Source organism: Oculatella sp. LEGE 06141 (assembly GCF_015207605.1).
Classification (GTDB): domain Bacteria; phylum Cyanobacteriota; class Cyanobacteriia; order Elainellales; family Elainellaceae; genus Oculatella.
This window is the reverse complement of record NZ_JADEWO010000045.1, coordinates 1-53,600: the sequence shown is the minus strand read 5'-3', so window position 1 is coordinate 53,600 and position 53,600 is coordinate 1. Positions and strand designations below refer to the sequence as shown.

At 50.5% G+C, this 53,600-nt stretch carries 46 protein-coding genes; 30 read left to right on the top strand and 16 right to left on the bottom strand.

Features of this window, described 5'->3' with window-relative positions:
* The 3 genes from IQ268_RS32395 to IQ268_RS23810 form a co-directional block, all read left to right on the top strand.
* Nucleotides 1–214, top strand: a 214-nt coding sequence (locus IQ268_RS32395; RefSeq protein ID WP_228035666.1) for a hypothetical protein, incomplete at its 5' end; no start/stop codon positions are given.
* A 716-nt stretch (nucleotides 215–930) separates the two neighbouring features.
* A complete protein-coding gene (gene metH, locus IQ268_RS23815; protein WP_193884413.1) occupies nucleotides 931–4,566 on the top strand; it encodes a methionine synthase in 3,636 nt (1,211 codons plus the stop codon).
* Nucleotides 4,566–5,138: a YbhB/YbcL family Raf kinase inhibitor-like protein gene (locus tag IQ268_RS23810; RefSeq protein WP_193884411.1), complete on the top strand. Its 573-nt coding sequence runs from the start codon at nucleotides 4,566–4,568 to the stop codon at nucleotides 5,136–5,138. Before metH ends, IQ268_RS23810 begins: the two co-directional genes overlap by 1 nt.
* Here the strand turns inward: IQ268_RS23810 and IQ268_RS23805 are convergent.
* Together IQ268_RS23805 and IQ268_RS23800 are read right to left on the bottom strand one after the other, a co-directional pair.
* On the bottom strand, nucleotides 5,135–5,479 hold the full coding sequence (locus tag IQ268_RS23805; RefSeq protein WP_193884409.1) for a YbjQ family protein: 345 nt from the start codon (nucleotides 5,477–5,479) through the stop codon (nucleotides 5,135–5,137). The genes IQ268_RS23810 and IQ268_RS23805 overlap by 4 nt on opposite strands.
* Before the next feature lie 102 nt (nucleotides 5,480–5,581).
* Entirely contained in the window at nucleotides 5,582–5,950 is a 369-nt protein-coding gene (locus IQ268_RS23800; protein ID WP_193884407.1) for a phage holin family protein, read from the bottom strand.
* 389 nt (nucleotides 5,951–6,339) lie between these two features.
* Here IQ268_RS23800 and IQ268_RS23795 point away from each other — a divergent pair, with 389 nt between their 5' ends.
* Nucleotides 6,340–7,053 (top strand): hypothetical protein, encoded by a 714-nt coding sequence (locus IQ268_RS23795; RefSeq protein ID WP_228035665.1) that lies wholly within the window; start codon nucleotides 6,340–6,342, stop codon nucleotides 7,051–7,053.
* A 74-nt stretch (nucleotides 7,054–7,127) separates the two neighbouring features.
* Here IQ268_RS23795 and IQ268_RS23790 read toward each other — a convergent pair whose 3' ends face one another.
* Nucleotides 7,128–9,395: a PAS domain S-box protein gene (locus tag IQ268_RS23790; RefSeq protein ID WP_193884403.1), complete on the bottom strand. Its 2,268-nt coding sequence runs from the start codon at nucleotides 9,393–9,395 to the stop codon at nucleotides 7,128–7,130.
* A 530-nt stretch (nucleotides 9,396–9,925) separates the two neighbouring features.
* Nucleotides 9,926–10,759: an aldo/keto reductase gene (locus tag IQ268_RS23785; RefSeq protein ID WP_193884401.1), complete on the bottom strand. Its 834-nt coding sequence runs from the start codon at nucleotides 10,757–10,759 to the stop codon at nucleotides 9,926–9,928.
* A 263-nt stretch (nucleotides 10,760–11,022) separates the two neighbouring features.
* Here IQ268_RS23785 and IQ268_RS23780 point away from each other — a divergent pair, with 263 nt between their 5' ends.
* The 4 genes from IQ268_RS23780 (at nucleotide 11,023) to IQ268_RS23765 (ending at nucleotide 15,349) form a co-directional block, all read left to right on the top strand.
* The gene (locus IQ268_RS23780) at nucleotides 11,023–13,284 is read left to right on the top strand and encodes a heavy metal translocating P-type ATPase (protein ID WP_193884399.1); all 2,262 of its coding nucleotides are present in this window, start codon (nucleotides 11,023–11,025) and stop codon (nucleotides 13,282–13,284) included.
* 38 nt (nucleotides 13,285–13,322) lie between these two features.
* Entirely contained in the window at nucleotides 13,323–13,562 is a 240-nt protein-coding gene (locus tag IQ268_RS23775) for a hypothetical protein (RefSeq protein WP_193884397.1), read from the top strand.
* A 107-nt stretch (nucleotides 13,563–13,669) separates the two neighbouring features.
* Nucleotides 13,670–14,449, top strand: a complete 780-nt coding sequence (gene ubiG, locus IQ268_RS23770; protein ID WP_228035664.1) for a bifunctional 2-polyprenyl-6-hydroxyphenol methylase/3-demethylubiquinol 3-O-methyltransferase UbiG — start codon at nucleotides 13,670–13,672, stop codon at nucleotides 14,447–14,449.
* A gap of 300 nt (nucleotides 14,450–14,749) precedes the next feature.
* The gene (locus tag IQ268_RS23765; protein ID WP_193884395.1) at nucleotides 14,750–15,349 is read left to right on the top strand and encodes a hypothetical protein; all 600 of its coding nucleotides are present in this window, start codon (nucleotides 14,750–14,752) and stop codon (nucleotides 15,347–15,349) included.
* Nucleotides 15,350–15,412: 63 nt separating this feature from the next.
* Here the strand turns inward: IQ268_RS23765 and IQ268_RS23760 are convergent, their stop codons facing one another.
* Nucleotides 15,413–17,611 (bottom strand): pentapeptide repeat-containing protein, encoded by a 2,199-nt coding sequence (locus IQ268_RS23760; RefSeq protein ID WP_193884393.1) that lies wholly within the window; start codon nucleotides 17,609–17,611, stop codon nucleotides 15,413–15,415.
* Nucleotides 17,612–17,777: 166 nt separating this feature from the next.
* Nucleotides 17,778–18,377 carry a GIY-YIG nuclease family protein gene (locus IQ268_RS23755; RefSeq protein WP_193884391.1) on the bottom strand — a complete coding sequence of 200 codons (600 nt, stop codon included), beginning with the start codon at nucleotides 18,375–18,377 and terminating at the stop codon, nucleotides 17,778–17,780.
* Nucleotides 18,378–18,627: 250 nt separating this feature from the next.
* Here IQ268_RS23755 and IQ268_RS23750 point away from each other — a divergent pair, with 250 nt between their 5' ends.
* The 3 genes from IQ268_RS23750 (at nucleotide 18,628) to IQ268_RS23740 (ending at nucleotide 20,539) form a co-directional block, all read left to right on the top strand.
* On the top strand, nucleotides 18,628–19,326 hold the full coding sequence (locus IQ268_RS23750; protein ID WP_193884389.1) for a DUF305 domain-containing protein: 699 nt from the start codon (nucleotides 18,628–18,630) through the stop codon (nucleotides 19,324–19,326).
* Nucleotides 19,327–19,462: 136 nt separating this feature from the next.
* The gene (locus tag IQ268_RS23745; protein ID WP_193884421.1) at nucleotides 19,463–20,245 is read left to right on the top strand and encodes a DUF362 domain-containing protein; all 783 of its coding nucleotides are present in this window, start codon (nucleotides 19,463–19,465) and stop codon (nucleotides 20,243–20,245) included.
* A gap of 99 nt (nucleotides 20,246–20,344) precedes the next feature.
* The gene (locus IQ268_RS23740) at nucleotides 20,345–20,539 is read left to right on the top strand and encodes a hypothetical protein (protein ID WP_193884387.1); all 195 of its coding nucleotides are present in this window, start codon (nucleotides 20,345–20,347) and stop codon (nucleotides 20,537–20,539) included.
* Between the two features lie 127 nt (nucleotides 20,540–20,666).
* Here IQ268_RS23740 and IQ268_RS23735 read toward each other — a convergent pair whose 3' ends face one another.
* On the bottom strand, nucleotides 20,667–21,137 hold the full coding sequence (locus IQ268_RS23735; RefSeq protein WP_193884385.1) for a DUF4383 domain-containing protein: 471 nt from the start codon (nucleotides 21,135–21,137) through the stop codon (nucleotides 20,667–20,669).
* Between the two features lie 802 nt (nucleotides 21,138–21,939).
* Here IQ268_RS23735 and IQ268_RS23730 point away from each other — a divergent pair.
* The 4 genes from IQ268_RS23730 to nuoB all read left to right on the top strand — a co-directional run bounded on the left by IQ268_RS23730 (nucleotide 21,940) and on the right by nuoB (nucleotide 26,486).
* Nucleotides 21,940–22,818 (top strand): manganese catalase family protein, encoded by an 879-nt coding sequence (locus IQ268_RS23730; protein ID WP_193884383.1) that lies wholly within the window; start codon nucleotides 21,940–21,942, stop codon nucleotides 22,816–22,818.
* A 471-nt stretch (nucleotides 22,819–23,289) separates the two neighbouring features.
* Nucleotides 23,290–24,984 (top strand): beta-carotene ketolase CrtO, encoded by a 1,695-nt coding sequence (gene crtO / locus IQ268_RS23725; protein WP_193884381.1) that lies wholly within the window; start codon nucleotides 23,290–23,292, stop codon nucleotides 24,982–24,984.
* Nucleotides 24,985–24,995: 11 nt separating this feature from the next.
* Nucleotides 24,996–25,520: a DUF2243 domain-containing protein gene (locus tag IQ268_RS23720; protein ID WP_193884379.1), complete on the top strand. Its 525-nt coding sequence runs from the start codon at nucleotides 24,996–24,998 to the stop codon at nucleotides 25,518–25,520.
* A gap of 204 nt (nucleotides 25,521–25,724) precedes the next feature.
* On the top strand, nucleotides 25,725–26,486 hold the full coding sequence (gene nuoB / locus IQ268_RS23715; protein WP_193884377.1) for an NADH-quinone oxidoreductase subunit NuoB: 762 nt from the start codon (nucleotides 25,725–25,727) through the stop codon (nucleotides 26,484–26,486).
* Between the two features lie 39 nt (nucleotides 26,487–26,525).
* On the opposite strand, the gene IQ268_RS23710 is transcribed toward nuoB, so the two are convergent.
* Nucleotides 26,526–27,599: a PRC-barrel domain-containing protein gene (locus tag IQ268_RS23710; protein ID WP_193884375.1), complete on the bottom strand. Its 1,074-nt coding sequence runs from the start codon at nucleotides 27,597–27,599 to the stop codon at nucleotides 26,526–26,528.
* Between the two features lie 117 nt (nucleotides 27,600–27,716).
* Nucleotides 27,717–28,715: a DUF2382 domain-containing protein gene (locus IQ268_RS23705; RefSeq protein WP_193884373.1), complete on the bottom strand. Its 999-nt coding sequence runs from the start codon at nucleotides 28,713–28,715 to the stop codon at nucleotides 27,717–27,719.
* A 787-nt stretch (nucleotides 28,716–29,502) separates the two neighbouring features.
* Here IQ268_RS23705 and IQ268_RS23700 point away from each other — a divergent pair.
* The 3 genes from IQ268_RS23700 (at nucleotide 29,503) to IQ268_RS23690 (ending at nucleotide 32,029) form a co-directional block, all read left to right on the top strand.
* Nucleotides 29,503–30,144 carry a hypothetical protein gene (locus tag IQ268_RS23700; RefSeq protein WP_193884371.1) on the top strand — a complete coding sequence of 214 codons (642 nt, stop codon included), beginning with the start codon at nucleotides 29,503–29,505 and terminating at the stop codon, nucleotides 30,142–30,144.
* 454 nt (nucleotides 30,145–30,598) lie between these two features.
* Nucleotides 30,599–31,477, top strand: coding sequence for an acyl-CoA desaturase (locus IQ268_RS23695; RefSeq protein ID WP_193884369.1), 879 nt, complete (start codon nucleotides 30,599–30,601; stop codon nucleotides 31,475–31,477).
* Nucleotides 31,478–31,600: 123 nt separating this feature from the next.
* Nucleotides 31,601–32,029: a nuclear transport factor 2 family protein gene (locus IQ268_RS23690; protein WP_193884367.1), complete on the top strand. Its 429-nt coding sequence runs from the start codon at nucleotides 31,601–31,603 to the stop codon at nucleotides 32,027–32,029.
* Nucleotides 32,030–32,063: 34 nt separating this feature from the next.
* Here the strand turns inward: IQ268_RS23690 and IQ268_RS23685 are convergent, their stop codons facing one another.
* The 3 genes from IQ268_RS23685 to IQ268_RS23675 all read right to left on the bottom strand — a co-directional run bounded on the left by IQ268_RS23685 (nucleotide 32,064) and on the right by IQ268_RS23675 (nucleotide 35,985).
* The gene (locus IQ268_RS23685) at nucleotides 32,064–34,397 is read right to left on the bottom strand and encodes a serine/threonine-protein kinase (protein ID WP_193884365.1); all 2,334 of its coding nucleotides are present in this window, start codon (nucleotides 34,395–34,397) and stop codon (nucleotides 32,064–32,066) included.
* 545 nt (nucleotides 34,398–34,942) lie between these two features.
* On the bottom strand, nucleotides 34,943–35,329 hold the full coding sequence (locus IQ268_RS23680) for a hypothetical protein (RefSeq protein ID WP_193884363.1): 387 nt from the start codon (nucleotides 35,327–35,329) through the stop codon (nucleotides 34,943–34,945).
* 86 nt (nucleotides 35,330–35,415) lie between these two features.
* Complete coding sequence (locus IQ268_RS23675) at nucleotides 35,416–35,985, bottom strand: hypothetical protein (RefSeq protein ID WP_193884361.1); 570 nt, start codon at nucleotides 35,983–35,985, stop codon at nucleotides 35,416–35,418.
* 227 nt (nucleotides 35,986–36,212) lie between these two features.
* Here IQ268_RS23675 and deoC point away from each other — a divergent pair, with 227 nt between their 5' ends.
* The 6 genes from deoC to IQ268_RS23645 all read left to right on the top strand — a co-directional run bounded on the left by deoC (nucleotide 36,213) and on the right by IQ268_RS23645 (nucleotide 42,891).
* Nucleotides 36,213–36,899, top strand: coding sequence for a deoxyribose-phosphate aldolase (deoC, locus tag IQ268_RS23670; RefSeq protein WP_193884359.1), 687 nt, complete (start codon nucleotides 36,213–36,215; stop codon nucleotides 36,897–36,899).
* Between the two features lie 111 nt (nucleotides 36,900–37,010).
* The gene (gene recO, locus IQ268_RS23665; protein WP_193884357.1) at nucleotides 37,011–38,003 is read left to right on the top strand and encodes a DNA repair protein RecO; all 993 of its coding nucleotides are present in this window, start codon (nucleotides 37,011–37,013) and stop codon (nucleotides 38,001–38,003) included.
* A gap of 3 nt (nucleotides 38,004–38,006) precedes the next feature.
* Nucleotides 38,007–39,599 (top strand): MFS transporter, encoded by a 1,593-nt coding sequence (locus tag IQ268_RS23660; RefSeq protein ID WP_193884355.1) that lies wholly within the window; start codon nucleotides 38,007–38,009, stop codon nucleotides 39,597–39,599.
* A gap of 87 nt (nucleotides 39,600–39,686) precedes the next feature.
* Entirely contained in the window at nucleotides 39,687–40,835 is a 1,149-nt protein-coding gene (locus IQ268_RS23655; protein WP_193884353.1) for a glycosyltransferase family 4 protein, read from the top strand.
* Nucleotides 40,836–40,990: 155 nt separating this feature from the next.
* On the top strand, nucleotides 40,991–41,404 hold the full coding sequence (locus IQ268_RS23650) for a CU044_2847 family protein (RefSeq protein ID WP_193884351.1): 414 nt from the start codon (nucleotides 40,991–40,993) through the stop codon (nucleotides 41,402–41,404).
* Between the two features lie 59 nt (nucleotides 41,405–41,463).
* Nucleotides 41,464–42,891, top strand: coding sequence for an amidase (locus IQ268_RS23645; protein ID WP_193884349.1), 1,428 nt, complete (start codon nucleotides 41,464–41,466; stop codon nucleotides 42,889–42,891).
* Nucleotides 42,892–42,940: 49 nt separating this feature from the next.
* Here the strand turns inward: IQ268_RS23645 and ilvC are convergent, their stop codons facing one another.
* Both ilvC and IQ268_RS23635 read right to left on the bottom strand, forming a co-directional pair.
* The gene (ilvC, locus tag IQ268_RS23640) at nucleotides 42,941–43,936 is read right to left on the bottom strand and encodes a ketol-acid reductoisomerase (RefSeq protein ID WP_193884347.1); all 996 of its coding nucleotides are present in this window, start codon (nucleotides 43,934–43,936) and stop codon (nucleotides 42,941–42,943) included.
* Nucleotides 43,937–44,048: 112 nt separating this feature from the next.
* Complete coding sequence (locus IQ268_RS23635; RefSeq protein ID WP_193884345.1) at nucleotides 44,049–44,519, bottom strand: peptidoglycan-binding domain-containing protein; 471 nt, start codon at nucleotides 44,517–44,519, stop codon at nucleotides 44,049–44,051.
* A gap of 248 nt (nucleotides 44,520–44,767) precedes the next feature.
* Here IQ268_RS23635 and IQ268_RS23630 point away from each other — a divergent pair, with 248 nt between their 5' ends.
* Together IQ268_RS23630 and IQ268_RS23625 are read left to right on the top strand one after the other, a co-directional pair.
* Nucleotides 44,768–45,793 (top strand): YdcF family protein, encoded by a 1,026-nt coding sequence (locus tag IQ268_RS23630; protein ID WP_193884343.1) that lies wholly within the window; start codon nucleotides 44,768–44,770, stop codon nucleotides 45,791–45,793.
* 174 nt (nucleotides 45,794–45,967) lie between these two features.
* Nucleotides 45,968–47,716: an ABC transporter ATP-binding protein gene (locus IQ268_RS23625; RefSeq protein WP_193884341.1), complete on the top strand. Its 1,749-nt coding sequence runs from the start codon at nucleotides 45,968–45,970 to the stop codon at nucleotides 47,714–47,716.
* Between the two features lie 32 nt (nucleotides 47,717–47,748).
* Here IQ268_RS23625 and IQ268_RS23620 read toward each other — a convergent pair whose 3' ends face one another.
* On the bottom strand, nucleotides 47,749–48,837 hold the full coding sequence (locus IQ268_RS23620) for a PleD family two-component system response regulator (RefSeq protein ID WP_193884419.1): 1,089 nt from the start codon (nucleotides 48,835–48,837) through the stop codon (nucleotides 47,749–47,751).
* Nucleotides 48,838–49,238: 401 nt separating this feature from the next.
* Here IQ268_RS23620 and IQ268_RS23615 point away from each other — a divergent pair, with 401 nt between their 5' ends.
* The 4 genes from IQ268_RS23615 to IQ268_RS23600 all read left to right on the top strand — a co-directional run bounded on the left by IQ268_RS23615 (nucleotide 49,239) and on the right by IQ268_RS23600 (nucleotide 53,136).
* Nucleotides 49,239–50,192, top strand: a complete 954-nt coding sequence (locus IQ268_RS23615) for a glycosyltransferase family 10 domain-containing protein (protein ID WP_193884339.1) — start codon at nucleotides 49,239–49,241, stop codon at nucleotides 50,190–50,192.
* A gap of 63 nt (nucleotides 50,193–50,255) precedes the next feature.
* Nucleotides 50,256–51,260 carry an Npun_R2821/Npun_R2822 family protein gene (locus IQ268_RS23610; RefSeq protein ID WP_193884337.1) on the top strand — a complete coding sequence of 335 codons (1,005 nt, stop codon included), beginning with the start codon at nucleotides 50,256–50,258 and terminating at the stop codon, nucleotides 51,258–51,260.
* A 5-nt stretch (nucleotides 51,261–51,265) separates the two neighbouring features.
* Nucleotides 51,266–52,180 (top strand): Npun_R2821/Npun_R2822 family protein, encoded by a 915-nt coding sequence (locus IQ268_RS23605; protein WP_193884417.1) that lies wholly within the window; start codon nucleotides 51,266–51,268, stop codon nucleotides 52,178–52,180.
* A gap of 8 nt (nucleotides 52,181–52,188) precedes the next feature.
* Nucleotides 52,189–53,136, top strand: a complete 948-nt coding sequence (locus IQ268_RS23600; protein ID WP_193884335.1) for an NAD-dependent epimerase/dehydratase family protein — start codon at nucleotides 52,189–52,191, stop codon at nucleotides 53,134–53,136.
* 78 nt (nucleotides 53,137–53,214) lie between these two features.
* Here the strand turns inward: IQ268_RS23600 and IQ268_RS23595 are convergent, their stop codons facing one another.
* Nucleotides 53,215–53,424: a hypothetical protein gene (locus tag IQ268_RS23595; protein WP_193884333.1), complete on the bottom strand. Its 210-nt coding sequence runs from the start codon at nucleotides 53,422–53,424 to the stop codon at nucleotides 53,215–53,217.
* Nucleotides 53,425–53,600 lie beyond the last annotated feature (176 nt).

The following is a 53,600-nucleotide window of genomic DNA, read 5'->3' as shown; positions in this document are numbered from 1 at the left end:
ACCTGCACCCGTACAGCCACCCGCCCAACCTGCCCCATCACCCACGCCCCCGCAACAGGCACCTCAGCCGCAGGTGCCCCAGCAACCCATTACACCACCGACTCAACCCACACCACCCGTTCAACTACCAGCCCCAACTCAACCTGCACCCGTGCAACCCACACCACAGCCGCAGCTTCCACAGCTTGAGCCACAACCGTTGCGGCCATTTTAACAACGCTTTGATAACAGGCGATCGCTGCTGCTTGGTGCAATAGCCGCGATCGCCCCGATCACAGCTTGGCCATAGCGAAAGCGCCAGACACTTCTAAGGAAGGCTGGCGCTTTCGCATTTATTCACAGGGTATAGTCAAGGTCTTTATATAAGCTGACCTCGATTGAACATAAACAGTGTGGCAGAACTTTTTCGAGTTGACCATTTCCGTAAGCTTTCTTTAGGATTTTGCGGCGAGTATACCTGAGACAATTGACTTGCAATGAAGTGTTACAAACACCCCTCGGATTTGGGAATCAGGAAGGCAGCCAGAATGGTGGCGCGATCGCCCTACCCCTCGTTCGCTCAGCCCACATCAACCGCGCGGCAACTCGATATACTGGTTGAGTAACAATATATTAACTACAGGTCACTACAAGGGTTAACGGCGCTGCTGTCCAGGGTGCTTTTTCAGATGGCCTGTCTTCTGATAATTCCTAAATCTTCCAACCCTGGGGTACTTCGCAGGTTCAGCCATTCCTTAGCCTCGGAGAATTCGGGAGCGAATGCATCCTGTAATTTTGTAACATCGATGGCAGGTCTTCCAGGCACTCCTGTTCTGGATGACAGTAAAAATGCTGCTTCTCTCCCCAGAATTGAGAAGAGGTTGATAATCTACTAAAAGCGGTTTAAGTAAAGCGGTTTAAGTCGTCTGCAAGTTGGTAACTCGTTGCACTATGTCTAGCCTATTTTTAGAACGCCTCTACAGTTCCGATCGCCCCGTCCTGGTATTTGATGGAGCAATGGGTACCTCGCTACAAACTCAAAACCTGACGGCAGAAGACTTTGGCGGGGCAGAATATGAAGGCTGTAACGAATATTTAGTGCATACCAAACCCGATGCCGTGAAGCAGGTTCATCGCGAGTTCCTGGCGGCGGGCGCAGATGTGATTGAAACCGACACGTTTGGCGCAATGTCGATCGTTTTGGCCGAATATGACCTGGCCGATATTGCTTATACGCTCAACAAAGATGCGGCAGCTTTAGCCAGGGAGGTCGCCGCCGAATTTTCTACACCAGAAAAGCCCCGATTTGTAGCGGGTTCAATTGGCCCTACCACGAAGCTGCCAACGCTGGGGCACATCGACTTCGACACCATGAAAGCGTCTTACGCAGAGCAAGCAAACGGGTTGTATGACGGGGGCGTCGATTTATTTATTGTTGAAACCTGTCAAGACGTACTGCAAATTAAAGCAGCGCTGAATGCGATCGAAGAGGTGTTTGCCCAGAAAGGTGAGCGACGACCGTTGATGGTTTCCGTCACGATGGAACAGCAGGGCACTATGCTGGTGGGTTCCGATGCGGCGGCAATGTTAACCATTTTAGAACCCTATCCGATCGATATCTTGGGGTTGAACTGTGCCACGGGTCCCGATCGCATGGCTGAACATATTCGCTATCTTTCGGCCAACTCTCCCTTTGTGATTTCCTGCATTCCCAATGCGGGCATCCCCGAAAATGTAGGGGGTCACGCCCATTACAAGCTCACACCAATCGAGCTGCGGATGGCGTTGATGCATTTTGTTGAAGATTTAGGCGTTCAGGTGATAGGAGGATGCTGCGGCACCCGACCCGACCACATTCAACAACTGGCAGAGCTGGCACCGACGTTAGCACCCAAGGCACGCGAAGTCAGGCAATCTGCGATCGCCCTGCTAGAGCAAGACCCCACCCATTCCACTAATGGAGCGATCGATTCGCCTCGTCCCGCTTTAAGCTATACGCCATCCGCCGCTTCTATTTATACCTCCCAAACCTACGACCAGGACAACTCGTTTTTAATCGTTGGCGAGCGGTTAAATGCCAGCGGCTCTAAAAAGTGCCGCGATTTGCTCAATGCCGAAGACTGGGATGGGTTAGTGTCTCTGGCGAAGGCGCAGGTGCGGGAAGGGGCACACATTCTGGATGTCAACGTGGATTATGTTGGGCGGGATGGCGTGCGAGACATGCGAGAACTGGTGTCGCGCCTGGTTACCAATGTTACGATTCCCCTCATGCTCGACTCCACCGAGTGGCAAAAGATGGAGGCCGGGTTAAAGGTGGCAGGCGGCAAATGTTTGCTGAACTCCACCAACTATGAAGATGGAGATGAGCGCTTCTTTAAAGTGCTGGAACTGGCGAAGCAGTACGGGGCTGGGGTTGTCGTTGGCACTATTGATGAAGAGGGTATGGCGCGATCGGCAGACCGCAAATTTGCGATCGCTCAACGTGCCTATCGGGATGCGCTGGAATATGGCATCCCGGCGCATGAACTGTTTTACGATCCGCTGGCCTTGCCCATTTCGACGGGAATTGAAGAAGACCGGGTCAATGCCAGAGAAACCATCCATGCGATTCGGCAGATTCGGCAAGACCTGCCTGGGGTTCACATTGTTTTAGGCGTTTCCAATGTGTCGTTTGGTCTAAATCCGGCAGCACGGATGGTATTAAACTCAGTCTTTTTGCATCTGACGATGGAAGCTGGGTTAGATGCAGCGATCGTCAGCGCCGCCAAGATTTTGCCCCTGGCGAAAATTGATCCGCAGCATCAAGAAGTGTGCCGTCAACTGATCTTTGATGAACGTCGATTTGAGGGCAATGTCTGCGTTTACGATCCATTGACCGAACTTACCCAGCTATTTGAAGGCGCTACAACCAAGCGCGATCGCTCTCAAGATGAACACCTGCCGCTAGACCAACGGCTGAAGCAGCACATCATTGATGGCGAGCGAATTGGGCTGGAAGAGGTGTTAGAAAAAGCGTTGAAGCAATATCCACCCCTGGAAATTATCAACACTTTCTTGCTCGATGGCATGAAGGTGGTTGGGGAACTGTTTGGTTCGGGGCAAATGCAACTACCCTTTGTGTTGCAATCGGCGGAAACCATGAAAGCAGCCGTGGCTTACCTTGAGCCGTTTATGGAGAAGAAAGAGTCGGGGCAATCTAAGGGGGTTGTGGTGATTGCCACCGTAAAGGGTGACGTTCATGATATTGGCAAAAACCTGGTTGATATCATTCTTAGCAACAACGGCTACAAGGTGATCAACATCGGTATTAAACAGTCTGTTGACAACATCATTGAAGCTTACGAAGCGCACCAGGCCGATTGTATTGCCATGAGCGGTTTGCTGGTGAAATCGACCGCGTTTATGAAAGAAAATCTGGAGGTGTTTAACCAGCGAGGTATTACGGTTCCGGTAATTTTGGGGGGGGCTGCACTCACGCCCAAGTTTGTCTATGAAGACTGCCAGAACAGCTACAACGGGCGGGTAATTTACGGCAAGGATGCCTTTTCTGACCTGCACTTTATGGATAAGCTAATGCCTGCCAAGGTATCCGGTCAGTGGGATAATCTTCAGGGCTTTTTGAATGAAGACAATACACCGCTAAAGGTGAAGAGTCCGCCGTTAGAGGACTCCGAATCAACGGGAGATAGCAACGCTGAGGAGGCGATGGCCGAACCCAACATCATCGATACCGAGCGATCGGCAGCGGTTGCCGTAGACATCGATCGACCCGTACCACCGTTCTGGGGCAGCAAGGTATTACAGCCGCAAGACATTCCGCTGGAAGAGGTGTTTGCTTATCTCGATTTGCAAGCGCTCATTGCCGGACAATGGCAGTTCCGCAAGCCTAAAGACCAGTCGCGCGAGGAATACAACGCTTTCTTAGCTGAGAAGGTTCATCCCATTCTGGAAACCTGGAAATACCGGATTGTAGAGGAACAATTGCTGCATCCACAGGTGGTGTATGGCTACTTCCCCTGTCAGGCGGAGGGTAATTCACTGCATCTGTATCATCCAGCTGTAATGGAATCATCTGATGCAGCGCGGGAGGCGATCGCCACATTCACGTTCCCCCGGCAGCGATCGATGCGCCGCCTTTGTATTGCGGACTTTTTTGCCCCCAGAGAGTCCGGCCAGATAGACGTTTTCCCGATGCAAGCGGTAACGGTGGGCGAGGTTGCGACCACGTTTGCCAAGCAGTTATTTGATGCGAATCAATACACCGATTACCTCTACTTCCACGGGTTAGCGGTGCAGGTGGCGGAGGCCGTGGCCGAGTGGACCCATGCCCGTATTCGACAGGAGCTAGGGTTTGCGGCTGAGGAACCCAGCGCCATTCGTGATGTGTTAGCCCAACGGTATCGCGGTTCTCGCTTTAGTTTTGGGTATCCGGCCTGTCCTAATATTCAAGACCAGTACACGCTGCTGGATTTGTTGGATGCGGGACGGATTAACCTGCACATGGACGAAAGCGAACAGCTTTATCCAGAGCAATCTACTACGGCGATCGTGGCGTATCATCCGGCGGCAAAATACTTTAGTGCATAATGACAGGACGACGACCGTTTCTACACTACAGCCGCTATTTAGTCGGCTTGATTGGGTTTGTACTCATTGGCTGTAATGGCAATAGTGATGGAGATGAACTCCAGGCTCCCAAAACAATGAGGCTCGATTCAGTCTTTGCGGCGGCAGACCAGATTCCAGTCCAGTACACCTGCGAGGGCGAGAATCGTTCACCTGCTTTAAGCTGGGACGCACCGCCCACCGGAACCGAGAGTTTAGCCCTCATTGTAAGCGACCCGGATGCGCCTGGAAAACCTTTTATCCATTGGGTACTGTATGATCTGCCGCCCGATCTGCGTCAATTGCCCGCAGGGTTGGAGAAACAACCGTTCTTGCTGGATGGCGGCCTTCAGGGAAAGAACGATTTTAACGAATATGGTTACGGTGGCCCCTGCCCACCCAGCGGCAGCCATCGCTATTTTTTCAGGCTCTATGCATTGGATACCCACTTGAATTTGCCGCCCGGTACCACAAAGACTGATGTGGTAGAGGCGATGCAGGGGCATGTGTTGGCGGGTGCTGAACTAATGGGACGCTATCAGCGTCAGCGTTAGCGGCGATCTTGAGGATTTTGCAGCTTGACGGCTGTCCCAGTTGCCGTAATCAACAACAAGGCTCCAGTCTGATCGATGTTAATGGTGCCGGTGTCTATTTCAATGCCAATTACTGCATTGGCACCCAGGCGATCGGCTCGTTTTGCCAGTTCATCGAGGGCATCTTGTTGTCCCCGTTGAAAGACACGTTCGTAACTGCCTGTACGTCCGCCAATGATATCTCGAATGCCAGCGAAGAAGTCGCGCAGAGCGTTGCTACCGTAAACGACTTCCGCCGTTACAATGCCCAAATATTGCTCGACGATCGCCCCTTGAATGACATCCGTTGTCGATAGAATCATGAGTCTCTAGTTCTACGTTGCTCTATAGCTTCAGTCTATAGCAGGGCTTGTGCGCTGGAGTAGAACGATGAGAATTTGAGGAGTGGCAATTAAAGCATCCTCTCAGGTCATAATGCCAAAAGCGCCCAGGATTCCAGACAAAATGGAATTGATGATGCTAAGGGCGATCGCACCCAAAATGGCGCTGCCAAATCCCCAGCGCAGGCGGAAGCCCTCAACAATCCAGGCCGCCAGCCCAAAAATAATGGCATTGAGAACAATCAAAAATAGCCCCAATGTGAGGATGGTTAACGGTAATGCCAGCCAAAATAAAACGGGTTTGACCAGACCGTTTAGCAAGCCAAATACGACAGCGGCAATGACTGCTTTGCCAAAATCATCAATCTCGATTCCCAGCGGCAATTTAGAGATAATGAGTAGGCTTACGGCAGTCACCAGTGATGTAACAATGAATCCAATTAGTGTTTCCATAATGGTTGAGGTCGGTTGTATTACATCAGTCTTTAGGCCAGCGGTGACGATACTTATGACAACAATACTTATGACAACAATACAACAGCTATGACGACAATGAAGTTGGGGGCGATCGCTTCAATCGCAGCCAGTCTTTATGATCTTTCCCTGCAAGTCGGCTACTTACAATCGCTACTTACGACTGTAGCTACTGTGACTGTTGCAGATTTAGGGCATCAAAACAGATATTGTTTACAGAAATAAAGATTCTCCAGCAACAAAGATTTAACCTGCTCACCCAAGGCTGAGGTTTGCTCAACGGGGTTGCTTTCGCGCGTCTTTTACAAAGCATTGTTCTGCCGAGCCAGAGCTATAGCGGCATGGTATTCTTCTCGACATGAATATCCATGAAACATAGTATGAACTTCAATCAGCTAGGGTATGCTGTCTGTTTTAGTTTACTAACAGGTAGTTCCAGCATCGCAACAGCCACCGCTCTTGACCTTGCAACATCTACAAACGGCTCCAATTTAAACGCTGCTGATGCTCCAGCAGTGCAAATTGCCCAAGATTTGACCGGGCAATGCCGTCAAACTCGGCGGTTAGAGCGAGTTTACAGTGCCGCCGATCTGGCTTCATCTCGCGTTGTGGATATTCAACCGGGGACACCGGTAACGCTTGCTGGTGTTCCGAATCAACCCAGTTTTGGCTGGATACGGATTAGCTTCCCCAACACAGGCTACATTCAAACCGTCTTTCTCGCTTCCTGCGGCACCACTCCTACCCCTTTCCCTTCTCCCAGCCCTGCTCCATCTCCTGCTCCATCTCCTGCTCCATCTCCTGCTCCTCAAGGAAGCACCTGTGGAGTGGCAGAAACCGTTTTGGCCATCAAAACGGAACCCAGTACCCAGGCGGCTAACACGGGACGATTTGTAGAAGTAGGGCAAGGGTTCAGAATTGTAGGCGATCGCCAGTTTCAATCTCAACCGCCCAGCGAAGCTGGTCGCGCCTGGGTGCGAATCAACCGATCCGATATTACAGGATGGGTTGCCGAAACGGGGCCAGATGGCGTTGGACGCAACTTCAGGCGTGTAACTTGCTCCAGTGTGGGCATTCAATAGGTCGGCAGGGTAATGTTCCCTCCCTGGTCTATGATTTCAAACCTCTTCGATACGGACTCGCCAGCAGGTAGTGGCTACGATCGCAGTTCATTAAGCTTGGACTGCGATGCTTGCAATGCTTGCTCGGTGCGTTTGCGATCGGTAATGTCCAGGCAAATACCGCTGAGTTTAACGGGTTTACCCGCACTGTTATACGTTGGACGGCCAAATATCCAGATCCAGTGAGTGCTACCGTCATTCCATACACAGCGACATTCGGTTTCAACATCGGTATGGGTTTGCACCCCTTGCTGCATTAACTGACGCACCTGTTCCTGGTCGTCGGAGTGAATCCGTTCAAAAAACGTTTGGGCAGAAAGTTCCGCATCGGCCAGGGAACCCAGGTTGGCCTTAAACTGCTCGGAACCCAGCATCCCCCCAGTTTCAAGTTCCCATTCCCAGGAGCCAAGCTTGGCGGCCTGAAGCACTAAGTTTAATCGCCGTTCTGCCTGTTTCCGTTCTACAATTTCCGTCACCAGTTCGTCATTGATTTGGCGCAATTCTGCCGTGCGGATTGCAACCCGTTGCTCTAGTTCAGCGTTGAGCCGATGCGTGGCCGCTTCAGCCTGTTTGCGATCGGTAATATCACACCCAACGCTTTGAACTTCAATAACCTGGTTGCGATCGTCAAAAATAGCCCGGTTCGTCCACTGCAACCAGCGCAACTCTCCCTTTGCCGTCCGTTCCGCCTGTTCTGTTGTAAAAACAGGGTTTGACCTGGATACCGTTTTCAACATGTCTTTTCCGTGTTGACAATCCATGCTGAAGGGCAGAACCAGGCTTGGATCGTGTGATGCCCCAATTTGCAGGTCAAAGAAACGGCAAAAGGCTTCGTTAACAAAGCAAAACGTGCCATCGGGTAACCAGCGACAGACGAGTTCAGTCTGGTCTTCAACAATGGCGCGATAGCGTGCTTCGCTTTGGCGTAGAGCGGTTTCAGCCTGTTTTCGTTCGGTAATATCTTCTGCAATGCCCACTAAACGATAGGCTTCACCCGCTGAGTTAATTACTGGAAACGAGCGATCGTGTACCCACCGCACATCGCCATTGGGTTTAATGATCCGATACTCCATATCAACGCCATTGCCACTCGACTCCAACCCCATGTTGTGTTCTACAAAGGCGCGATCATCTGGATGAACGATTTCTAACAAAAAGAATGGGTTTTCATAGAAGTACTCGCTGTCGTATCCCCATACCCGTTCGCAAGCCGGACTGACATAAATGTAGCGTTCCAGGATCGGGTCACAGAGCCAAAATAACTCTCGAATATTTTCGGCCAGTTGGCGAAACTTCTCTTCGCTTTGATACAGCTCACCTTCAGTTTGCTTGCGTTCTGTGATATCACGCACAAAGCTTTGAATAGCCAGCCGATCCTCATATTCAATGATTTGAGCGCTAATTTCGACCGGAATTTCAGACTGATTTTTGCGCCGATAGACATGCTCAAATACAACGTCGCCATCCCTCTCTAACCGCTGATAAATTGTGGTGCGGTAGGCCGAATCCATCGGAGCTTCAATATCATCAATGGTTAATTGAAATAGCTCTTTGCGAGAGTATCCTAGCTGTCTGGCCGCATTCCAATTGGCATTGAGAATCACTCCAGTGGAAACATCGATGATTAAAATGGCATCTGTTGCGGCATCAAAGAGAAATCGATACTTTTCTTCCGATGCCTGTAGCGCCATCAAGGCTCGTTGCCGATCGTTGATATCCTTTGCGGTAAATATAATGGCCTCAACGTTACCATCAGCACCGCGAATTGGGCTAAAGGTATAGTGGTAGGCTTTGCTTTGTTGGTAAATAGTGGGAAGCAACACTTCCCCGCTAATGGGTTTCTTGCGTTCAATAACAGCTTCACGTTGGGCATTAAAAAGCTCAACCGTTTCCTGGGGCAACTCTAAATCTTGAAACGATTTGCCTAAAAGAGAAGTCCGTTCAACGCCTAGAACTTCTGTACTGGCAACGTTTGAGTAGGTGTAGCGACCTAATCGATCTTGAACAAAAACCACATCAGATGAGGCCAAAAGAATATCGTCGAGGAACCCTATCAACTGTTGGTCAACCGGGCTTGCAAACAGATCATTCAGAGTGTCGGGGAGAGGATCGCTAACGGGTTGCGGTGCTGGTACAGCGTGGGACTGGGTGAGAAAGACATCGATCGCCTGTTCTAATGTTGAAACGCGATCGACTGTAGCAGCGTCTAGATCAAACTGTTGACAGAACCCAGAGATTGATTGCATCAGGGCTGCTGCCTGTTCCTGAATTGCAGTTAGCTGTTGCTTAAACGCATCAGTCATGATCCTGCTCTGGCTAAACTAAACGTTAATTTGGTTTTGGGTTGCGAACGCATGGATCACAGGGGGTTTGGAGTCGTTCTGGTTATACCCGGTTTACGCGACTAATTTCACTCATTCTAAAGGAATGAGCAAGTGAACCGTGTGTCAATACGTTCAATCAATCTGTTTGTAGGATTGGTTCGGGTGCATCTGCTTCAGAGGATTAAAGTACTCAACCCAACTCGAACCGCACCCTAATCCCGCAGTGGGGGGACTTCCGAACCCATTCTGTTTCAAAGTCCTTTCGAATTGGGGGATTTAAGGAGCGAACAGTACATTTGATACCTTATAAAACAACCTTTAAGGGATAGTTTAGTATACGGCTATTGTTTGCCTAGCAGCATCGGCGCAATGGCTAACGATACAGGGCTGACTGGATGGCTACCTGGGTTGCTTGCACCGCTATCTGCTGAGATACAACAGGAATTACACCGTGTAAAACACCTCGCCTTAGCCTCGATCGCACCATGTTGGACATCTTTAAGGATTGCCTACAGCATTTCAAGGGCAACTCGACGAGAAGGGGGTGGAAACGCATCGTCTAAAGACTTCATCTCATCTGGAGTGAGCTGGAGATCAAGAGCGGCCCGGTTCTGCTCAACATGAGCGATAGTGCTAGATTTGGGAATGACAATGACATTCTGTTGCTGGAGTAGCCACGCGATCGCCACCTGTGCTGGAGTCACTCCCCGCTGTTGCGCCAGGGTTTGCAATAGGCGATTTGTGAGCAAGCGCCCCTGTTCTACAGGCGAGTAGGCCATGATTGGAATGTGACGTTGTCGGCACCACGGCAGCAGTTCCCATTCAACTCCTCGCCGCGTCAAGTTATAAAGCACTTGATTGGTTGCGATCGCCTCTCCTCCTGGCAAGGCACTGGCCTGTTCCATGTCCTCCACATCAAAATTGCTGACCCCATAATCCCGGATTTTGCCCGCTTGCTGAAGCGCTTGAAACGCCTCCAGCGTTTCCGATAGCGGCACCGAACCCGGCCAATGCAGCAAGTAGAGATCAAGATAGTCTGTTTTAAGCCGCTTCAAGCTGCGTTCACAAGCGGCGATCGCCCCCTGCCGACTGGCATTATAAGGGTATACCTTGCTAACCAAAAACACCGAGGCACGACGCTGAGCGATCGCTTCGGCAATGACGGTTTCGGCTCCGCCTTCGCCATACATCTCGGCGGTGTCAATCAACGTCACACCCAGATCCAGCCCATGACGCAGCGCGGCGACCTCATGCGATCGCTGACTGGCCACTTCCCCCATTCTCCAGGTGCCCATTCCCAACACTGGAATGGATTGGCCGGATGGTAGATTAAGGTGTCTCATGGGTTACCTCCAAATAGGACATCGACACTCGCATCAACGCAGAAGTTCTTCTATTTCGATGGGCGATTTTTCATGCTAACGCACACCAACCCTCATTTTGGAGTGCGATCGGTTTAACCCTGTTGCAGAGAATTAGCCGATTGCCGATCCAGGCGTTATCCCCCCTTGACTCTCCAGTTGACTGTAGGCTTCAAGATAGAAACAGTAATCAAGGAAGGGGCGATCATCCTGGCGATCGCTTCACCACTTCGGCGGGTAGACCTATGGAAACTGTCACTCTTAAACTACGAGGCATGAGCTGTGCTGCCTGTGCTAGCAATATTGAAGCAGCGATTCGTGCTGTTCCTGGAGTGAGTGACTGTCATGTCAATTTCGGGGCGGAACAAGCGGCTGTCGAGTATGCGCCCCGAACCACAAGCCTGGAAACGATTCAGCACGCAGTAGAGGAGGCAGGCTACTCGGCGTATTCATTACCCGATCCGCTCACGGATTCGGGTGAGGATGAGGCTGAACAGGCGATGCGCCAAAAAGCCTCGCGGATCTTGCTTCGCAAAGTGGTGGTGGGCGGCATTGTCAGCGGCATTCTGGTGTTCGGTTCCTTACCGATGATGACCGGGTTGAATCTGCCGTTCATTCCCATGTGGCTGCATCATCCGTGGTTGCAATGGCTGCTGACGACACCGGTGCAATTTTGGTGCGGATACTCGTTCTATATCAACACCTGGAAAGCCTTCAAGCGCCACACGGCAACGATGGACACGTTGATTGCCCTGGGAACGAGCGCCGCTTATTTCTATTCGGTGGTGGTGACGTTGTTTCCCGCCTTTTTCCTGAATCAAGGATTAGCCCCTGAGGTATATTACGAAACAGCCGCAGTGGTGATTACGCTCATCTTGCTGGGGCGGTGGTTAGAACAACGTGCCCGGAGGCAGACCTCGGAAGCGATTCGCAAGCTAATTGGCTTACAGGCTCGCACCGCTCGGCTGGTGCGCGATGGACGAGAAGTAGACGTGCCGATTGAAGCAGTGCAGATTGGCGATATTGTTCTGGTTCGTCCGGGTGAAAAGATTCCGGTAGATGGCGAGGTGGTTGACGGCACATCAACGATCGACGAGTCGATGGTGACGGGTGAAAGTTTGCCCGTAAGCAAGCATTCCGGCGATGAGGTAATTGGAGCCACGTTCAACAAAACGGGCAGCTTTACCTTCCGGGCGATGCGCGTGGGCAAAGACACTGTTCTGGCTCAAATTGTGCAACTGGTGCAGCAGGCTCAAGGATCTAAAGCGCCGATTCAACGATTGGCCGACCAGGTCACTCGCTGGTTTGTTCCGGCAGTGATGGCGATCGCCGTTCTCACCTTTATCATCTGGTTTAACGCGACGGGCAACCTGACTCTGGCCTTGATCACCACCATCGGCGTGTTGATCATCGCCTGCCCCTGTGCCTTGGGGCTGGCCACTCCCACATCGGTCATGGTAGGCACGGGCAAAGGAGCGGAAAACGGCATCTTAATTAAAGGAGCCGAAAGCTTAGAACTGCTTCATACGATCAAAACCATTGTGTTAGACAAAACAGGAACGCTGACGCAGGGACAACCTACCGTCACGGATTTTGTCAGCGTTAACGGCACGGCCAACCACAACGAACAGACACTCATTCAGTTGGCGGCCTCGGTTGAGCGACGGTCTGAACATCCCCTGGCCGAAGCGGTGGTTCGCTATGCAGAATCGCAAGAGGTGCAGCCCGTGGAGGTTGAGGTATTTGAAGCGATCGCCGGAAGTGGTGTTCAGGGCACCGTGTCCCGTCGTCTGGTTCAAATTGGCACCCAGCGCTGGCTCTCTGAACTGGGAATTGAAACGCGATCGCTGGCTACCCATCAGGAAAAACTGGAATATTTAGGAAAAACCGTGATCTGGATTGCAGTGGACGGAGCGGTTGAGGGTGTGATGGGCATTTCGGATGCGCTGAAGCCTTCTTCTGCGGCGGCAGTACGCTACCTGAAACGGCTTGGGTTGGATGTGGTGATGCTGACCGGAGACAACGAGCGCACCGCCAAGACGATCGCCCATGAGGTTGGAATTGAGCGGGTTTTTGCCCAAGTGCGCCCCGACCAAAAGGCCAGCATTGTGCAAAAGTTGCAAGCCGAAGGCAAAGGGGTGGCAATGGTGGGGGATGGCATCAACGATGCGCCTGCCCTGGCTCAGGCTGATGTGGGAATGGCGATTGGTACGGGCACTGATGTGGCGATCGCGGCCAGTGACATCACCCTGATTTCTGGCGATCTGCGCGGTATTGTGACGGCGATTCAGCTTTCCCATGCAACGATCCGCAACATTCGCCAAAACCTGTTCTTTGCCTTTATCTACAACGTGGCTGGAATTCCGATCGCCGCTGGGATTCTGTTTCCCGTCTTTGGCTGGCTGCTAAATCCTATTGTGGCTGGGGCGGCAATGGCCTTCAGCTCTATTTCGGTGGTGACGAATGCGCTGCGGTTACGCCGTTTTCAACCCAAGTCGATTCACTAAACCTGTCTTTGCAGTTCTTTGCAGTAGAGGAAAACAGGATGAAATCAACACTTTTGGCAACCCTGGCCGGGGTGGGACTGATAGTTGGCACTGGCAGGGGGGCGATCGCGCAAATGCCGCAGCACATGGACGAATCGTCTGGTTCCACAGCTCCAACTGAAGTCTTTCGCTCCATTGAACAACCCCTGGCAATTAAAGCTGGCGTAACGCTCGGCGGGGTAGCCCTCATTGGAGCAGAATTGTGGTGGTTTTTGTTCAGCAAACCTAAAAGCCAATAGCCTCATTTCTATTTCAGTGGCAATCGTTTGTATATGTACTTGCCACACCGTTGCAGCATTGAATCTTTAGGTCAATTAAAGACTTCATCACTAAAAAATCAGAGATAATGGCGATCGACCAACGATCGGCTCTTAACTGCATGAAGAAAAACGACTTAGAATTTTACGATCTAAGTGCAGAGCAATGGTGGAACCAGGATTCTAAAATTTACGCACTTCACCATTTAAACAAGCCGCGTTTTGAATTTTTCGATCGCTACGTTTCAGATTGGCAAAACCTGAATGTGTTAGACGTTGGCTGCGGTGGCGGTTTCTCCTGCGAATTTATGGCGGCACGCCAAGCCGTTGTATCCGGAATGGATCAGTCGCAAAAATGCATTGATGCTGCGCAGAAACACGCTGCTACAAACGGCTTTGCCATCAATTACTGCTGTGCCATGGCAGAAGAAATGCCCTATGCCGATCATACGTTTGATGTTGTGGTCTGTGTGGATGTCTTAGAACATGTCGAGAACGTCTACTGCGTGCTATCAGAAATTTCTCGAATTTTGAAACCGAATGGCTTATTTTTTTTTGATACTATCAACCGCAACTTCAAGTCGAAATTGGTCATGATCTGGTTGATGGAAAATATCTTAGGTGAAATCCAGAAAGGCGTTCACGATTGGAATAAGTTCATTACACTCGATGAACTGCATGAACTGCTGCACAAAACTGGATTTGGTCAGGTAGATATTAAAGGATTTGATCTGTTTGGGGATGCGTTTCGGTTGAACCTGGCTAGTTACTTGAACTATAAAAAGACCGGGCTACCCAATGTGGCAATTAACGACGACACATCCATTAACTACATTGGCAAAGCGACTAAGAGGATGCTTGAACCGTAGCAACGGTGCTGCTTTCATCCCCTGATTCCTCAACGTTGTGAGACTTCGAACGTTCGGAATTGCCAGCGTAAGGTGAGTATGGCGGGTTGCCTCACCGAGCTGCAGAGTGTGGATTTTGAACCCCCATCTATCCTCCCAAAATTCCGCAGGCTGAGCGTAGCCCACACTGGCGCATCGGAGAATCAGCGTTCAGGATGTTGCCAAAATCTTTCCGGTAGTAGAGCTGTCAATCCTCAGAGATTGGTTATTCTATGGTGGAAGTAGATTAGTTGTATTCAACACTCACATTTAGCGATCGCCATGCTTTCACAAATTGTGCGCCCAATGGTTCGCACCCAGATCCGTCTACTGGCTAACAGTCAGGCTACCCGCTCCACCCTGGTATCCACGATCGCCCAGTGGCTCGGTTTTTTGGGGGTTCACGCTCAAGTAACTCAGCTCGATGCAGCATCCGACAAAATTCAGGTTTCGATTACAGTAGGCAAACCCGAGAGCTGCGACGCTCACGATTGGGAGCGGATTTTGCAAAACCTTAGCCGTAGCCAGACGAACGGGGAAGGGACACTCCCATCCGTGGCACACATGACCCAGCAGCAGCAAAGCAAACTTCAGCGGTTGTTGGCCTATGTGGTTCAGGTGGGCGACCCTAACGCTTCTGCGGATTGGGAACTGCTTTATCCGCAACTGCAAGCGATCGGGTTTGAGGAAACGACCCTGTTAGGCATCAAATCAGCGCTTAAGGTGCCCCAATCGCTCGACCACCTGATGGAAAACCTCGACTCGGATGTAGCCGCCATTGCCCTACCTAAAGCTGTCAGCATTGCATTACTCGATCGGCAGGTTAACCCTTCGGAAGACAAGGCGTTGTCGGTGCTGCTGGACGCAATGAAACGCCAATAGTAAGCGCAGGCTGCATCCGGGTAGTTGCCCCTTTCCCGTCGCAACAAACGCAGTGGATTAGGGTCATTTAAAGTAAATTAAGAGATTCAGTCCTGGAATGGTGCGAGAGAGCGTCCACAGTAACAGGATGAAATAGAGAATGCCGACACTCCATTGGTACCAGGCTAGAGCCGTGATCAATCCCGGCATTTGTTCGTCGCGTAACCGAATGTCGTTGAAGCCAAACTTGAGTAAATTGTTGAGGCTGAAGTCAAAGTAATTGAGCCAGTTCCAGCGGCGATCGCCCAAAAGATGGGCATAGCGATCGCGGAAAAAGACATAGCGGGGCATGTTTGGCAAACGGCCAATTAAAAACCGCAACTGCCGCTGGCTGCCATCTTCAACAAAATAGCTGATATCCATTAAGGTGTGATAGTAGCCGCGCCGATAAATCAGTATTAGCAGCAACGCCGGAATGGGGACGATAAACACGCCCAGACCCAGCAGCGTTAGCCAGGGGCGATCGGCAACCCGAAAAATGGCAGAGAAGCCGCTTAGTGCCAGTAGACTCGCTGTACTCAACACAGAAACAATTTCGTAAAGCGCAGGCAAAACGGATTTGGATTGCAAGTGACGACAGCGATCGACAAACCAAAACAGGACGGCAAAATAGGCAATCACCACCATTCCCACACCAAACACGAGCCAAAAGCTGGTTCCGTAACGGCTGAGCGATAGCAGCAAACTTAAGCCAATCCAATGAAAGGCATTGAGCAACCAACTGGTGGGCGATTGGGGCTGGCTCACAATCACCCGATCGCGCACCTTTACATACGTGGCTAAATCGATTCCCTCCAGTTTGACAATATCCGATACACTCCGAAATGGTTGCTCTACGCGGCTTTTGGCGATCGATGCAATTTGTTCTGGTTTAAACCCCAGCGCTTTTAACTGCGTGAAGGATGCCGTATTGAGGTTTATGCCAGAAATTTGCTGTTTTAACTCCCGCAATCGTAGCCGCTCGGTTGTATATTCAACCTGGTTAGCATCGGGCACCTGTTCCAACAATCGGAAGTTTCGCACCAAATTTCGCAGCAGCGTCTCGTTCCCTTGCAGGGTGGGCACCGATAACGCCTGACCAATTTGCCCCGGATCGCCCAAAATCTTGGCGGCTTCCGAATTAAACTGCAAACCCGACACGTTTAGATACGCACCCTGCGAAAAGCTGGCATCGCCAAAGTCAACCTGTTTGAGAATATTAGCGCCCCGCAGGTTCACTGGTTGGTTAAACTGCGCTTCTCGAAACGTAGCCAGTTCTTCAAAGGTGGCTTCGGTTAGAAATAGCGATTGGGCAAATTTTGCTTTGTTCAACAAGGCTTGACCGTACCATCGGGTTCCCTGAGAAAAGTAGGCATCATCTTGCCAACGCGTACCGTTGAAGATGGCATCGTCTTGAAACGTAACCTGGCTGAAGTTAGCCGCTGATTGAAACTCGCTGCTCTGGAAGTTAGCAACGCCCACAAACCGAACCTGATTAAACCGGGCACGGTCAAAGAAAATAACGCTACGAAACCGGGCTTGCCGCCGAAAGTTTGCCCCAACAAAACTGGCAAGCTGGCCAAACCGGGCTTCCGAGCAATCTATATCCTGAACAAAATCAGCGCCCTGGGCTTCAATTCGTCCTAAGAAAAACGTATTGGCAAAGTCAACCACCCCTTCAATTCGGGTTTGGGTGAGTTTCAGCGGCCCTCGCAAGACTGTAATTTGCAGCGTGGCGGGTTGCGATTGAATAAGCAGCGATCGCGACAGTTGGCTAAACTGCGACAAACGGCGGCGATCGCGGCGCAACTGCTCTTGCTCAGCTTCGTTGAAGATAGGAGAAATGGTTTGCCCATATAACGGTTCTCGCAACCCAAATTCGCTTGCGTTCAAATCGCCATAAATCAGAGAATAGCTAAAATCTAACCCCAACGGTGCAGAGGATCGCTGTAATTGCGTCTGAATCAGGCGGTAAAACTGGTCACGAAATTCAGCATTTTCAGGGCGTAAATCAATTACCACTCGCTGAAGGTCAACCGTTCGCACCCCTTCACTCTGTGCTGGGGATCTCAGCCGCTCCTGGAGTTGTTCGAGGGTGAGGGGCGTTCGTTCTGGTTGGGCGATCGCCGCCTCGGCAGATTGTGGAAACAACACGCATAGCAACAGCACGCAACCGATGGCAATTCCAACAATTGCTTTAAGAGGATAGTTTGAAGGGGCTGAATGCCACCCGCTGCGTTTCAATGGTTAAGCCGCTAAGTCCAACTCCATCTTGAGAAGTGTAGACCTGATTCTAACGAAAGGCAACGTCAACTATACTGTTTGAGCCACAGTGTTTGAGCCTTGGAAAAAGACTAATTACCGTTTAATCTTTTGAAGATTCAACTAATAGCGAATCTAACGTTGCTGATCAGTGCCCGCCTACAAACGGTGTACCCCAAAACTTCCAGTTTTCTTTATTGAAGGGCGATCGCCACTTGTAAATTAACGCAGACTCAAACGCCTGCCGGGAGCGAGTTTCAACAGGAGCCTCCATCCAGAAGGCAATGCCGAGCATTGATGTAAGCTGATGCTGATAATGCGCCTGCCGATAATTTAACAAGTAGCGCTTGCAGTCGTGTTCGCCTTTCCAGCGCTGGTTCGATTTCACCGTTTCTCCCACATATAGCAAAATGGGCAGTTCATAATCAATGACAAAATAAAGGGCAGCGATGCCATGATCCTCGGCTTTCCATCGCCAAAACTCAGTATTTTGCTGGGGCAACCCAAACGGATGAATGGATTCTGGATCGACCGTTGCCCGGGGTTCAGCATCATTTTCCCAGTCAAACAAGGTACCCTGCTGCTGCACGGCAGCACTTACTTTGACCTGCTGCTGAAAGCGAAAAATTCGCTGCTTCCAGGCCGTCAGCGCCTCCTGGCTTAAGGCTAAGGATTCGTTTGGTTTAATGCGATACCGACCGCCTTGAACATCGGCAGCAGAGAAAAGAGAAGGTTGATGCTCAGCCACAATCCAGCTACTCTATCATTCGCCAACTCTTACAATAGCAGATCTGGCGGTTTTGCTCTGCTTCAAACGCTATATGTAGGAGTCTACTCCTGTGGCGATCGCAACTTTGTGTGATTTTCGGTGTTATCGTTTACCGTTTGATAGCGTATAGGGGGGATTCTACAGTTTTCCGTGTACTGGTTCAGGCAACGGCTCTACGGAGCCACTTGTTTGAACCGCAAAGACGATAACCTTAGCAGGAAACCTCTATATGACGCTTAAGCAAACCATTGTTTCACTAGCTTTGTTGGGAGCCGTTCCTCTGGCCTCTGTGAGCCTAACGGCCTGCAATAGCCAATCTGCTCAACAGGGCATGAATTACGGTGGCACCAGTAGCCCCAGTGACGCATCTGGGTCAATGCCAATGGACGGCATGGATCATGGAGCTAATACGATGACTACGGCTCTGGGGCCTGCCGATGAAGCGTTTGATCTGCGGTTCATTGATGCCATGATTCTCCATCACCGGGGAGGACTTGAGATGGCACAAGTCGCTCAGGAACAATCGAGCCGGAATGCAGTTCAGCAGTTGGCAGATGAAATCATCACGGCACAGGAGCAGGAGATCCAGCAACTGCAATCCTGGCGGCAGACCTGGTATCCCGATGCCAGGGAGGAACCAATGGTGTATGACACTGAGATGGGGCACATGATGCCAATGGCTGAAGACATGCGTTCCAGTATGATGATGAGTCTAGATTTGGGCACAGCCGATGATGAGTTTGACCTGCGGTTCATTAATGCAATGATCCCGCATCATGAAACTGCGGTGGTGATGGCGCAGGAGGCGTTGGAAAAGAGCGATCGCCCTGCCATTCAAGCACTTGCTAAAAATATTATCAGTAGCCAACAGCAGGAGATTGACGCAATGAAGCAGTGGCAACAAGAGTGGTATGGTCAACAGGGGTGACATCGCCTAACATCAGTTGCACTGCATTGTAGAGAGAGGCGTAGAATGGCTGGAAAACGCTGAAACGATCGTCTCCCTCTATCGTTTTCTAGCCGATTCTGCCTCTCGATTTTCCCGTCTTTGGGTCATCTTTTCCATGCCATCTCAACTGCACGCGGCTGTTCACATCGCCGATACGACTCAGTTTGACTATCAGCCACCCGCCGCCGCCTATCATGCCCGCCAAATTTTGGTTAAACCCAATTTAGGCTATCCGGTTGCGCCCCCCGTAACCGTTAGCATGGGTGTGTTAGGAGCCGTATTAAAAGGATTGCGTCAGGCCAGCCCCCATGCCGATATTTTGATTGTTGAAGGAGTTTGCTCTGCCCAATCGTTGACAGAAATCGTCAGCGGCAACGGTTTGTATTCCATAATAGATGACGGTATGCAGGTGTTGGATGCCGACCAACTGCCTTTAAAGGAGTATGCCAACCGATCGCCCCATCCGGTACGATTCGCTTCAATGCTGGCTCCGGCACTGTTAGAAGAAGTAGATTGCCGCATCAGCGTGAGCGCATTCAAAAGGACTCATCTCAAAGGACTGCCTTTAATTTCGGCTTCATTGAAAAATTTGTACGGTCTGTTTCCGCGCGATCGCTACAAAGCCAGAAGTCCTAATTCTCGCGGGCAGCTACATCGCCCCTCTGTTCCGCTGATCTTACAGGATGTCTATTTCACGATTGGACATTTGTTCAATGGTGCAGTTGTAGATGGCGATCGCAAATTGATCAGCCGTGACTGGAAACCCGATCGGGGACAAACCGTCGATTTGGGCAAAGTGATCTGGGGCGACGATTTGTTGGCCGTGGATCGAGCGGCTTGCCAGGTTGGAGATGAAACCGTTCCAGATTACATAGAGGCGATCGAGCAATTGAAGTAATGCGATTCAATGATGGATTTGGATGATATTACGTCCAGAGATAGGGTTTCAGTTGGGTAGCTGTCTCTAACTTGGTAGTGTCCCACTTGAGGAAAAGCCATGTCTGGTAATACAGCCGATCGTGCGTCGGTCGATCCCCACGCTGACGATAACAGAGCGTCGTCGGCTAATACAGAATCAACGGATTCGCAGTCTAAGGTAGAAGCATCCTCAGAGACTCGTGACTCTGGCGATCGCCCCTCCACTCCGCAACAGCCTAACGAAAACTGGGAAGCGGTCAACGAACCGGAGTAGAACCATTCCTTCAACCGCCCCAGGCTGCTAACTTAGCTCAACTCTTCTTTAGCTAGAACGCCCACAGGTCGAGCCTGCGGGCGTTTTAGCAATTTGTATTCTAAACCTATTGACTCAACCCCCAGCGTTAGCTTTGGTTAAGAGAACTGCTGTAGCGTTGATACTCTCGCTCTTGCTCTGCCACAATGTCCAATAGCTTGGGAGAATCAATGAAGCCAAAGTAGAAGGCGATCGCTGCTGTAAGGGCATGTAGCCAAACGTCGTTTCCATAAATGGGAATTAAGCCTAATGTGGTGTTGGTGTAAGGCAGCAGACCCATAATGGCCAGTGCCCCGTAAAAGAATGCCAACCCTCGACCATAGAGGCGAGAAGCACCCAGGGCGATCGATGACAAAATGCCCAAAACACCGACAGTGAGGTGGACTATGTTGTGGGGAACGTTGATCGGAAATAGCCCCATTAAATAGCCATATCCGGCATCCAGGAAATCGGCTGTTCCGGCGGATGGTGCTTTAACTAAGCCGGGAACAAACCCTGAAATGCCAATCATCAAAAAGAGAACCCCAGTAATCAAAGCAAAATTTTGTCCAGCTTTCATGCGTTTTCCTATTATTGAATCAGTAGCAACCTTCTAGGTTAATTTCTCTGCCGTTATCCTTCTTCTCCTAAAGGAGTAACTTATTGATCTATCAGCCGATCGAGTCCATTAAAGTTCTAAACCCTCCTTCTTCGAAAATAGTGATCTTTATTACAGGCGGCTTTAACATTCTTTCTGCTAATAGTTATGGATTGTTGAATTCCAGACTCGCTATCTACAATAAATAGCGAACAAATAATTTTAGTTTGTTTTTAGCTCAAGCTTATTTTTTCCATCAAATTTATTTCTAAAAAGCGGTCTGAACCTGACTCTATTCGGTTCTCTGGTGGAAGAAATTACGTTGCCAGCCCTGGAATGGCTTCACTCTTAGTAGGCTGTGATCGCTGGCCTATATGGCTTTTAGCAAGTAGTGCAGCATTTGACGGCATGAACAGTTATAGAAACCAGCTTTTGCAGAATAATAAACCAGGTTTATTCTTTCAAAAGATAGTTTCAAAGCCTAGTTTTTAGCCCCCCACAAGTGGAGGCTTACATACTTTATGTAAGCAAGCTATAACAACACATTTGAGCCTGTTCTGAGGTTTAATTCCTCACTCTCTCTCAGTTAGTTTATGAAAACAAAATGAAAGTACTTGTGCTAAAGCGGGTTTTTGTATTGTCATACCTGCGACCGATTTAGCACACTTTCTAGATTGTTAAAAGGAATTAAGCGTAGAGAGAAGCTAATGAATCACTCTCTCCAAAGCAGATTTTAATACTGTTTTCTGCTGCTCAAAATGTAAACCAGTTAAGGACATTTTAGATGTTTTACCACGATAAGCACTTGCAATACTTTACGCGCCCAGATCAACCTGACGCGGTTTATGCAAACAAGCTTCAGGAATTGATCGGTGGCCCATTTGGTGAGATCACCGTTATGATGCAATATCTGTTCCAAGGGTGGAATTGCCGTGGGCCAGCTAAGTACCGTGATATGTTACTCGACATTGGAACCGAGGAAATCGGCCACATCGAAATCTTGGCAACGATGATTGCTCATCTTTTAGAGAAAGCACCGCTCAAGGCGCAGGAGAACGGCGCTCAAAACCCTGTAGTGGGTGCTGTAATGGGCGGTGGCAGTGCCAAGCACGCCATGCATGATATTATTTCGAGTAGCATGAACCCTCAACACGCGATCGTCTCTGGCCTGGGAGCGTTGCCTGCTGACAGCACTGGTTATCCCTGGAATGGTCGGTATGCAGTCGCTAGCGGCAACCTCATGGCAGATTTTCGTTCTAACCTACATGCAGAATCACAAGGTCGCCTCCAGGCGGTTCGCATGTACGAAATGTCGGACGATCCAGGTGTGCGCGACACCCTCAGCTTCCTGATTGCCCGTGATACTATGCACCAAAACCAATGGCTGGCGGCGATCGAAGAACTAGAATCGTCTGGTATGGAAACAACCCCCGTACCCAGTTCCTTCCCTCAAGATCTGGAAAAGAAAGAGCACTCTTACCAGTTCTGGAACAATTCAATGGGTGAAGAGAGCGGCACTGGTCGGTGGGCAAAAGGCCCTTCGATGGATGGCAAAGGCGAGTTTGAATATATCGCTAATCCTAAGCCAATGGGAGAAGCAATTGTGCCCCCACCAAGCGATCCTCGCCTACATGGTACAAATGCCCCTTCTAGTGAGCTGTAAGCCCTTGTAACGCCATACTCAAGGCGAAGTAAGGATAATTAGATAAGGGGACAAGGAGAGTTGGTTCGCAAGGAATCGGCTCTACCTTGATTCCTTTTCCTGTAGGCCATTTATCAGATGGTCAGATGGTCAGATGGTCAGAGGGTGTCTGAGAATGGCTCAACATTCTAAATTAGCCCCCTAAATCCCCCAATTTTGGGGGACTTTGAAACAGAATTGATTCGGACGTCCCCCAATTGTGGGGATTTGGGGGCGTTTCGAGTTGGAGCTTAGCACTTTTAAGATATCCTCTCAGACCAGATCAATTAACGGCGTTGCTGAAACACGGTGTGAATTCGCCCCAAAGCTCCTAACCATCACAAAGTTCAGAATTGGAGAATTTAAGGGGCATCAAAACCACGACCTACCAACGATTCATCCGTCTATTTCAATGCTAATGAACCTTCTAATACATTGACTCAAGTAAGCTGAATGCAAGAGTACGACGTTGTTATGATTGGTGCAGGGCATAATGCTCTGGTTTGTGCAGCATACCTGTTAAAAGCTGGTTACAGCGTTTTGCTGCTCGAAAAACAGCCGTTCCCAGGTGGTGGTTCAACGACAGAAGAGTTGATGCCTGAAGCTGCTCCGGGGTTCAAATTTAACCCTTGTGCGATCGACCACATCTTCGTTCATCTAGGCCCGGTCGTTCAAGAACTGGAGCTATCAAAGTATGGGTTAGAGTATCTGTTCTGTGACCCGGTGGTGTTCTGTCCCCATCCGGACGGCAAATACTTCCTGGCTCATGGCTCAGTGGAAAAAACTTGTGCCGAAATTGCCCGTTACAGCGTTCGCGATGCCAAGAAATACGCCGAATTCATTGATTTTTGGCAACGAGTAATTGGCGCGTTGACAGCAGTTTTTAATGCTCCTCCTAATTCGTTGCTCGACATTGCAGGGAATTTCGATCGCGCCAAGTTGAATGATTTACTCTCCCTGCTGGGATCGCCAACCGAAATCGTGGACGTGATCAGAACCATGTTCACCAGCCCGCTGGATAACATCAATGAATACTTTGATGAAGAATTTCTCAAGGCACCCTTAGCTCGGCTGGCCGCAGAATTGAGTACCCCTCCGTCGCAGAAAAACATGGCAGTGGGATCAATTATGATGGCGTTGCGGCACAACCCAGGCATGGCAAGACCTAAAGGCGGAACGGGTGCATTAACTCAGGCGTTGGTTAACCTGGTTCACGACTTGGGGGGCACTATCCTCACCGAGCAAGAAGTACAACGAGTATTGGTAGACGACCAACGAGCCGTAGGGGTGCGCGTCGCCAATGGCCAGGAATATCGCGCTAAACGAGGCGTGATTTCAAGCATTGATGCCAAACGTGTGTTTTTGCAACTGATGGAGTCCGCAGAGGTTGATGCAGCCAATGATCGGTTGCGCGAGCGTCTCGATCGCCGCATCGTTAACCACAATGAAGCCATCCTCAAAATTGACTGTGCGTTATCCGAAGCGCCCCGGTTTGAACATCACCATCACCGAGATGACTATTTGATGGGTTCAGTGCTAATTGCCGACTCGGTAGAGCAGGTGGAACTGGCTCACACTGATCCTGAGATGGGTCGCATCCCGCTCGACGATCCCTCCATGTACATGGTGGTGCCAACCATGCGCGACCCATCAATGGCTCCAAATGGGCAACACACTTTGTGGATTGAGTATTTCGCGCCGTATCAAATTGCTGGAGCCAACGGCACCGGGTTAAAGGGTACCGGATGGACGGAGGAGCTAAAGGATAAAGTGGCCGATCGCGTACTGAGTAAACTGGCAGAGTATGCACCAAACGTCAAAGATGCCATCATTGCCCGTCACATTGAAAGCCCGCCAGAACTGGAATCGCGGCTAGGCATGTTGAAGGGGAACTACTATCATCTCGACATGACCTTTGATCAAATGATGTTCTTTCGCCCATTGCCCGAGCTGGCTAACTACAAAACACCCATTGCAGGACTATACCTGACTGGGGCAGGTACTCATCCGGGTGGTTCCATTTCAGGAATGCCGGGACGCAACTGTGCCCACGTTTTCCTGCAAAATCAGCATCCTGTTGTTCAGTCGCTCAAAAATGTGAGCGATTCCCTGGCATCCACTACAAAATCGCTGTTTGGTCTTTCCTAGTGGTTAATCCTATGACACATCATTCAACCTCTGACGTTTCCCCACCCAAAAGCGATCGCCTCCTCGTGGCGGCTGGAGTTTTGCTTGGCATGGGGTTTGCTGGTTTTTTTGATGGCATTGTGCTGCATCAAATTTTGCAATGGCACCACATGTTAACCAGTGTTCGCCCTACCAATAGCCTTGAGGATTTAGAAGCCAATACGTTTTGGGATGGTGTATTTCTCATGGCGGCTTCTGTGTTTACCGCAACGGGATTGATACTACTCTGGCGGTCAACACATCAACAATCACGGCTATCGTCAACAAAAGTTCTGGTTGCCTCCTTGCTTCTGGGAACAGGTGGATTTAATCTCGTGGAGGGACTCATTGATCACCATTGGTTAGGCATTCACCACGTGAAATCAGGCTCCAACGAATTGGCCTGGGATATTGGGTTTCTCTTGCTTAACCTGGTTTTAGGGTTGGTGGGTGTTTGGTTGTTACGAGAACAGCGATCGCCACAACCGTCTGGCACTGATACTCCGGCCAGTACATGATAGGCTTGCCCTGGCAGTAGCAGTAATGGTGTTGCTGGTCGGATGAATCGTTCCCTACGTCCCAATTCCAGGAAACGTCCGAACCGATAAAATTTCCAGACATGAAGAATTCTGAGGGCGATTAGAGTTGTGCCCTATTAACGGTTCATCCTCCATTCAGCAATGCCCGAATTTTAAACCAACGTTAATCTGAGTGAGAGTAATATGAATTCAAACTTTGATGCGCTACAGCAACTCAATTCACCATCTGCGCCCCAGGATCAGATCATTAATCCAATTGATTATCCCACAACTACCCAGCAGCTTTCCGAGAACGTTATTTTAACCACAGTGGATGACCTCTACAATTGGGCACGGCTTTCTAGCTTGTGGCCATTGCTCTACGGAACAGCCTGTTGTTTTATTGAATTTGCGGCGTTAATTGGTTCCCGGTTCGACTTTGATCGGTTTGGTTTGATTCCTCGCTCCAGCCCCCGACAGGCTGATTTAATCATCCTGGCAGGCACGTTAAACGTGAAAATGTCTCAACCGACTATGCGTCTTTACGAGCAAATGCCTGACCCCAAGTATGTAATTGCGATGGGCGCTTGTATGATTACAGGCGGCATGTTTAGCGCCGACTCTCCAACGGCGGTTCGTGGAGCCGATAAGCTGCTTCCCGTCGATGTGTATATTCCGGGATGTCCACCGCGTCCAGAGGCCGTAATCGATGGCATCATCAAGTTGCGGAAAAAAATCTCTAACAACTCATGGCAGGAGCAAGAGTCATTAGGACAAACCAATCGATATTACAGCATTCGTCACAATATGAAGCCCGGATCAGCCATTTTGACGGGTGAATATCTGCGATCGCCCAGCCGAACCGCGCCCCCCGAAGCGTTAGCGTCTTCGATAGGAATACCCCTTCCCACATCTCTCCAGAAAGATAACAAAGAGGCGATCGATCGCGGTTCTGCTCCTGATTAAACCTCCAAGTAGGGTGGGCATTGCCCACCTTACGAGACGTTAGATTCTGTCGATCGGTTGGCGATCGTAGGTCGATTGCTGCTCAGGATCTTGCAACACAATAGTTACCTGGACTTGCTCAGATCCAGCATTCGGCTGATTGGCAATCTCCTCTAAATACTGACTGGCCGCTCTTGCTGAGGTAAACTTATTGCTCACGGTCGGTCGAGCATTCAAGTTAGCTGCGTTAGATAGCTCTCTCTCCAGCCTGTCCTTTTCGACACCATCTTTGTCTCCCAAGTCCACGATCGCCAGCGTCTTGTACTCTGGACTGACTTGCTCTACAATCAATTTCTCTCGTCGAATGGGCACTTCAACGATTCGAGTTTCAATTTCCTTGCGAACAACTACCTCCCCAATTTTGCGCTTGTTGGGATGAACAACCAATCGTTCTTCTAACAGTTGAATGGTTTCCTCAACGGTGGTTTTTGGTACAGGAGCAGGGGATACAGGCTCAGACCGTCTCGCGGGCTGATAAGTCGCCTCAGGCATAACCCTGTCGGCAGTGGGTTCGGGGAAGGTAGGAGCAACCTGGCTGCGCTCTACCACGGGTTGCGTTGGTGCATTCAAAGGCTGCTGCGGGGGAACCTGGCTGAGCGGCACCACAGTGGGTCTGGTTTCAGGAACCGGAGCCGACTGAGTGTTTACTTCTGGGATATCCACGACTCTGGGGGTATCCAATGGTAACGACGTTTCTAGTGGTGCAGAGGTTTCTATACTGCCCGGATAGTGATAGTCTGTTCGAGTCGATTCACGATTATGAGCAGCCGTTACATTTTTGTTATACGCTGGCATTTCTGTGGCATGTGACTTGGTTAAACCATGTACATAAATGCGGTGCCGATTAGGGTCAACCTGGTGACTGGTCAGGGGTAACAGCACTTGCTTACCCGCAATCCAACTGCTCAGGTTTACCACCAAATATTGAAAACGGTTAGTGTCATCGATCAAAATATCTACAATTTTGCCGATCTTCTCGTCGCGATCGCCATACACGTCAAACCCCTGAATGTTATTGCTGTCCGACGCTTCACGATTGTTTCTAACAAAATCTTCAAATCTTAAAAGTGCCATACTATTTCCTTGTTTATACGCTTATACGATCACAGGCAGAGCTTCAATAGCCCTGCCTGACATAGTTAGTTCTAAGCCCTAGGGCTTATCTGGCTTCCGTTTCTGGAGCATCATCGCTTAGATGCGATCGCGGTTGCCAGGACGTTGATCAGTGCGTCTATCTGTTCCCGAACGCTGATTGATCCCTCTGTCTACGTTGGGACGGCCTTCTGTATTAACGTCTAGCTCTTCACGGCGAAGTTGCTCTTCGGCATTTACTGTATCCCGGTCAACTTCTTTTCTAACCTTCACTTCTTCCCGTACAAAAGCTTCTTTGTGGATATCGGGAGTCTCTTCGTAGACATCCATACGAGCCACTTCACCTTCGCGGAAGCTAGCGTCACCCGGATTCACTGCCGTGCCAGCACCCGTAGGAGTCGTGCGTTCTACCACTACACGCTCTTTCTCAACAGGTACAGAAACGCGCTGGGTTTCCGTTTCCACATGTTTGCCAACCGTGACCTCTCCGGTCTTCTGGCGGGTTTTGTTTGCGATCAACCGCTCTTCGTACAGCTTGAGGTTCTGGTGGTTTTGCTCGTTTATGTTGTACAAATCGGGATCACGATCGTAGCTATAGCTATTGCGATCGTAAGCGGCTCGACCCGCAGCAGGGGTACCAGTGGAACGATCGACGGGAGCGTTGCCTGGGGTTGTAGTAGAGCGATCGAGCGAGGTGCTGCCTAAAGTAGTAGAGCGATCGACGGTAGCCGTACCCGGTGTGGTAGCAGTTGGACGATATACACCTCTCACTTGCTCTTCGTGATCATAGTCGAGGGTCATGTTCTCGTCGTAGTTGGGCAGGTTTTCCACTTGCGACTGCGTTAAACCATCCGCATACACTCGGCGATCGCTGTGGGAAATCCGGGCGCGACCAATGGGCAGCAATACTTTCTTGCCAAACACCCAGATTCCTGTGTTAATCACGAAATAGCGGAAGTTTCCAGCTTCGTCAACCAAAAGATTGTCAACGGAACCAACTTTCTCATCTCCGCTGTAGAGATCGAACCCCAGGATATCTTTGTCGTCAAAGTGCTGACGATAATCTGGATCGAAGTCTTTAATTTTATAGAGAGCCATGTTGCTTTCCTTAAGTTTCCTATGTTTGCGTCAAACTCACCTGAACGATAAAAACTTTGTTGGACTCCAACATCCTTCTGGAGGTGGACTATCAAGCTTGCTTCCATAGATTGAGCAACAATGATTAAAATACTGGATAAGCCATGAAGGCAAACGGGGTGATTATAAATGTGCGAATTGCCTGGCTAAAACGCAACAGTGGTGCAAATATCAAAGGATAGCTATTGAAGCGGCAGGATAATGAGAGCGACAAGCCTTGATTTGAAGTGGTCTGAAAAGCATCAACCATTTTGTATTCGCCTCAAATGTAGAGATTGCAGAGGTTAATGCAAAACGTTTCTGATGCAGCGTTCCTATTTGGCTCAGCGCTTACACCTTATGCTGGTTGGGCAATTCAGGAGTCGTTCGAGCGGTGCTAACACCTGCAAGATGATCTCTCAACAAGATATTCAGCCGCTTGAAGTGAGCGTCAATTTCTCATTTGCTATCTCATATTGCACAAATTGCACAACGTCAATTGCACAACGTCAAATTTTTAAGTTCTGGTCTGGGTAAAGCGCCAGATTGGAAGTTAACCAAAGCTCTCAATGTAGCAAAAAATAATTTGGTTTGAAAACTACAGTTTTTAAAACTTTTTTATCTGGTTAACTTTTAAAAAGGCACACCGTTTCTATTCCTGTTGATAGGTTCATAAGTTCGACCATCAACATACCTTGAAATTACTTTTGAATAGAGTTCGTTCTTTTCATATAGCTTCACATCTAGCTTCACAAGGAGTAATTAAGCGATGGCTTACACTGATAGACCGATAGACCGAGTTGTTGAACGAGCTGCCGTTCCAGTAGCGGACTATCATGATCGGGTACGTTGGGGTCCCATTATTGCTGGATTAGTTGTCGCTTTAAGTACTCAACTGGTCTTGAGTGCATTAGGAGCGGCAATCGGTTTAACTACAATCGCAGGCTCAGATGCACCCCGTTCCAATGTGGGTGATGTTGGCTCAGCTGTTGGCATTTGGTCAATTATCAGTTTGTTAATTGCGCTGTTTATTGGGGGATGGGTAACGGCTCGTGCCTGTGGCCCAATGAACCGAAGCACTGCCTTATTGAATGGCGCTATCCTGTGGGCGACAACACTGGCAATTAGCGCCTGGTTGCTCACCAGCGGAGTCACAGGAGCGTTTGGCATAGTAGCATCAAACGCCGGAGAAATCATCAATCAAGCGCAGCAAGGCGGGGTTCCGGCTCCAGATGCAACTACAGGAGCCACCGCGCAACAGACCCGTGATATAGCGGGTAACGCTGCAAAAGTGGGCTGGTCGTTTGCTTTGGGTTCGTTGCTAGGATTGGTTGCAGCTCTTATCGGAGCATCTGTTGGTACTCGCCATCCTCGAGCCACGGCTACAACGACTACCACCGTTCGAGAATAAAACCAGGAACTTAGGAGCGGGGTTGCTTCGTCTCTTTCATAAGGGGATGGTTCAAAAGTCTGATTTGTAGCTCGACACTTGTAGGGCGTGGCATACTCTGCGGGAAGCCAGCTATGGGCACTACTTCTGGATCGGATGCTAAGCCCTTACAGGAGGCACCTAATACTTCTAATCCTTTCCAAACAGCCGCTTAGCAAGTTGAGTTGGCCGTTGGTTGACCAGAGCCAGAGTCGTTGGGTATTGCCGAACATATGATATTAATTTTGTAGGGGTATTGCATGGCGATGCCCCTACAGCGGGTGTTTAGCAAACCCATTTATTCATCTGTTCCGCAATGCCGTGTTGCGTTGGTTGGCGATCGCCGTAATCAAACATATAACTTTGTTGAAATATGTTAAACAAAGTGTTTCGCATTAATTGTTACTATTTTCCAAGCTAACTTAATACCTCACGTATGCTGTCAAGACAAAAACGTCAAATAGATATTCTGGGTAATATTCCTTTTATATCAATTCATATCGCTTGCCTCCTCACATTCTGGGTAGGATTTAGCTGGACTGCTCTCATCACCTGCTTCCTCCTCTGGTTTGTGCGGATGTTTGGCATTACCGCAGGGTACCACCGCTATTTCTCCCATCGTGCCTACAAAACAACACGCTGGTTTCAATTCGTACTGGCTCTTTTAGGCAACGCTGCTGCTCAGCTTGGCCCGCTTTGGTGGGCGGCACACCACCGTCATCATCATCGCCATACTGACACAGAAGATGATATTCATTCACCGGTTCGCAGTGGTTTTTGGTGGTCTCATGTGGGTTGGGTGTTGTGCCCCTACTATTCCAAAACAGAAGAACGGAAGGTTCGCGACTTTGCTCAATACCCAGAACTGCGGTACCTGAATCGATTTCATATGGTGGCTCCAATTACATTGGCAGTCGCCGTAACGGTTTTAGGAGTTGGGTTTCAACGGTTTATTCCTCAACTCCATACCAATGGGTTGCAAATGCTGATCTGGGGATTTTGCGTCAGCACAACGTTGCTTTATCATTCCACATTTACCATTAACTCGATCTCCCACATTTTAGGGACTCGCCGATTTGATACGGTCGATAATAGCCGCAACAACTTATTTCTAGCTTTAATTACGCTGGGTGAAGGCTGGCACAACAATCATCATTATTATCCTGCTTCAGAGCGGCAAGGCTTTTACTGGTGGGAAGTTGATGTAACTCATTACATTCTTAAACTGTTGTCGTGGTTTGGCATCGTCTGGGATTTAAGAAGTCCGCCCACCAAAGTTTATGAACAGGCTCTTTATTTGACTGAAAAGTACTAGCGATTGCGCTGGCTGTACTATTCAAGTAATCAGAGAATTAGCCAGATTGTTGTCTGGTATCTTGTAAACAGGCTTTATCTCTGGCGAGACTAAAGCCTGTTTACTTTTTGCTGGTCAGTCACAATGGAAACCAAACCGCCCCTGCCCCCGTTTACGTTAGAAACAGCCAGAGCAAAAGTTCAGGCCGCAGAAGATGCCTGGAATACGCGCGACCCAGAGCGGGTTGCGCTTGCCTACACGCCCGATTCCCAGTGGCGTAATCGCGCTGAATTCTTCTCCGGACGCGACAACATCAAGGCGTTCTTGCGCCGTAAGTGGGATAAAGAATTAGACTATCGGCTCAAAAAAGAGCTATGGAGCTTTACCGACAATCGAATTTCTGTTCGCTTTGAGTACGAATGGCACGACGACTCAGGACAGTGGTATCGCGCTCACGGAAATGAACAATGGGAGTTTGCCGAAAATGGATTGATGCAGAGGCGAGAGGCCAGCATCAATGATGTTCCTATCACCGAGGCAGACCGAAAGTTTCGCTGGGAACGAAAGGGATGAGGGGGTTCAAGTTCTGTAGTTTGCTCACTGGCTATTAAAACTGCCAATCTCTGGCAGTGGTGTCTTTGCTGCCGCTGACCAGCGCTTTACCATCGCGCGTATAGGCGATCGCATTCACCCAATCGCTATGTCCAGACAGCGTGTGGAGCTGCTCTCCGGTTTGCAGATCCCACACCTTAATGGTTTTGTCCAGGCTGCCGCTAGCCAGGGTTTTGCCAGCCGGATCAATGGCAACGGAGACTACGCGATCGCTATGACCAGACAGGGTACGCAGCAATTCCCCAGTTTGTAGATCCCATATCCTGACCGTCTTATCCCAACTGCCACTCGCAACCAGTTGGCTATCGGCGCTAACGGCAACCGCACGAACCGCATCGGTATGTCCACGCAGCGTGTGCAGTTCTTCTCCGGTTCGCACGTTCCAAACTCTAAGGGTGCCGTCATAGCTACCGCTGACCAGGGTTTGTCCGTTGGGGCTAATGGCAACCGACCAGACCGAGTCGTAATGATCTGGCAGCGCTCGAATCATCTCTCCTGTATTCAGGTTCCAGATCTTGATGGTGCCATCATAGCTGCCGCTGGCGATCGTCGTTTTATCAGGGCTGATCGAAACCGACCAGACCGGGCCAGAATGACCAGATAACGTTCGCAGAACTTGCCGGGTTTGCAGATCCCAAACCTTAATCGTTTTATCGCCGCTACCGCTGACCAAAGTAGTGCCATCTGTGCTGATGGCGACATCCCTCACTGCGTCCTGATGGCCTTCCAGGGTGTCAAGCAGGGCACCCGATTGTAAATCCCAGACTTTAATGGTTCTGTCGTAGCTGCCGCTAACGAAGGTCTTCAAGTCGGGACTGGTTGCCACTGTCCAAACCGTATCGGCATGACCTGTGTAGGTTTTCGTTGCCACGGGTAGCGGGTTAACCGGGGAAGGCAATTCCTCGCCCTGGTTAGGGCGTTCTTCGGTTGGGGTGAAAGGACTTTGGGAGATAACCGACAACATCGAAGACAGCGAAATGACCAGAGCGATCGCGGCTGTGATGCCTGCTCCAGCCAGCAGCAGGGTTGGTTTGTGGGGCGATCGCCCTGCCGCCACCTCGATCGCATGGCTAGATGACTTGCCAGCCAGAGACCAGGTAGATTGCGTGTCCGAATCGATAGCGGGTTGATGGGCGAGTTCAGATGGATGTGTCGTGAGTTCTGCTGCTGTGAGTTCTAATGGTGCAACCAGAGATGTACTGGATGCGCCAGTCCTGTGGTGCAGCGCTTGGGTCGTCAGCGATGAGGTCGGATGCTTGGCTCTGCGGACTCGGTTGCGAGATGCCCTGCCAACAAACGGCAGCCAGTTTAACCAGCGGCTCGGTTGTTGCGCCACGGCAGGATCGATCGCATCAATAGCCGCTTCCAATGCCTGACTCAACGCTCGTACTGAGGAAAACCGATCGTCGGGCGATTTCTCCAGACAGCGCATCACCACGTCTTCAAGTTCTAACGGCAAATGGCTACAGTTCGGTTGTGCCCTCAGCGGCAGCGTGGGTTTTGTTAAATGAGCCACTCCCCAGGCTGCGCCACTCACCTGTCTCGACAAATCATCAAATCCAAACGGATTGGTTCCCGTCAGCATTCTATACAGAATCATGCCCAGGCTGTAGATATCTGTCCGTTCATCTACACCTTTACCAATTTCAAACTGTTCTGGAGCAGCGTAGCGAAATGTTCCCAGAAACACGTTGGTGATATTCGTGAAATCAGCCTGATCGGTGTGGATTTTGGCGATGCCAAAGTCTAAAATTTTGGCAAGTTCGCCCAGAGCGGTGGGCACCAAAAAAATATTGCCCGGTTTAAGATCGCGATGCACCACTTTCACCCGTTTGCTGGTGCCCTCATGCCGCAGCCGCACCCCATCATGAGCCAACTGTAACCCTGCACAAATTTGAGTGATGATGTTGATCGTGCGCTCAACCGATATCTGGCACTCTTGCCGCATTACCTGATCGAGGGTTTGCCCTTGCAAGTACTCCATTACATAAAAGGGGTAGCCTTCGGGCATCACGCCGTAATCACTGATGTGAACAATATGCTCGCTTCGAAGTGCCGCGCACACCGCCACCTCTCGCTCAAATCGCTTTCGTAAGTCAGCCGTTGCCAGTTTGTCACTCAGCAGCTTTAGCGCAACGGGCTGATCCAGCAGCGTATCGGTTGCCAGAAAGACTTCTCCCATGCCGCCGCTGCCCAAACGACTCTCAAGGCGATAGCGATCGCGCTCACCGACCAACTGACCCAGCCAGGGGTCAACCACTGGAGGAAGGCCAATCCAGTCACCAATGGGTTCACCCAGCCAGGGATCGTGCGGTTCAAAAAAGCTCATCGATCCAACTCTATGTCAACAGTGGGAGCCAAGCCAACGATTCTACGATGGCGTTCAAACGTGCTACTGACAACCTAATGTCTCCACTATATCAGGAGGCTCTAAGTGATTGTCCCTGATTTGGTTATCTGTGCTTAAACGTGATCATGCCCATTCTGAACCACTTACAGCCATCTTCATCTGCATTCACCAAACTCCAAACCCTACACCCCACACCCATCCTGGCGAGACTGTGGCCTACTCGATTGAGAACTGCTGTATATCGATATCTTGTTGCTCTCAAATGGTTTACGCCCTTAGCAATCTCTATATTTTGCTGTATAAGAATCGATCCAAAATCACGCAAGTCTGTTGTTAAGTTCAATAGTACCTCGTTAGATAGATGTATTATTTTGAACCTGATCTGCTAGCTTGCTAAAACGTGACTGGAAATCTTGCCTGAACAGAGTCTTTAAACGGTTTGTTTGTCGTGAGCCATGAAGGGAGATGAGATAGTCGCAGCTATCGATCTCCCTTCATGGGTAAGGACATCAGCCTCTTTAGCGCTAAAGAATCGGAATGTCGATGAAACTACTGTGCCCCGACGATTGTACTCTCACCGTCCAGCGTCCTCGCTTAGATACATCGGGCGTAAACCGATAGCGTCCCTGGCGATCGCAGCGACCCGTTCTCCACGGAGTAGAGCGATCGTCCGGTGACAGTACTGTCACCTGGCAATCAGACATCGGCTCTCCGGTGCTGTAGTACGCCACAACTTCCACCGACGTGACCGTTGCACTACGAGGAAGAGTGGTTGCATTGTACGTAGCGGTTTCGCCGCTGGCTGTTTGCACTTGAATGATCGCATTTAGCCCAACTTCGTGAGCCAGTGTACCTCCTGCCAAACTTAAAACAACAATGGGAACAAACAACAGTTGCCTGAGGTAGGTCATCGATTATCTGCCTCTGAATGATAGAGCTTGCTCGGAAACACGCTGGCTGATTGACTGAACAATTGCGACCCGAATAGTCTCGAATATCACAGATCGCACGCTGTTACACCTTCAGCACAGTAGAGACTCCACCACGGATCAAGGCTTTCAGAGTCAGATTCTCCAGTGCTCATATTGAGTAGTGTTTCAAAGCTGGAGGTCTCGCCACCATAGCGCAAGTGCATGTGGGCTGGCTCACCATGAGGAGAACGCAACGCAACGTACTTAAAGCCGCTACAGGCCATGTCCTCAGACGTTAGCTCAAACAAATCCCAGATGGAGGTCTGGTATTGAGGATAATAAAACGGGTCAGGTGCCGCACCGCGATAGGTATAGGTACAGTTTTCGGCGATCGGGTCTTGACCTGCCATATCGCGATAGAAGGAGAAATTCTCCATGCGCTCAAACACAATACGAGCAGGGTTGCGCGGGTCATGTAAAGAGGAGGGAACCGTTGTATCCAGGGTAAACGTTCCGTCCACCCCGATATAAGGGACATCGGCATTGGGAGACGTAACATCAGCGGACGTACCCTCGGTCGGTAATTCCTGTGCAACACCAGCACCACCGCAGAGTCCCACTGCTACAGTCAGGGCAATCAATCCATTCCGTTTCATAAACTCATAGTCCTGATAAACACACCACAATCACTCAGGTCGATCATTGCTCAACCTGCACTTGCTGAGTCTACAGGGCTTCTCCTGGTTTTCCTATGCCCCTGTCCAGGATATGAAGAGTTCGAGGATGACGAGTTCAGGCTGTGAGTCAGCAACGCCCAAATTTCTTGCAAGCTGTTCTGGTTTCTTTGATACAAGTTATATAAGAAGGACAGTATGGAGCGATAATGGCTAAGGCACACTCTGAAATTGATCTGGCAGCGTTTATCGACCACGCTCTCCTTGATCCGGCGGCGACATCTCAACAGGTCATACAATGCTGTGAAGAAGCCGATCGCTACGGGTTTCCAGCCGTTTGTATCTATCCAGTGCATGTTCGTCAGGCGGTGGAGTTGTTACGCAACAAGCGCCCCCAGGTCTGTACGGTGATTGGGTTTCCCACTGGGGCTACCACGTCAGCCGTCAAACTATATGAAGCTCAAGAAGCAGCAGAAAACGGAGCAACGGAACTGGATGTGGTCATCAACTTAGGCTGGCTGAAGTTGGGTAAAACCGAGGAGATGCATCGAGAGATTGCCGAAATTTGCGATTCAACCGGGCAGACCGTCAAGGCTATTTTAGAAATGTCTGTGTTAACCGATGCCGAGAAGAAGCTTGCGGTTGAGGTGTGCCTGGATGCAGGTGTGTCATATCTGAAAACCCACACAGGATGGCGAGGCGGAGCCATGCTGGCCGATGTCAAGCTGTTAAAAGAACTGAGCAAAGACCGGGTTGGCATTAAAGCATCGGGTGGAATTCGGACGGCAGAACAGGCGATCGAGCTAATCTTAGCGGGCGCAACTCGGTTGGGTACATCGCGTGGCATTGATTTAATCCGCCAACAAGAACAACGCGATACCCTGAAAGAAGGGTAGGCCAACTAACAATGGCTCTAAACAATCGCCAATGGAACAGACGTTGTCTATTGCGGCTTGTTAAGTCTCATCTGCCATCCAGACGGACGGACGCACATCGCTCTTTAATTTATGAGTGGAACCTACAAGGTAACGGGAATTAATCTGAAGGCAATGCCACTGGGGGAGACCGATCGCCTGCTAACGATTCTCACTCAGGAAATGGGTTTAATTCGGGCGGTTGCACCGGGTGCCCGCAAACATCAATCCAGCTTGCGGGGACGCAGCGATCTATTTGTCGTTAATGAGTTGCTGGTTGCCAAAGGAAAAAGCCTCGACAAAATTATTCAGGCTGAAAGTGTCGAATCGTTTCCTGGGTTAGGCCAGGATTTAGGCAAGCTGACCGCCAGCCAATATTTAGCCGAATTAGCCCTGTACCAGGCTCTGAGTGACCAACCGCAGGCCGAACTTCTCGGTCTGCTGAGCGAACATCTGCGCCGTTTAGAGCGATTACCCAAAACGGCAACCCTGGCCAGCCTGACTCAAGCTATCTTTCACCTGTTAGTTCAAGCGGGCGTTGCGCCGCAGGTTCACGCCTGTTGCACGACTCAGCAGCCGCTCACGCCAGACTTTACCGAACCAAGTTGGCAGGTGGGGTTTAGCGCTGCCGCTGGCGGCACAATTCACCTGGACGTACTCGATCGCCTGTCAACCCAGCTATCTAACGTTCCTTATTCTAAGCCTCGACTGCGTTCTAAGTCTGCTGAACGAGCGAGTCAGTATCTTGCCGAAGATGGGACAATTATGAGGGAAAACGTATCTCATCCCCAACCATTTACCTCCAGCCCTGCCTCAACCGATCGCCGCACTGTCCTGGGCGATCGCCTCAATGCCACCGAGCTAGCCGTACTTCAGCAACTCTCTCAACCAGAGTTAATCCAGCCAGATGGTACGCTAATCTCACCCGAGCTAAATGCGCTACCCCAACCGATTACCCTCTCGATCTGGCTCTCGATTGAACGCGTGTTGCGGCAATACGCCCAATATCACTTCGATCGCCCGATTCGCTCTGCCACGCTCATCGACATCAGTTTTCTGTCTCTTCCGCTGCCCCTCTCACCGTAGATCATGATGCGACTGTTTGATTCAGACTTAGAACCCAACACACCGCTGCCAGGTCAGCTTGAACCCACTCGTCAAGCTGGCTCCTATAGCGAGTCGAGCCAGTTTCCAAGCCGTGGGTATCATCGTCCAGTTCAACCAGCGCCAGGACAGGTTCTTAGAGCCGACATGTCCGACCGGGGTGCTGACTATGCCGATCCAGAGGAGCAACTGGCCACCAAACTAGCCGCACCCGCTGTGAGTTTGAACGCTACAAACGGCAAGCTGGCCGAGGGTAGCAATCATCCCCAGCTAGAGCCGGAACCCGAACCCGATGACGAGCAAGAGCGAGGGTTTTTACCCGTCCTGCGAAACTACAACTTTTTAGCGCTGTGGAGTGGTCAGGTCTTCTCTCAACTTGCCGATAAAGTCTATCTGGTTTTAATGATTGCTATCATTGCCAGTCGTTTTCAGGCAGAAGGGCAAAGTATTAGCGGCTGGGTGTCGTCGCTGATGATCGCGTTTACGATTCCGGCGGTGTTGTTTGGGTCAGTTGCGGGGGTATATGTAGACCACTGGCCAAAACGGATTGTGCTGGTGTTAACTAACTTGCTGCGAGGCGCATTTGTGCTGGTGTTGCCCCCTCTGCTGTGGATCTCTCAAGGCTGGACGCCCTTTGCTGGATTGCCCATTGGCTTCTTAGTGGTGTTAGTGGTAACGTTCTTCGTCTCAACGCTGACTCAGTTTTTTGCGCCAGCAGAGCAGGCTGCGATTCCGCTAATTGTCGAGCGCAAGCATTTACTGTCGGCCAATTCCCTCTACACCACCACCATGATGGCTTCAGTCATTATTGGGTTTGCGCTGGGAGAGCCGGTGCTGGCGTTTGCTGATGCAGCGGCTAACTGGTTGCACCTGGGTGCCGATATTGGCAAAGAACTGCTGGTGGGCGGCAGCTATGCGATCGCTGGGGCTATTATGATGCTGTTGCGAACGCGCGAAAAAGCTGATGACAACGGCCAGGAACTGCCGCCGGTATGGGAAAATATTCGGGACGGTTTACGGTATCTCGGTGAGAAAAAACGGGTGCGGGCGGCACTGATTCAGCTTGTGATCCTGTTTTCCGTGTTTGCTGCTTTAGCGGTGCTGGCGGTGCGTTTGGCTGAGGTCATGCCAGCGATCAAATCTTCTCAGTTTGGCTTTTTGCTGGCAGCCGGTGGGGTTGGCATGGCGATCGGTGCCGTGCTAATTGGGCAGTTCGGGCAACGGTTTTCACGAGCGCAACTGGCGCTGTGTGGTTCAATTGGAATGGCAGCATCCCTGGGAGCCGTCTCGCTGTTTACCCATCAGCTATGGATGACGCTGTTTGTGCTGGTGTGTCTGGGGCTATTTGCGGCGATCGTTGGCATCCCCATGCAAACTGCCGTGCAGGAAGAAACCCCAGAAGAGATGCGGGGCAAAGTGTTTGGCTTGCAAAACAACGCCATTAACATTGCGCTCAGTTTGCCGTTAGCCCTGGCTGGCGTTGCCGAAACTTTCTTTGGCCTGAGAATTGTCTTTATTGGGTTGGCGGTGATGACGATGGCAGGCGGTGTTTTGACCTGGTCAATTTCTCGTTCATAGGCGACAAACAGCGTATTAAGATGCAACAAGGATTAAAATTAGATCCATATTTTCTTCTCTATTTTTAGGGCACACTAATTAATTTGAATGCATATTGCGTGGCTAGGAAAGAAGTCTCCGTTTTGTGGCAATGTTACCTATGGTCGAGAAGTTACAAATGCGCTGTTAGATCGGGGATATCAGGTTAGCTTTCTCCATTTTGCTCAAGAAGAAGCGGCTGGCGATAGCGCTTCCGAGGTTCACGAAGTTTCGATTCCCTTTCTCTACAAGTCTCAGATCTACACCATTCCAACGCTGAAATCGAGCAAGGTGTTGATCGACTCGCTGCGCCAGCTCAAGCCCGATATTGTACACGCCTCGCTGACGCTCTCTCCGCTAGATTTTCTGTTGCCTGAAATTTGCGAAGAGTTAAACTTGCCGCTGGTTGCTACCTTTCATCCGCCATTCGATCGCAAGCGGCGTAATCTAACATCCGGAACGCAACACCTGATGTACCAGCTTTACGCCCCTTTCCTGGCCAACTACGACAGTGTGATTGTTTTTTCCCACGTTCAGCGTGACCTGCTGGTGCGGATGGGGGTATCTGGCGATCGCGTTGCCGTGATCCCAAACGGGGTAGATGTCGAAAAGTATTCTCCTGGCGCTTCAACAATCAAGGCGCTGCTGGGTGCCCAGCGGCTGTTTGTTTACCAGGGGCGAATTGCCACCGAAAAAAATGTAGAGTCGCTGCTGCGTGCCTGGAAACAGTCGAACATGGGCAGCGACAGCAGGTTACTTATGGTGGGAAATGGCCCACTGGCACCGTCCCTCAAAGCGTTTTACGGTGGGGAACACGGCATAATCTGGCTGGGTTTTGTCGCCGACGAGCAGCGTCGTATTGATATTCTGCGCGGCTGTGATGTGTTCATTCTGCCCTCCCTGGTTGAAGGACTGTCGCTATCGTTGCTAGAAGCGATGGCGTGCGGGGTGGCTTCTATGGCAACGGATGCGGGAGCCGATGGGGAAGTATTAGAAGATGGTGCCGGTATTATCTTGCATACGCATCGGGTTTCGACCCAACTGCAAACGCTGCTGCCGCTATTTCGCGATCATCCCGAACTCACCACGTTACTGGGGCACAAGGCTCGCCAGCGGGTGCTCGATCGCTACACCCTTAGCCGCAATATTACTCAGCTCGAAGACCTCTATCGGCAGGTGTCGCAGCAGCGCCAGGTGTCGCTCAGCCGCTTTGTCTAGGCTTAATGTCCGGTTTAACTATCCAGGTTTAATATCCAGGCTTAAAACGTTAGTGGCGACCCATTGCAACGGTAATGGGGTAAGACACCGTGGCGATCGCTCCACATCATCACATAAGGTGGGAACGCTAAAACAGCCATCAGCGTTAGATCACCATGAGTAAACTGCAACCGATTCAAATTGACGAAACCACCATCATCTATGTTGAAACAACGGAGGAACCCGATATGTCGAGTCTTCCTGCCTTGGAACCTGCCATTGAGCCAGAACAAACGCGCACGGCCAAGGGCTTCTTGTCGAACGGTACTCGTCCAGCGATGATTCATAAAAGCGCCCAAACGCTGGAAAGCACGATTCGCTACTACACCACCTATACTCTCAACGCCTTTAAGCAGGTGGCGATCGCCGAGGTCAAGAAAGTAAACCTGGAATTTGGTGTCAACATGAGCGGGGTGACGGGCATTCCCTACATCGCCTCTGGTACAGCCGGATGCAACGTCAAAGTCACGGTGGAGTGTGTATTTCCCGACCCGATTCAACCACAAGCAGATGGCTCCCATTCCAGTTAGGATTTAGTCTGGAATGCTGCGGTTTCATATTCCAGCAGCGGTTTACAGCGTGAACGACTATGAATCCAGTTGATTTGGCATTTGCCTCTGCTTTAGACCAGGCTCAGCTTATCCGTGATGGGGAAGTGTCTCCTGTTGAACTGACTGAGCTGTATTTGGAGCGAATTCAACGCTTGAATCCTACTCTCGGCAGCTATTTCACGGTAGCGGTTGAATCTGCCCTGGCTGATGCCAAAGTCAAGACTGAGGCGATCGCACATTGCCGCGATCGAGCTACACTGCCGCCGTTTTGGGGGGTTCCCATTTCCATCAAAGACCTGAATGCAGTAGCAGGGCTGCCCTGTACCTATGGCAGTCAGGTCTTGAAGGGTAACATGGTTGACTATGACGATGCGGTAGTGGCTCGAATTAAGCAAGCGGGTTTCATTATTTTGGGAAAAACAGCTACCCCAGAAGTGGGATCAATGCCATTTACTGAACCGGACGGGTTTCCGCCTGCCCGCAATCCCTGGAACGTAGACTACACCCCCGGCGGATCGAGCGGCGGGGCGGCGGCGGCTGTTGCTGCCGGACTCTGCTCGGTGGCTCAAGGCTCAGATGGTGGTGGTTCGGTGCGTGGGCCTGCTTCCTGCTGCGGACTGGTTGGCATTAAGCCGTCCCGTGGGCGAATCTCATCGGCACCCGTGGGCGAACGGTTGAGCGGCATGGCAACGAATGGTCCACTCGCTCGTACGGTGGCCGATGCGGCAGCACTACTAGATGTGATGTCGGGGTATGTCACCGGCGATCCTTACTGGCTGCCTGCACCCAATCCCTGCTTTCTGGATGTGGCACGACGGGGATCGCAGCGGGGAGCCGATCGCCCGTTGCGAGTAGCAGTAGCAATGACCCTGCCGTCAGTGGCTGAAACGATCGATCCGGTTTGCGAAAAAGCGGTGCTAGACACGGTTCAACGGCTGCAAGACTTTGGGCATCACGTTGAGCCAGCTTGCCCCAGTGTTGCAGGGTTAGCCGATCCCTTTACTGTAGTGTTCCGTGGCGGCATTGCTGCTGCCGGAATCCCGGCTGAGGCGATGAATGCGGTTAATCGGTGGTTCATGTCATTTGCCGACTCTAACGGCGACTTTCTGCGTGCCCTGGCCGAGGTTCAGATCATGGCTCGTCGGATTACTGCCTTTTTTGACACCTATGATCTGTTGCTCACCCCTACTTACATGTCTCCGCCGATTCGAGTTGGCGAATGGGCAAACCTTGATCCGGCAACGGTGGTGCAAAACGTGGTTCAGTGGATTGCCCCCTGTCCTCCGTTTAATGCGAGCGGACAGCCAGCGATCGCCATTCCGGCTGGGTTCTCTCCGGCTGGGTTGCCCATCGGCGTTCAAATCGTCGGTCGTCCGGCGGCTGAATCAACCCTGATTGCGATCGCGGCTCAACTCGAAGCGGCCAATCCGTGGAGCCATCTGCGTCCAGCGATCGCAGTAGCCTGAATGGGTCATGCTAGAACGGGTTGAGCGATCGCCCAACCCGGTTTCATTTCTAGACTTTCTTGAGCCAGCTAAACATCGCTCTTAGATCCTTACCCACTTCTTCAATCGGATGTTCGGCTTCGCGGCGACGCATGGCGGTAAAGCCAGCCTTACCCGACATGTTTTCCAGGACAAATTCGCGGGCAAACTGACCCGTCTGAATTTCCTTCAAAATTTGGCGCATCTCGGCTCGCGTGTCGTCCGTCACAATTCGGGGGCCGCGAGTGTAGTCACCGTATTCTGCTGTGTTCGAGATGCTGTCGCGCATCTTCGCTAAACCGCCTTCTACCACCAAGTCCACAATCAGCTTAACTTCGTGCAGGCACTCAAAGTAGGCCAGTTCGGGCTGATATCCCGCTTCCACCAGCGTTTCAAACCCGGCTTTAATTAACTCGCTTAAGCCGCCGCAGAGTACGACCTGTTCGCCAAACAAGTCGGTTTCCGTTTCTTCCCGAAAAGTGGTTTCAAGGATACCAGCACGGGTGCCGCCGATGCCCTTGGCATAAGCCATAGCGCGATCGCGTGCCTGACCAGATGCATCTTGAGCCACGGCAAACAAACAGGGAACTCCTTCCCCTTGCTCATAGGTGCGGCGAACCAGGTGCCCCGGCCCTTTGGGTGCAACCATCACCACGTCAACATTGGAGGGCGGCACCACCTGGGCAAAATGAATATTGAATCCGTGGGCAAAGGCAATCACCTTTCCTTCACTCAGGTTTGGCTCGATTTCGTTGGTGTAAACGGTTCGCTGCACCTCGTCTGGCAGCAGAATCATAATCAGCTCGGCTGCCGCCGTTGCATCTGCCACCGACTTAACGGTTAATCCTTCTGATTCTGCCTTTGCCGCCGACTTGCTTCCCGGATAAAGACCCACCACTACGTTCATGCCGCTGTCTCTAAGGTTGAGCGCATGAGCGTGCCCCTGGGAACCGTAGCCAATAATTGCGATCGTTTTTCCAGCAAATAAGTCTAAATTTGCGTCAGCGTCATAATACATCCGAGCCATAGCATCTCTCCGTCCAGCAAGCGTGGTGATTTACTGCAAGCTCTTGATTTTACCAAAATCTGTGAAGCTGACGATCCGGTTCTTGCTATCAACCGATGCCCTGCCGATCGATTCAGGTTCCAAAGGGTATGCAGCCAACCTGGTAGCGCAACCGCTGTTTAACCGCCTCATCTAGCAAACGCCGAGTGGTTAGGTCCGCAATACCGTTGGGAGATAGGGTTTGTCGCTTCTGAAACAGCATCACCGCTCTGGCGGTACGGGGGCCATAAAATTCGTTGATGGGCAGTTGGGCACCCACAATCAAGTTGAGGCTGTGCTGAAGATTGCGAACCAGTTGACGGGCTTTTTCTTGAGTGGATGTGTCTAGCTCACCTGTGAGCGGCAAGTGGTGCTGCCCCTGAAATTCGCGAATGGCGGTTTGGGTGGATGGATCAAGCGTATCGCTGCAATGGGTATTCAGTCCGGTGGACTCCAAGTACCCTAACCCACAGAGAACTGCCTTAAACTGACCCAGGGAATATGTCATTACCGTAATCACATCACCAAACACAGGAACAATGGCTGGAAGAGGGTTTATAGTCATGTAGATCTCTATTCCCAGACCTGTCCTTACAGTAAGACAATTGGGGCGATCGCGCCTCCCCTCTCTGTCTCACCCAAAAGTATGAATTACGGACGTTGATGTTAGTCTTGCTTAACAATTGCAACATCCATACTGAATTGATGGCGCTTTCAAAAATCTTTGGGCATATTTATGGGGATATTTTGTGTCAGTCTATTGCCATGTTCAGGTGAACAGATCTTGACGCAGGTGACCTGAGGAAGTGGGCGATGTTTGAACTGTTGACCCGAATCATTATTTGGATTGCGATTATTCTCCTCGTTCGCTATATCCTGCTTCAATTTATTCCCAGGGCATGGTTAACGTGGTTGGGCGGTATTGTGCTGGTGTTTTTGCTGCTGCTATCGCTCTTAGATCCCGCTAACCGCGCCATTGGAATTGCCTGGAGCGTGTTGTCGTTTCCGCTACGCCCGTTGGGGTTAGTGATTGTCCTGCTGGCCAGCGGGCTGCGAGCGGGGGTTAAAAAAATTGACGGCAATCAGGTGTTAGCGGCGTTGATCATTTTGCTCATTTGTAGTTTGCCCCTCACGGCCTATCTGCTGACGGCTCAAACCGAGCAGCGATCGGTGATTGAAGCTGTGAACCGGGCAGGAACGGTAGAAGCTGCCCGTGCGATCGTCGTTTTGGGCGATATTTCCCCCGCCAATCCTGAATATCGGATGCGGACACAGGTGAACAATGCAACGGAAGGGTTTGGTACACCCCTTGCTTCCCGCTTGCTTTACGCCTCGGAACTGTACCGAGAACAGGCCAATATTGGCAATGAGCCGTATGTGATTGTTAGTGCCGGGCCGCAACCTGATGTCGCTCAGGACACCAATCAAACGAGCACTACTGAAACCGAAGCCGTTACTAACTTGCTGGTGGGAATGGGCGTTCCCAGATCCAACATCATCGTTGATACCGATGGCATTGATGTACGGAGCAGCGCCGTTGCAGTGCGGACTCGGCTCAACAGCTTAGGGTTTACCGGGCAAGAACGAATTATCCTGGTGTCGCCCACGGTCAGCACCCGGCGGGCGCTTTCTACCTTTGCGAACCTCAATTTTCAGGTGATTCCACGACCCACTGATTTTTATGCCTTTCAGCTTGAAGGTGGGCTACAGTTAGCCGCTTTGACCGACCTGATCCCCAGCGTTGAAGCTCTAACGGTAACAACGCGGGTGGTTGAAGAATATTTAGCCTCGGTTTATTACTTCTTGAGAGGTTGGTTACTCGACCCGCTCGGCGTATAGCTCGAAGCACTGTTATAGAAATTCGATTTAGGATAAGCAAGGGAACCGGAAAAAATGACAGCCAGGGAGGGCGCATAGCGTGGTTGGCTCTGCGATCGCCCAGCCATCAGCACCTTTCCCCTTCCCACCACAGCAACGCTCCCTAAATACCCGATTTCTCATCTGCATCCAGCAATGGCTCGTTCTCAACTGCAAAAACTGACGGCTTACCTGCGTCCCCACTGGCGCGTTCTGGTCTTGGGGATCTTCGCTCTACTCGTCGTGAATGGCGTTGGGGTTTATATTCCCCTGCTAATTCGCAACAGCGTGGATGAACTGCAAACTGAATTTAGCTTTCAGCAGGTCATTTACTACACGATGCTGATTTTGGTGCTGGCATCCGTGATGTGGATCGTGCGGATGGTGTCGCGAATTCTGTTGTTTGGGGTAGGGCGGCAGGTCGAGTTTGACCTGAAGCAGAAAATCTTTAAGCACTTGCTTACTCTGGAGCCGTCTTACTTTTCCAGCAACACCGCTGGAGACTTAATCAGTCGCGCTACCAGCGATGTAGACAATATCCGCCGCTTGTTGGGTTTTGCTGTCCTCAGTTTGGCTAATACGCTATTTGCCTATGCCCTGACGCTGCCCGTCATGCTGTCGATTAATTTGCGCTTATCGCTGCTGGCGATCGCTGTGTATCCGGTCATGCTGATCCTGGTGCAGCTTTTTAGTAATCGTCTGCGAAACGAGCAGCTCGAAGTGCAGCAAGAAACGGCCAGTTTGAGCGACCTGATCCAAGAAGATATCAGTGGCATTGCCCTGATCAAAATCTATGCCCAGGAAGAAAACGAGCGGCGGGCGTTTCGGCAGTTGAACCAGCAACTATTGTCGGCCAATTTGCGGCTGGCAAAGACGCGCAACATGCTTTTTCCATTGTTAACCGGGTTAGCCAACATTAGTTTGCTGATTATTCTAGGGTTAGGAGCCGGTGAAATTGCCAACGCGCGGTTGAGCATTGGTGATTTTATTGCGTTGCTGCTGTATGTTGAACGGTTGGTCTTCCCGACAGCGCTATTAGGATTTACGATTACGGCCTATCAACGGGGCGAGGTCAGTATCGATCGCGTCGAGTCGATTCTCACGGTTGAACCCCGAATTCGAGATGTCCCGAATGCCATTCATTTGCCCTATACCGAGGTTAAGGGTAGCCTCTCGGCCAGCCATCTCACCTACACTTATCCGGAAGCCAAAGCTCCAGCGCTGGACGACATTAGCTTCACCATTCAACCTGGAGAAACGATCGCTGTCGTGGGGCCTATTGGTTCCGGTAAATCAACCCTGGCTAATGCGCTGCCGCTATTGTTGGACGTGGCTCCCAGCCAGCTTTTCTTAGATGGGTTTGATATTACCCAGGTGCAGTTAAGCGATTTGCGCTCGGCGATCGCCTACGTCCCTCAAGACAGCTTTTTGTTTAGCACCACAATCAAAAATAATGTCCGCTATGGCGATCCGGTGGCGGAACAGCAAGAGGTGGAATATGCGGCTAAACAAGCCCAAATTCATCCAGAAATCCTTAACTTTCCGCAGCAGTATGAAACGATCGTGGGTGAACGCGGTATTACGCTTTCGGGTGGGCAACGTCAGCGAACGGCACTGTCGAGAGCGTTGCTCGTCGATGCCCCTATCCTCATCCTGGATGACTCTCTTTCCAGCGTAGACAACCAAACGGCGACTGAAATTCTTAAAAACCTGTCAGAGGGGACTCAACGCAAAACGGTCATTTTTATCTCGCATCAGCTTTCTGCTGCCGCTACCGCCGACCGCATTTTTGTGATGGACAAAGGGCGTATCGTGCAGTCGGGTATTCATGCTGACCTATTAACTCAACCGGGGTTATATCAAACCCTGTGGGATCAACAAAAGCTAGAAGAAGTTTTGCAGTAACACCCAGACGGTTGAGACCTGGGGCAGCGCTGTTAGAAAGAGGTAAGGGCATATACAATGCGGTTTCGCCCTTTGAGCTTTGCCTGATACAGGGCTTTGTCTGCTGTTGCAATCAATTCGGTGGACGCGGTGCCCAATCTAGGCACCATGCCAGTCACCCCGATACTCAGCGTAATAGCAGAACCAACCGATGAATTGGCATGTGCGATCGCCTTCTCTTTGAGGCTACTTTGCATCTTTTCGGCCACCCGAACAGCCCCATGAACCGCCGTATTGGGTAGCACCACCACAAATTCTTCGCCGCCATAGCGAGCCGCTAAATCCGCTGGCCGTTGTGCCGCTTGCTGAATTATCTGTGCCACCTGCTTTAAGCACTCGTCTCCAGCCAGGTGACCGTGGGCATCGTTATAGGCTTTGAAGCAATCAATATCAATCAAAATTAAGGACAAGGGCAATCGCTCTCTTGCCATCCGGAGCCATTCTCGTTGTAAGCAGTCATCAAAGCAGCGACGATTGGCAATTTGGGTTAAACCGTCTAATGCCGCCAGACGTTGCAGCGTTTGGTTAGCCGTCTCTAGCTGTTCCTTAAGCAGTCGCTCTTGATCCATGCGATGCCGCAACTCGGTCATCGCCCAATGCATTTGCAGAAGCCGCCGAACCCGCTGACGCAAAACAGCCCAATGAATAGGCTTGGTAATGTAGTCTGTTGCTCCAGCATCAAAGGCTCGATTGACCGATTCTTCATCGTCGAGTGTGGTGATCATCAGCACGGGTGGACAGCGATCGCCAAACTGCTTTCGCAACTGGCTACAGCAGTCAAAGCCATTCATCACGGGCATCACCGCATCTAGCAAAATAATATCGGGCATCGAGTTGAACCCAACAGGGTTAGCCCATTCCTGGCAAATACTTAAACATTGCTCTCCATTTACCGCTTCTGTGACGTTGTAGCCCTCAGCCTCCATGACCTGACACAGCGAAAATCGCAGAGTCTTTTGATCGTCCACAATCAGTATTGACGGAGCTTGACTTGGATACCCAATCTCGTCCACATGACCTTCCTCAGCATCATCACTACGGTGCTTGTCTGATCTGACTCTGTCTAGCTCAGTCCGGTTCATCACAGTTCATTCGTGGGTAACTATTACGCCTGTTACATGCCACTGGTTTTTAATTTTAAATGTCGCATTGCTGGCCTGAGGTTCAATGTAGATTCCGTTGAAGCCTATTCTGCTTGAGTATTCCCATATGGAACAGGGAACTATTAGCCTACGTCCAATTTTGACCCGCCAGGGAGATCCGTAGGAGTAGACCGGTAAAACGCCGGATCACGTGAATTGTTGAACGAGAGCTAACAATGTTTAAGATTCGATATTGTGGCAACTGAACCGTTGTGCGATCGCACCTGGTATCGGATACCATTCAAACGAGGAAAACTCGCTGCTTAGCCTCTGCTCTCGAAGCACTGCTTGATCCACGTTAGCTGCAACCGTCGAGGGTGATACACCTCTAAGTAAAACGTATGAGTAGAAAAACGGTGGGGATGGTCACGTCATATAAAACGCCAGTTCAAACCGACTGGTTGTGGCATCAAACTCCACACCCCTTCGGTGTTTGGGGCAATATACAAATGCTGGCTCGTGCTCCTGAACCTGATTTTCTCCTACTCTATAATTTCCACAGCTTCAAGCCCAAACCCCAAAAATCGCATTGGCTTCAGCGATTTCAGTCGTCACCCACCGCTGAAGAGATCACGGGTCACTTTCGAGGCGTGCCGAAAGAGCGGATTGTCTCACTGTTGCGAGAGCCGCCGTTTGTAGAAAAGCTGTCTAAGCGCACCGCTGATTATCGGCAAGCGGAACAATACTGTGGCTATGTGTCTGGGCCAGATGATCTGGCACCTGTTCCGGCCTATATGCCAGCGATCTGGTATGTCAACAATGGGTTTCAAGACCTGGATAAAGCGGCTGTGCCAGAGAAAAGCCGTCCCTGTTCCTGGATTACCTCTGGAATCGATCGCACCGCGAACCACCGCAAACGGCTGGCCTTTTTGGAACTGCTGCAAGGACATCAGCTCAACGTTGACCTTTACGGGCGGGACTTGCCTGCCTGGGCAAACTCAAACGGTGCCGTGGGCAACAAGTGGCACGCGATGGCTCCCTATTACTACAACCTGGCGATCGAAAACTATGCTGACAATGGCTGGTACGTAAGCGAAAAACTCTGGGATGCTTTGCTGTCCTGGTGTTTGCCTATTTACTACGGAGGTGCCGCTGCCGACAAATTGCTGCCCCCCGGCAGCTTTTTGCGGTTGCCCAGCCTGGATGAAGCCGGGTTGCGCTATATCCAGGATGTTACTGCAACGCCTGATGCCTGGTATGAAGCCAAGGAGGCGATCGCAGAAGCACGACACATCATTTTGCATGAGCTAAACTTGCTCAACTGGTTCTCTGAATTTGTGCAGCAGTTTGATTGATTTCCGTGTGGATTTTAATCGAACGTATGGTTTAACCTATTCCTTCATCCATTCAAACCCGTTATGACAGATGGCATCTACACGTTGGCAAATGACGTGGTATACGACCAGTTGGTTGCTCTTTTAAACAGCATTGAGGTTAACGCTGGTGCAGCGATGCCCGTGTGCGTGATTGCCTATGACCATCAGCTCGACCGAGTGCGGGCAGAAGTAGCAAGGCGAGATAACGTTACCTTACTCGACGATCCAGAACTGTTTGCCCGATGGGAAGACTTCTCGATGCAGGTCTGGAAAACCCATGCTAATGCATTACAGCGTTGGCAACAGCAGGGAATTGAAGGGGTGTATCGCTTGAGCTGCAATCATCGGTATGCGGCATTTGATCCGGCTGCTCCGTTCGATCGCTTCATTTATTTGGATGCCGATACCCTGTTGCTGAGTTCACCTGCCGTTATCTTCGATAGTCTCGATCGCCACGATTTTGTTGTTTACGACTTTCAGTACAAAGACCCCTCTCATATTTTCAACATCAATTCTTCAAGACTGGTTGAAGTTTTTCCAAAGCAACGACTGGAATCAGAAATTTTTTGCTCCGGTTGTTATGCTTCAAAACGAGGACTTTTTGCTCAAGAACAGCTTGATTGGATTGTTGATCGATTAGCTGAGGGCGAGTCGGAGGTTCTTTACTTAAACGCTCCCAATCAGTCGGTTTTGAACTACATGACCTTACGAGCTGGTATTCCAGTTCACAACCTGGCTATTCATCTACCAGAAGACCAGCGGACTGGAAATGCGGTGACATCCACTCACTTTGAAATGAACCATCAGACCCTATACGATCATGGTAAACCGCTGACCTATTTACACTACATTGGGCTGTCTTCAAAGTTATTTCGACGGCTGTGTGCGGGTGAAAATCTGGCTATTCCCTACCGAGACATTTTTCTGGACTATCGATTCCTGCATGAACCGGAGCAGCGTCCAGTGTTGTCGGGCAAACCTAACCCTATCCATCCCAAACCCAGCCTGACACAGCGGATGATGCGAAAGCTGGGGATATCCGGATGACCTCGATACAACGCGGAATTTATATTACAGCCAATGATCGGGTCATTGAGCAAACGATCGCCTTGCTCAACAGCATTCGTTTTTATGATGCCGACACACCCATCATCCTCATTCCCTATGACGATAACTATCATCACGTTGCCGAACGGCTATCCAATAGCTATGGTGTAACGGTTTACGATGATTTGCCGTTTATCGAGCGGCTGTCTCAGCGGTTGCAGCAAATTTTTGGCGATCGCTTCTTTGCCCGTCCTAACCAGTTTCGAAAGCAAGCCTGTTGGTTTGGCCCGTTTGAAGAGTTCTTGTATATCGATACTGATGTGGTTGTTTTTGAGCGCATCATAGACAACCTGGACTATCTAAAACAGTACGACTTCATCTGCTCCGACTATCAACATGCAGGAGGGATTAAAAACGTCTTTACAACCCAAATCATTGAAGACAGGGTTTTTAGTGTAGAGACATGCCACGATATTTTTAATGGAGGATTTTGGGGCGCTCGTAAGCAGCTTATTTCAGAGTCAGACCTATATGAGACGTTTGAGGAGTGTTCATCTCACCCGGAATACTTCGACTTTTCTGAGAAGACATCTGACCAACCGATTATCAATTACATGATTCTCAAACGAATTGCTCGTCGCTTTAATATTGTGCGGCGATCGGGTGGCGCTCCGGGTAATTGGGCGGGTAGTCCTCACTTTATTCGTCACGGTCACGGTTTGGTAGACCCTAATCTTAATCAGCCTCTTCAATATTTACATTGGGCAGGCGTTCGACTTGAGCCGGGCTGCCCGTATTGGGATGTGTGGGAGCACTATCGCTATTTGCATGAGCCAAAGCCAATGCAGTTACCGCCGCCGCCCGCCGCTGCTCATCCCTGGCAGCAGATTATTAACAAGATTAAAAGTAGTAAATTCTAACTTCAATCATGGCAACCAACATTGTTACAGGCGTAGCCGGTTTTATTGGTTCTCATCTAGCGGAAACGCTTTTAAATCAAGGCGAACGGGTTATTGGTATTGATCAATTCAATGATTACTATGACCCGATGTTGAAGCGAAAGAACGTGGCTTCTCTTGAAAACTATCCCGCCTTTCAACTGGTGGAGGGCGATATTCAACAGCTTGATTGGACAACGCTGCTTCAGGATGTTGATGTTATTTATCATCAAGCGGCACAGGCAGGCGTTCGTGCTAGTTGGGGTGCGGGGTTTCGGTCTTACACCGAACGCAACATCAATGCCACCCAGGTGTTGCTGGAAGCAGCAAAAGATGCAAAACAGTTAAAACGCCTGGTTTTTGCGTCCACATCTTCAATCTATGGCAATGCTGAAATGATGCCAACGGCTGAAACGGTTTGTCCACAGCCTGTTTCTCCTTATGGCATCACAAAATTAGCGGCTGAACGGTTGTGCTGGTTGTACTACTACAACTTTAATGTGCCAGTTACGTCTTTACGCTACTTCACCGTGTATGGCCCACGTCAACGTCCTGATATGGCGTTCCATAAATTTTTCAAAGCAGCGTTGCAGGATGAAGCAATTGGTATCTATGGGGACGGTCAGCAGACGAGAGACTTTACCTTTGTTGAAGATGCAATTGCCGCCAACCTTGCCGCCGCTACTGCTCCAGAAGCGATCGGAGAGATTTTCAATATTGGGGGCGGCAGTCGGGTTGTTCTCACCGAAGTGCTGGATACGATGGATCAAATTGTCGGTAAACCAATTCGCCGCAACCACATTGAGCAGGCGATGGGGGATGCTCGTCATACCAGTGCTGACGTTTCCAAGGCTAAGCGTCTGCTGGGGTATGCGCCCAGGGTTTCGCTAAAAGAAGGGTTAGCAAGAGAGTGGGAATGGATTCGATCGCTCTATTGAGCGCTATTGAGTCACTGGATGGTTCGATCGCGACGTGGATAACGTCGCGATTTTGCTGTTAGTAGACCCTGAACAGGTCTACTGAAACCGTTTTGCAGGTTTGAGCCAGGTTCTACCCATTTGATGCAGGATGACATGGCTTAAGCTCAATAGCACAAGAACACAGATGATGGCGATCGGCCCGTAAGCTCGTCCGTGGCTCCAGGGTTTTCGCAGAGGAGTGAATTGTGGCGATCGCGGTTGTGGCGTAACGTCTGCGGCATTGTGAACTGTGATTATGCTAGTCATCGTTTTTTTGTGCTTGAATGCTGTTGATTTAGTCAAAGGTTGTGATTTTGTAACTGTTCAAGGGGTTGAAAAAGGGAATTGAGAAAATCGAGAGGTGCTGCTAGGCTAACAAGATGGAAGAGAACCCTGTCCCCTCCATCAATGATGTTAGCCAATCGGACTGGGACAAGACCCCA

Excerpts from the sequence above, each read along its gene's own strand:
- metH (WP_193884413.1), top strand. The coding sequence starts at position 931 with ATGTCTAGCCTATTTTTAGAACGCCTCTACAGTTCCGATCGCCCCGTC.
- IQ268_RS23810 (WP_193884411.1), top strand. The coding sequence starts at position 4,566 with ATGACAGGACGACGACCGTTTCTACACTACAGCCGCTATTTAGTCGGC.
- IQ268_RS23805 (WP_193884409.1), bottom strand. The coding sequence starts at position 5,479 with ATGATTCTATCGACAACGGATGTCATTCAAGGGGCGATCGTCGAGCAA.
- IQ268_RS23800 (WP_193884407.1), bottom strand. The coding sequence starts at position 5,950 with ATGGAAACACTAATTGGATTCATTGTTACATCACTGGTGACTGCCGTA.
- IQ268_RS23795 (WP_228035665.1), top strand. The coding sequence starts at position 6,340 with ATGAAACATAGTATGAACTTCAATCAGCTAGGGTATGCTGTCTGTTTT.
- IQ268_RS23790 (WP_193884403.1), bottom strand. The coding sequence starts at position 9,395 with ATGACTGATGCGTTTAAGCAACAGCTAACTGCAATTCAGGAACAGGCA.
- IQ268_RS23785 (WP_193884401.1), bottom strand. The coding sequence starts at position 10,759 with ATGAGACACCTTAATCTACCATCCGGCCAATCCATTCCAGTGTTGGGA.
- IQ268_RS23780 (WP_193884399.1), top strand. The coding sequence starts at position 11,023 with ATGGAAACTGTCACTCTTAAACTACGAGGCATGAGCTGTGCTGCCTGT.
- IQ268_RS23775 (WP_193884397.1), top strand. The coding sequence starts at position 13,323 with ATGAAATCAACACTTTTGGCAACCCTGGCCGGGGTGGGACTGATAGTT.
- ubiG (WP_228035664.1), top strand. The coding sequence starts at position 13,670 with ATGGCGATCGACCAACGATCGGCTCTTAACTGCATGAAGAAAAACGAC.
- IQ268_RS23765 (WP_193884395.1), top strand. The coding sequence starts at position 14,750 with ATGCTTTCACAAATTGTGCGCCCAATGGTTCGCACCCAGATCCGTCTA.
- IQ268_RS23750 (WP_193884389.1), top strand. The coding sequence starts at position 18,628 with ATGACGCTTAAGCAAACCATTGTTTCACTAGCTTTGTTGGGAGCCGTT.
- IQ268_RS23745 (WP_193884421.1), top strand. The coding sequence starts at position 19,463 with ATGCCATCTCAACTGCACGCGGCTGTTCACATCGCCGATACGACTCAG.
- IQ268_RS23740 (WP_193884387.1), top strand. The coding sequence starts at position 20,345 with ATGTCTGGTAATACAGCCGATCGTGCGTCGGTCGATCCCCACGCTGAC.
- IQ268_RS23735 (WP_193884385.1), bottom strand. The coding sequence starts at position 21,137 with ATGAAAGCTGGACAAAATTTTGCTTTGATTACTGGGGTTCTCTTTTTG.
- IQ268_RS23730 (WP_193884383.1), top strand. The coding sequence starts at position 21,940 with ATGTTTTACCACGATAAGCACTTGCAATACTTTACGCGCCCAGATCAA.
- crtO (WP_193884381.1), top strand. The coding sequence starts at position 23,290 with ATGCAAGAGTACGACGTTGTTATGATTGGTGCAGGGCATAATGCTCTG.
- IQ268_RS23720 (WP_193884379.1), top strand. The coding sequence starts at position 24,996 with ATGACACATCATTCAACCTCTGACGTTTCCCCACCCAAAAGCGATCGC.
- nuoB (WP_193884377.1), top strand. The coding sequence starts at position 25,725 with ATGAATTCAAACTTTGATGCGCTACAGCAACTCAATTCACCATCTGCG.
- IQ268_RS23710 (WP_193884375.1), bottom strand. The coding sequence starts at position 27,599 with ATGGCACTTTTAAGATTTGAAGATTTTGTTAGAAACAATCGTGAAGCG.
- IQ268_RS23705 (WP_193884373.1), bottom strand. The coding sequence starts at position 28,715 with ATGGCTCTCTATAAAATTAAAGACTTCGATCCAGATTATCGTCAGCAC.
- IQ268_RS23700 (WP_193884371.1), top strand. The coding sequence starts at position 29,503 with ATGGCTTACACTGATAGACCGATAGACCGAGTTGTTGAACGAGCTGCC.
- IQ268_RS23695 (WP_193884369.1), top strand. The coding sequence starts at position 30,599 with ATGCTGTCAAGACAAAAACGTCAAATAGATATTCTGGGTAATATTCCT.
- IQ268_RS23690 (WP_193884367.1), top strand. The coding sequence starts at position 31,601 with ATGGAAACCAAACCGCCCCTGCCCCCGTTTACGTTAGAAACAGCCAGA.
- IQ268_RS23685 (WP_193884365.1), bottom strand. The coding sequence starts at position 34,397 with ATGAGCTTTTTTGAACCGCACGATCCCTGGCTGGGTGAACCCATTGGT.
- IQ268_RS23680 (WP_193884363.1), bottom strand. The coding sequence starts at position 35,329 with ATGACCTACCTCAGGCAACTGTTGTTTGTTCCCATTGTTGTTTTAAGT.
- IQ268_RS23675 (WP_193884361.1), bottom strand. The coding sequence starts at position 35,985 with ATGAAACGGAATGGATTGATTGCCCTGACTGTAGCAGTGGGACTCTGC.
- deoC (WP_193884359.1), top strand. The coding sequence starts at position 36,213 with ATGGCTAAGGCACACTCTGAAATTGATCTGGCAGCGTTTATCGACCAC.
- recO (WP_193884357.1), top strand. The coding sequence starts at position 37,011 with ATGAGTGGAACCTACAAGGTAACGGGAATTAATCTGAAGGCAATGCCA.
- IQ268_RS23660 (WP_193884355.1), top strand. The coding sequence starts at position 38,007 with ATGATGCGACTGTTTGATTCAGACTTAGAACCCAACACACCGCTGCCA.
- IQ268_RS23655 (WP_193884353.1), top strand. The coding sequence starts at position 39,687 with ATGCATATTGCGTGGCTAGGAAAGAAGTCTCCGTTTTGTGGCAATGTT.
- IQ268_RS23650 (WP_193884351.1), top strand. The coding sequence starts at position 40,991 with ATGAGTAAACTGCAACCGATTCAAATTGACGAAACCACCATCATCTAT.
- IQ268_RS23645 (WP_193884349.1), top strand. The coding sequence starts at position 41,464 with ATGAATCCAGTTGATTTGGCATTTGCCTCTGCTTTAGACCAGGCTCAG.
- ilvC (WP_193884347.1), bottom strand. The coding sequence starts at position 43,936 with ATGGCTCGGATGTATTATGACGCTGACGCAAATTTAGACTTATTTGCT.
- IQ268_RS23635 (WP_193884345.1), bottom strand. The coding sequence starts at position 44,519 with ATGACTATAAACCCTCTTCCAGCCATTGTTCCTGTGTTTGGTGATGTG.
- IQ268_RS23630 (WP_193884343.1), top strand. The coding sequence starts at position 44,768 with ATGTTTGAACTGTTGACCCGAATCATTATTTGGATTGCGATTATTCTC.
- IQ268_RS23625 (WP_193884341.1), top strand. The coding sequence starts at position 45,968 with ATGGCTCGTTCTCAACTGCAAAAACTGACGGCTTACCTGCGTCCCCAC.
- IQ268_RS23620 (WP_193884419.1), bottom strand. The coding sequence starts at position 48,837 with ATGAACCGGACTGAGCTAGACAGAGTCAGATCAGACAAGCACCGTAGT.
- IQ268_RS23615 (WP_193884339.1), top strand. The coding sequence starts at position 49,239 with ATGAGTAGAAAAACGGTGGGGATGGTCACGTCATATAAAACGCCAGTT.
- IQ268_RS23610 (WP_193884337.1), top strand. The coding sequence starts at position 50,256 with ATGACAGATGGCATCTACACGTTGGCAAATGACGTGGTATACGACCAG.
- IQ268_RS23600 (WP_193884335.1), top strand. The coding sequence starts at position 52,189 with ATGGCAACCAACATTGTTACAGGCGTAGCCGGTTTTATTGGTTCTCAT.
- IQ268_RS23595 (WP_193884333.1), bottom strand. The coding sequence starts at position 53,424 with ATGACTAGCATAATCACAGTTCACAATGCCGCAGACGTTACGCCACAA.